This is a genomic window from Mycobacterium sp. SMC-8 (genome assembly GCF_025263565.1).
Taxonomy (GTDB): domain Bacteria; phylum Actinomycetota; class Actinomycetes; order Mycobacteriales; family Mycobacteriaceae; genus Mycobacterium.
Genome location: NZ_CP079865.1, coordinates 913,099 through 970,769, shown reverse-complemented (window position 1 = coordinate 970,769; position 57,671 = coordinate 913,099). Strand labels below are relative to the sequence as shown.

The following is a 57,671-nucleotide window of genomic DNA, read 5'->3' as shown; positions in this document are numbered from 1 at the left end:
CCGGGCGGGATGTTCACGTCGACGAAGCCGAACATGGTGGCGAGGCCGTTGCTCGAGCACCTGCGATACTCGCCGCGGCCGCACGAGTCGCACTCCCGACACGATCGGAACACCTCGACGGCGACTCGCTGACCCACCGAGACGCCCCAACGCTCGCGCGCGGCGTCACCGATTCCCTCGATGACGCCGATGATCTCGTGTCCGGGGATGAAGGCGAACCCCGTCGGCAGGTGTCCGCTGAACTGCTCGTGGTCGGTTCCGCAGAGCCCGCACGCCTCGATCCGCAGGAGACCGGACTCGTCGTCGATGCGCGGCACCGGAAGATGCCGCCGTTCAAGGGTGCGCGGCTTGGTCAGCACGAGCGCGTCGGCGTTCACGACAGTTCGAATTCGACGTGTCCGTCCGCCTGCCGCACGGCGACTTGGTGTCCGACGCACATGTCTCGTGACATTGCCACCGCCACCTCGGCATCGTCACTGCGCGCCGCGACGCGGCGGCCGTCGGTCATGCGCGCGAAAATCGGCACCCAGGAGGGGCCTTGGTCACGGTCGTGCACGACCGTGTATCCATCTATGGTCGCCTCTCCGGATGCGTCGGCGGGAGAAGCGACCGGGAGGGAGGTGCCGTCGATCGCAGACTGCGCATCGGCCATGTCCGGAGTCTGCCATCCCGTTGGCGGTGGAGTCGCCGACCACAGACCCAGCGAGTGCTTTGTGATGTACCAGCCCAGTCCGGACACGAGCCCGACGGCGTCCGGGTCGCTCCTGCAGCGTCGCACCATCTCGACGATCGAATGGCTGACATAGTTGTTACCCGGCCCTCCGTGGTAGGGCAGTCCGCCGGTCACCGTGAACCCGCGGTCATCCGCCGGGTCGAGATCCAAGGCGTCGATCGCCGCCTCGACCGCGGAAGGAAAGCAAGAGTAGAAATCAAACCATCTAATGTCGTCGATGTGAAGTCCACTGGCCGCCAATACCGCCTTGCCGGCGGCCCTTATTCCGGCGGAACGACCCAGATCAGGCCGCTGAACCGGGAAATACACGTCGTTGCATGTGGCCGACGACCACGGGAAGACCCAACGATCACTGGGCACTCCGAGTTCCTCGGCGACTTCGGCGGCCATGATCACGAAAGCGGCAGCCATATCCACGGCGATGATGCTGTTGAGCAGCTTCGGATACGGCTCGCACACCATCCGGTTAGCCGGGGAGACCGTGCTGAGCTCGTCTGCGCTACGGGCACGCGGAAACCAGGCCTGCTCGAGATGTCGGGACGCCTCAACCGTGAACGGAGCCATCAAGTCACCCAGCCAGCGGCGCTGTTCGTCGAATGTGCGGCCTGATCGGGCCGCGATCGCGGATTCGAAGATCGGGTACACCTCGTGCGGCCAATGTAACCCGGCGCCCACCTCGGCTTCGCTCAGTCCCGGGCGGGTGTCACCGAGTGACTCGTCCTGTGCTGCGATGGGTTTGGGCTCCAAAAGTGCGCTACCGGATGCGACTTTGCGTGCTGACGCGCCGCTTTCCGCTCCGACGATCAGAGCCCCGTCGCTGACGCCGCGCCAAATGCGGCGGCCGAGGACCTCGACCAGATACTGGGGGGTGTTGCCGCCGACCGGACAACTGATGCGATGATCCGGCGTCAGCCCAGTCGCTTCGGCAATCCTCGACGCGGGGTTGTCGCGTGGGATCATCAAGATTCCGGGCGTCGCCACGGTATCGATGCGATGCCCGATCGCGGCCGAAGCATCATGCAGCGCTCGACGCGCGGCCTCGGCGGCCAAATCGATGGGATCGACGGTGCCTTCACCGCGATGTGTCAGTTCACCGACGCCGACGACAACCGGAGTGCGTGGTGGGATGGCCAACGGTCAGATCACGCTCATCGTCGAGGTCTTCTATGCGACACGACTGCGATATTGTCACATCCGTTTCCATGCGACAACCGCGGGTGTTCGACAGAGCGGGTCCCTTGACAGGGCATACTCGTACCCGTGACGAAGAGATCGTTGCGGCGGGGCGACGCGACTCCTGGGCGAAACCGCGATATGGCGCGCGATCGCCTACTCGACGCCGCCGAAACGTGCCTGCAAGGCAAGGGGCTGTCGGGCACCACGATGGAGGATATCGCCAGGCATGCGGGCGTATCGCGCGCCACGGTCTATCGCTACTTCGCTAGTCGCGAATCCGTCGTATCCGGTGTCATCGTCCGCGCAGCGGAACGCTACCTGCACCGCACCAGCGGACGGATCTTGGCGCACACCGACTTGGGCTCTGCCATATTGGACTTCGTTGCAGTCACGGTGCGCGCGGCACGCCGCGAACCGATAATCGGCATGCTCTTCGCCAGCGACGATGAACTCGCCGGCGTGGGACTGGCCGAGGGAACGTCGGTGGCGCTGTTCGAACTCGTCGCCGAGTTTCTGCGACCCGTGTTCGCCGCACACTGGCATCAACTCGAAGCCGGCGTTTCGGTCGATGACGCCGCCGAATGGATTTTGCGCATCATCCTCAGCTTGCTCGCGGTTCGCGGCCCCCGGCACCGCAGCCCCGAAGGAATCGATGCTTTCTTGCGCCGATTCCTGCTTCCCGCGCTACTGGCCGACACTCACAGTTGCATTGCTGCGACAACTGCGGAGTAGTGTCTCAGCGATGGCATCGGTATCGCTGAACGAAACGAGGCGCTGACCATGGACTTCCCCCAGTTCAACAAGCAAATAGCCGAGGAGCTCCAGCACGCGGGGGGAACCTCGGGAGGGCTCGCCAAGTACTTGGACTTCCGCCACATCGAGTTCTCCGCCGGGAGACTGGTAGTGGAAATGGACGCCCGAGCCGATTTGTTGACTCCTTTCGGCACTCTGCATGGCGGATGCCTGTCAGCGATGGTCGACCACTGCTTGGGCGTGGTGTTCTATCCGGTGATCCCACCTGGGTCATGGGTGGCCACAACCGAATTCAAACTGAACCTCCTACGTCCGGTGTCCAGTGGAGTCTGCGTTGCGGTCGCCGACATCATCGCGCTGGGGAAGCGTAGCGGCGTCGCCAGGATCGACATCACCAATACGGGACGCCCGGTATGCGCCGCACAGGGAACAGTGACCGTCGTCGCCCAGAGCGCCTCGTGATCCGGTCGCGGAACGAGAACGCTGCCCAAGGCGACCATCGAGGACACAGCAAATGACCTCAACGTTCGAGCGCGTCCGCAACGAAGACGGAACCGCCCTTGCAGCCGATGTCTACCGACACGAATCCGCCCGCGCGGTCGTCATACTGCTGCACGGCGGTGGACAGAACCGCCATGCCTGGGCGACTACCGCGCGCCGCTTACACGCGCGCGGGTATACCGTCGTCGCTTACGACGCCCGCGGTCACGGCGACAGCGAGTGGGACCCCGATGGTCGATACGATCTCGACCGACTTGCATCCGACCTGCTGTCGATTCGCCGATATGCCAGCGATGGCCGCCCGCCAGCTGTCGTTGGCGCATCCTTGGGCGGCATGACGGTGTTGGGAACGCATTTGGTGGCGCCTGCCGATCTGTGGGGAGCCGTCGTACTGGTCGACATAACTCCGCGAATGGAGTTTCACGGAGCACGCCGCGTCGTGTCTTTCATGGGCGCCCATCCCGACGGATTCGATACGCTCGACGCGGCCGCGGACGTCATTGCCCAGTACAACCGGCATCGCGCTCGGCCCAAGAACTTGGACGGTCTCCGAAAGGTCTTGCAGCAGCGCGACGACGGTCGGTGGATCTGGCGATGGGATCCGGCGTTCATAGCTTCCAACTTCGAGTTCCTGCAGGGCGACCCAGCAACTGGTGCCAAAGAATTCGGCGCCATAAGCGACCTTCTCATCGAAGGGGCCCGCCGCGTGCGAGCACCAACGCTTCTCATTCGCGGCGTTCACTCCGACGTGACGTCGCAGCAGTCGGTCGAGGAGTTCCTCGAAGTCGTACCGCACGCCGAGGCTGTCGACGTTTCGGGCACGGGCCACATGGTTGCGGGCGACGACAACGACGCCTTCACTTCGGCAGTCGCAGATTTTCTCGACCGCACGCTGAACGACTCGTCGGACTGAGCGTCTTTCAGGGCCCTGCGATGGCCGCGGCCCGGCCACTCTGGTTCGTTGTCGAGGTGTCAGAACTACCTCCATGAACGGAACCCCGGCGGCGCAGTATCGGCGCATCCGAAGGCAGCGATGCCAAACCGTATGGTTCGACCATCGCCTGGGCCGAATTATCATTCGAACCGAAGCATTTTGCTGGTGGGCGCTGTCCAGGTCGGATCGAGCGGTCGGAGTTCTCCGAACCAGTGCCCGCACACCTTGACGAACACACCCGCCGCCGGGGCGACCCGGATCAGATCGGCGCTGCTGTTGGGATCTTGGAGTCAGTCGACGGCCGGGGGCGAGTCCAGAGGACAGCCTACTGCTATCCAGGCTTCAGCTTCGGTATGCGGGAGGCGGGCGGGCATATCCGGCGCCCGATTCGACCACCTCGTCAGAGCGGCGGGCGTTCCTTCGCATGAGCAGTTCCGGAAACTTCGTGGCCGAAACGATCGAGAAAGTCGTCTATTGCGGCCAGGGCGGTGCTGATCGTTCCTCGCAATGGGGCTGCTCCGGCCGCGAAGGCCGCAAACAAGGTTATTGCGAGCAGACAACTCATGCCTCCGCCTTCCTCTTCACGCGCATCCGTTCGCCGTGGCCCACAGCAATGCCTCGTTCGGCTGCTGAAATGGTAAAACGTGGCTCACCGCTCCTTAACAGCGTAGATACCCGGATCCGCGATCGGTATGTCTCGAAGGGTCGAACCTGCGGGCGTCTGTTGTCTCGCAAAGACAAGTAATCGAGTACGGTCGCAGCTGTGCTTGATTCATCCGAAGTTCAAGACACCCCCGGTCACGCGGTTCATCACCTATTCCGAGACCTCGGCGACCTCGTCAGAGAATTGCCCGAGTCCATACATGGCCTTCTGATTGAGCAAGTTGCCGAACTCGCTGCCGATCAACAGCTCAAAGAGCTACTGAGTGACACCGTCGCCGCGAACGTAGACACTTGGTTCTCCGTCGTCCGTCACTCGATCCCGTTCGACCGCATGGAGTCACCGACGGCCGCCCTTGAACACGCCCGGAGGATGGCGCAACGCGAGGTACCCGTCAACGCGCTGCTGCGGGCATACAGGCTCGGGCACCAGTATGGATTGAACCTCATCATCGCTGGCCTTCGGAGCGCGGACCTACCGCCCGAGGAGAAATTGGCGCTCATTGAACACATCACCCGTGTGTCTTTCCGCTACATCGACTGGATGTCTGAGCAGGTCTTGGAGACATATCAGACTGAACGCGCGGAGTGGGACGAGCGCCGACGAAGTTTGCGTGCACAAGCCATTCGAGACATCCTCAACGGACGCGACGTAGACCTGACCGAAGCGTCGTCGGCTATGAGGTACTTCTTGGGCGCAACGCATGTGGCTCTCATGGTATGGCTCGACCGAGATGCGGGCGCCGACACCGACGAGTTCATCGCCATGGAGCGCTTCATGCAACACGCGGTCTCCGCCACTGGAGCGAAGCAATCGGTCTACTTCTCCATCGACCGCCTCGTCGGATGCGCATGGATGACGGTTCACCGCCCGTCGGACTATTTATCGCAGCTGCGCGACTTCGTCCGGGCTCAACCTGACGGCCCAAGACTTTCCGTCGGTGAACCACTTCCGGGGATTGAAGGCTTCCGCCGCACCTACCGACAGGCTGAGCAGGCCCGTGTGGTCGCGGTGGCAGCCGACGGCTCCTCACGGCACCGGATCGTCGCTGCACGAGATCCCGGTGTGGCCCTGGCCTCGATGCTGATGACCGATGACGCGACTCTGAAGGAATGGATTTACGATGTGCTGGGCCCGTTGGCTCAGAACACTGCATCGGACCAGCGTCTACGAGACACGTTGAGGGTGTTCTTGCGTGCCGGTTCCAGCTTCAAAGCCGCCGCCAACGAATTGCAGATACACGCCAATACCGTCAAGTATCGCGTAAATCGAGCACTCGAGCGCCGCGGTCGCCCGATCGCCGCGGAACGATTAGACGTCGAGGTCGCCCTACTGATGTGCTATTGGCTCGGCGAAGTAGCACTGAACCCAACACAAGCCTTGGGGCGGTCCTAGTCGTTCGTGTCCCGCGAACGCCCTTGCTGCGTAACTGTGCCGTCTACTGACGAACACGCCGAATCTGAGGATGGTCAGCGCGACGATCCGGCGCCGCCCGGCCTGATAATCCGAGTTCGATTCATGTTTCGACGCTGCCGCGGGGCTCTGCTGCGGGCAGGCTGATCGAGTGGAGTCGTCGATCGCCGCCGTACGGAGCTGAAGCAACCCATTCACCGAAGCTCATCGACGTCAGACACGCTCAAGCACCCATCGCGCAAGGCGACAGGCGAGTCGTGGCGCAGGTTGCGACTTGTCGGCCCAGACAACCAGGAGGCATAAGCCTTGATCCACCGATGAGCTGTCGTGGCTGAGGCTGGAATGGTTTGGTGGTCGCTTGCTGGCTGTGAGCAGGGGGTATCGGCTGGTCTGTCCAGCTTTTTCCTGTGTGCTCCGGTCGTGGCCTTTCGGCGGATTGGTCAGGTGGGGGCGGTTGCTGGCGGGCTGTGGCCGATGGTGTTGCGCCACAATCGGAGCCAGTGCGTCGCCCACGGCCAGTGGGCTGGTAGGTGCAGGATGGGTCGGCGTTGGGGGCGGGCCAGTCGGGCCGGGATGGTGATGAGGCGTCGGCGCAGGGTGGCGCCGCGAGCCACCGCGTGTGCACCGCCGGCCAGGATGCCGGCGGCGCGCTGCAGGTTGTGGGCGATGGCCGCGCACAGTATCCAGGCAGAGTTCGCCCCGAAACGTCCCGAGGGCATGTGGGCCAGGGGTCCGTCGATGAGGTCGGCGAACACGGTTTCGATGATCGCGTGGCGGCGGTGAGTGATGTCAGCGACGTCGACGGGTTCGTCGGTGTCGGTGAAGAACGGGTGATATCGCCAGACCGGGAACAGGGCGTCGGGGTATCGGGCGTCTTTGACCCGGCGCACGATCAACCGTGCCGTGATCGGAGTCTTCGTGGAACTGAAAGCGGTGCAGGTGGTTTCGGCGACTTCGGCATCGGAGATCCAGGCACCGGTGTCGGGATCGCGGCGGGATAGCACACCGGGATCCACGCGGTGTCATTGATGTCGGCGATGGCCGCGACGACTGCGGCGGTCTTGGTCAGCACCAGCGAGAACCGGGCACCGGCGCGGCGGCAGGCGGTGACCACGCTGCTGTTGCCGTAGGCCGAGTCGCCGCGCACCAGGATGCGCCCGGTGACACCGGCGCCGCGGGCGGTGGCGACGGCTTGGGCGATCATGCGGGCCGCGCCTTTGCCCGAGTTGGTCTTGCCCGCCCGCAGTCGTGCTCCGGTGATCACCGGAGCGCAGTGTTCGGTGCTGATGGTGGTCACCAACGGGGAAAGACCCTTGCGCAGGATCTGCTTGCCGGCGATTTTGGTGTGGCCGTAGCTCGCACCTTGTTTGGCCTGGCCGTAGACCGGGCGCAGCAGTGAGTCGATGTCGATGAACACCCGCCCGTCGGCGCCGGGCAACAGATCGACACGCTCGCACAGAGCGCCCACGTGCTCACTGAGCACCGACTCCAGTTGCCGGGCATGGCCGAAGGTGAACTCCCGCAACAAGGTTCCGATGGTCGACGGGGCGTACACCTCGCCGAACAGGGTCTTCATCCCGCCGCTACGAACTACGTCGAGGTCGTCGATGCTGTCCGCGCCGGTGCACATCCCGGCGATCAGCGTGGTCAGCTTCGGCGACGGATTGGCCGCACCGGACTTGACCCGCTCGCAGCTGAACCGAACTTTGTCGGCCAATGACGATGACAGTCCGGTCTGCTCGGCAAGGGCCATCACCGGTACCAGGCCTGCGCACGACACCAGACGCTCATCATCGAAGACCGCCGACGATGCGGCGAACCTATGGGACACTTGCACCGGAAGTGCCTTTCCGAGTTGTGCCGATAAGTGCGTAGAGAACACTCATCATCGCAGCTCAGAGGGCACTTTCCTCATTCCGACACCCCACGACCAGCCAATTCATCGGTGGATCGAGGATAAGAACATCCGACAAGTGGCGCGCGTGGTCTTGCCACGCGCTAGACGTTAGCGACGATTAACATCTTCAGCTATTTGCAGCGGCGACCGTGGCTACTCGTCGTGACAACACTTCCCAAACCCGCGCTCCGCCTCCGGTGTCGTGCCTCAGCGCTGGACGACGCCGCCCTCGACGCCGGTGAATCGCTTGCGCAGCTCGGTCTTGAGGAGCTTGCCGGTGGCGTTGCGGGGCAGCTCGGGAAGGAGGTGCACTTCGCGGGGGCACTTGAAATGCGCCAGCCGTTCGCGGCACCAGGCGATCAGTTCGTCGGCGCTGGGTTCCTGCTCGGCGGCTGGGTCGGCCACCACCACCGCGACGACGCGCTCACCCCACTTGTCGTCCGGACCGCCGACCACCGCGGCGTCGAGCACACCGGGGTGACGGAACAGCACCTGCTCGACCTCGATGGGGTAGACATTTTCCCCGCCCGAGATGATCATGTCCTTCTTGCGGTCGACGAGCGTGATGTAGCCGTCGGCGTCGATCCGGCCGAGGTCGCCGGTGTGGAACCAGCCGCCCCGGAAGGCCTCGGCGGTGGTCGCCGGCTTCATCCAGTACCCGACGAACACGTTGGGTCCGCGCACCAGGAGTTCGCCGACGGTGTCGGCCGGGACGTCCCGGTCGTCGGCGTCCACGATGCGGGCATCGACGTGCATGGCGACCCGGCCGATTGATCCGGCCCGCGTCGTGATGTTGGCGGCGTCCAAGACCGAGACCATGGGTGCAGTCTCGGTCATCCCAAATCCCTCGGTGAAGGGGACGCCACGTTGCTGCATGAAGTCGATGACAGTCAGCGGCATCGGTGCGCCGCCGCCCATGGCCAGACGCAACGCGGAGAGATCGTAGGAGTCGAAGTCGGGCACCTGGGTCAGCGCCGACCACATCGCCGGCACCATGAACTGGACGGTGGCGCGGCTTTCGGCCATCGCCTTGAGCGTGCTCACCGGGTTGAACGACGGGAGGATCACGCTGGTCCCGCCGACGTAGAGCAATGGCAGCGTATGTACCCCGAGCCCGCCGATGTGGAACATGGGGGCGACTGCAACAGTCACGTCGCTGCCGGTCAGGCCTTGTTCGGCGCCCAGCACGTTGATGGCGTTCCACAGTAGGTTGTCGTGGGTGAGGATGGCGCCCTTCGGGCGGCCGGTGGTGCCCGAGGTGTACATGATGAACGCGGCGTCGCGGCCCTCGACGTCGCTGTCGAGAGGCTCGGGGGCGCCGCCGGAGAGCAGGTCTGGGTAGGCGATCTCGCCGTCGGCCGGGGCGCCCCCGGCCCGGACCGTGTGGCGGACCCGGACCCCCGGCTCGGCCAGCGCGCTGACCGCCGCCGCCGCGAGCGGCTCGTGGAACACGAACACGTCGGCGCCGGAGTCGGCGAGGATGTAGCCGATCTCCGGGCCTGCGAGTCGGACGTTGATCGGGATGGTGATGGCGCCGATCTTCGCGCAGCCGAGGAGGACCTCCATGAACTCGACCGAGTTCACCAGCAGTATGGCCACCCGGTCCCCCTTGCGGACGCCGAGACGCAACAGGTTCGAAGCGACCTGGTTGGTGCGCCGATCGAAGTCGGAGTACGTGAAGCTGGTGTCACCGCAGACGAACGCCGTGCGCTGCCCGTTGAGGAAGGCCCGTTTGGTGACCCACTGACCGATACCGCGATCCATGTTGATTTGCCTCCTCGGCAGTTTTGGTTGACAAATGCTCGGTAAGGCAGGACCCGGCCCCGGCGGGCGACCGATCACCACCGTCCGTCTTGTAGACCGAAGCGGACACGAACGGATGAAGGATGCTCAGTATGAGCGGGGCAGGTTCAGGCTGTGCTGAGCCACATAGTTGAGGATCATCTCTCGGCTGATCGGCGCGGTGCGCATCAGCCGCACCGGGCCCCAGAGAGTGGCCAGCCCGTACTCGGTGGCCAACCCGTTGCCGCCGTGGGTCTGGATCGCCTGGTCGAGGGCCAGGATGCCGGCCTCCGCCGCAGCGTATTTGGCCATGTTCGACGCCTCCGCGGAACCGGGGTCGCCGGCGTCGTGCAGTGAGGCCGCCCGCTGGGTCATCAGCCGGGCCAGCTCCAGCTGGATCTTGGCGTGCGCAAGCGGGTGGGACAGGCCCTGGTGGGCTCCGATCGGCACGTCCCAGACCTTGCGCTCGCGCGCGTAGGCCGACGCCTTGTCCAGCGCGTAGCGGCCGATGCCGTTGCCCAGGGCGGCGCCCATGATGCGTTCGGGGTTGAGGCCCATGAACACCTGACGCAGACCGTCGTTTTCCGCGCCGATCAGGTTCTCGGCCGGCACCCGCACGTCGTCGAAGAACAGCGTGAACTGCTTCTCCGGTGTCACCGCCTGCACCGGGATGAGGGTCTTGGTCAACCCGGGCGCGTCGGTCGGGACCACCAGCAGGCTCAGCCGTCCGCGGCCGCGGTCGTCGGTCGCGGTGCGGGTGACGACCAGGATGGCCTCCGCCTCGTCGACGCCGGAAATGTAGTACTTGGTGCCGTTGAGCACCCAATCCCCACCGACGCGCTTGGCGTGGGTGGAGATGTTGTGAGAGTTCGAGCCCGCATCCGGCTCGGTGATCGCGAACGCCATGATGATCTCGCCGCTGGCGATGCCCGGCAGCCAGCGCGCCTTTAGCTCGTCGCTGCCGAAAGCCTCGATGATCGTGCCGCAGATGGTGGGGGAGACCACCGTCATCAGCAGCGGGCAGCCGGCCGCGGCCAGTTCCTCACCGACGATCTGCATGTCGTAGATGCCGCCGCCACCGCCGCCGTACTGCTCGGCGATGTTGACCCCGAGGAACCCCTGCTTGCCCACGGCCTGCCAGAGTTCCGAACTCTTCTCCCCGCCGAGCGACTTGGCCACGTAGTAGTCGTGCCCGAAGTCCTTGGCGATCTCGGACACGGCCTTGCGCAGCGCTCGCCGTTCCTCGGTCTCGTGCAGTTCCATACCGCTCTCCTACTTCGAAGTCACCCGCCACCGGGGCCGGTGACGGGTCTGATGGTGCTCAATCCTCGTCTGCACTGTCGGCCGCTCCGACCACCGCGAGGGCATCGCCGGTGGACACCTGCTGACCCACCTCGACCGAGAGTTCGGCGACGATCCCGTCGATCGGGCTGGCGATGGTGTGTTCCATCTTCATCGCCTCCACCACGACCAAGGCCTGCCCGGCCGTCACGACGTCGCCCGCGGCGACGGGCAGCCGGATCACCGAACCCGGCATAGGCGCCGTCAGCGAGCCCGCCGGCTTGAGCGTGCTGGGGTCCAGGAACCGCGGTACCTGGGTGAACGCAGTGGACCCGGCAGGGCTGTCAACGTAGGCGATGTCGCCGTCGAGGACGACGTCGTAGCCGCGCCGTACCCCGCCGGTCTCCAGGACCACCCGGTCCGGCCGCTGCACGAGCACCCTGACGTCCTCGACCGGTTTGCCGTCGACTTCGACCTCGACGCCGTCGCGGAGCAGCGCATAGCCCACCCGACGCTCGCGGCCGTCGGCGGTCAGCCATCCGGTGGACTGCAGTTGGGACGGGTTGTTGCGCCACCCGGCAGGCAGCGTCGGCTGGACGGGGGCCGCCGCGCGGCGTCCCGCGACCTGGGCGAGTGTGGCCGCGATGGCGTGCAAGCCCTCCCCGTCGCGGTCGATGAGGGCTGCGCCGAGGTCGGCCACGTCGTGGCGGTCGAGGAACCCGGTGTCGGTGCCGCGTCCGGCGAACTCGTCGTGGCGCAGAACGCGAACCAGCAGATCCCGGTTGGTGGTGAGTCCGTGGATCCGGGCGCCGGCGAGCGCGGCGGACAGCGCGCCGAGCGCCTCGGCGCGGGTGGGCGCCCAGGCGATCACCTTGGCCAGCATGGCGTCATAGTGGTGGCTGACCACCGAGCCGTCGCGCACGCCGGAGTCCACCCGGACCCCGACGTGGTCGGGGATCTGCATCGTGCGCAGCGTTCCGGTCTGCGGCAGGTAGCCCTTCGTGGGGTCCTCGGCGTAGAGCCGGGCCTCGACCGCGTGGCCGGTGATCCGCGGCTTGCTCACCTCGGCAGGCAGTGGCCGACCCATCGCCACCAGCAACTGCAGGCGCACGAGGTCGAGCCCGGTGACGAGTTCGGTGACCGGGTGCTCGACCTGCAGCCGGGTGTTCATCTCCAGGAAGGCGAACGTCCCGTCGTCATCGCCGCCGTTCGCGTCGAGGACGAACTCGACCGTTCCGGCCCCGACGTAACCCACGGCCTGTGCCGCCGCGACCGCCGCCGCGCCCATCCGGGCGCGCAGGTCGTCGTCGACGACGGGCGAGGGCGCCTCCTCGATGACCTTTTGGTGGCGGCGCTGCACCGAGCACTCCCGCTCGAACAGCGAGACAACCGTGCCGTGCATGTCGGCCAACAGCTGGATCTCAACGTGGCGGGGACGCTGCACGTACCGCTCGAGGAACACCGTGCCGTCCGAGAACGCCGACATCGCCTCGCGCGAGGCCGAGGCCACGGCTCCGTCGAGGTCGTCGGCCGACTCGACAACCCGCATGCCGCGCCCGCCGCCACCCGCGCTCGCCTTGACCAGCAGCGGGTAGCCGATCTCGGCGCCGAGCTTGCGCAGCTTGTCGGGGTCCAGGCCGGTCGCGTCGCCGCCCGGGAGAACCGGCACGCCCGCATCGGCCATCATCGCCTTGGCCGTCAGCTTGGAACCCATCGCGTCGATGGCATCCGGCGGCGGGCCGACGAACACGAGCCCGGCGTCGGCGCAGGCCCGCGCGAAGCCGGCGTTCTCCGACATGAAGCCGTAGCCGGGATGCACGGCGTCGGCGCCGGTGAGGAGGGCGGCGGCGATCACCCGGTCACCGTCGAGGTAGGTCTCCGCCGGCGAGGAACCCGGTAGCCGGACGGCCTCGTCGGCATCGTCCACGTGCCAGGCGTCGGCGTCGGCGTCGGAGTACACGGCGACGGTCGCGATGCCGAGTTCGCGACAGGTGCGAAACACGCGTCGGGCGATCTCTCCCCGGTTGGCCACCAGCAGCTTCTTGATCACGGGCATCGCCATCACATCCGGAACACGCCGTAGCCACGCTGGCCACGGATCTCGCTGTTGTGGACCACGGAAAGGCAGAACCCGAGAACGGTACGGGTGTCGCGCGGGTCGATGATCCCGTCGTCGTAGAGCCTGCCGCTGTTGGCCAGCGCCAACGACTCACGCTCGATCTGGCCCTCGACGGCAGCGCGCATCTGGGCGTCGGCCTCCTCGTCGAACGGGAGCCCCCGGTCGGCGGCCGACTCGCGGGCCACGATCGACAGCACGCCCGCGAGCTGGGCCGGGCCCATGACGGCCGAACGCGAGTTGGGCCAGGTGAACAGGAAGCGGGGAAAGTAGGACCGCCCGCACATCCCGTAATTGCCCGCACCGTAGGACGCGCCCATCACGATCGTCAGGTGTGGGACAGCGCTGTTGGAGACGGCGTTGATCATCTTCGCGCCGTCCTTGATGATGCCACCCTGCTCGTACTCCGCGCCGACCATGTAGCCGGTGGTGTTCTGCAGAAACACCAGTGGCGTGTCGATCTGGTTCGCCAGCTGAATAAACTGGGCGGCCTTCTCCGCCTCCTCGCTGAACAGGATTCCGCGCGCGTTGGCAAGGATCCCTACCGGGTATCCGTGGATCGAGGCCCAACCGGTGACCAGCGAGGTGCCGTATAGCGGCTTGAACTCGTCGAAGGCGGACCCGTCCACGATTCGGGCGATGACATCACGTGGGTCGAAGGGAACCTTCGGGTCCACCGAAGCGATCCCGAGGAGTTGGTCGGGGTCTCGCAGCGGGGGGGTCGGTGGCTGTGTCGGGCCGGGCCCGAGCTTGCGCCAGTTCAGTCTGGCCATGATGCGCCGCCCGATCCGGATGGCGTCCTGCTCGTCCTCGGCCATGTAGTCGGCCAGCCCGGAGGTGCGGGCGTGCATGTCGGCGCCGCCGAGCGACTCGTCGTCGGACACTTCGCCGGTCGCCATCTTCACCAGCGGCGGACCACCGAGGAAGACCTTGGACCGGTTGCGGACCATCACCACGTAATCACACATGCCGGGGATGTACGCGCCGCCTGCCGTCGAGTTACCGAATACCAGCGCCAGTGTCGGCAGGCCCTGCGCGCTGTGCTGGGTGAGGTCGTTGAATAGCTGGCCCCCGGGCACGAAGATCTCGGCCTGCGTGGGCAGGTCCGCCCCGCCCGACTCGACGACGTTGATGATGGGCAGCCGGTTCTCGCGGGCGACTGCCATGCCCCGGAACACTTTTCGGAAGGTGTAGGGGTTCGAGGCTCCGCCGCGCACGGTCGGGTCGTGCGCGATGATCATCGACTCGACGCCTTCGACGATGCCGATGCCGACCACAACGCTGCCGCCCACCGGAAACTTCGTGCCCCACGCCGCGAACGGACAGAGTTCCAGGAAGGCCGTGTCGGGGTCGATGAGCAGCTCGACGCGCTCCCGAGCCAGCATCTTGCCGCGGCTACGGTGCCGGGCGACGTACTTCTCGCCGCCGCCACCGTTGGCCAGCGCCAGCTGTTCGGCGAGCGCATGGAGCTGCGCGATGAGTCCCTCGCGATTCTCGAGGTATACCGGCGCGCGGGTGTCGACCCGGTCGGGCAGGACGTCAATCAACTTTCCTCCAGGTGACATCAACGTCGATCTCCTGACACGCTACGTTATCGGTCATTAACATTCGACGACAATGGGGTCGACGTGGCAATCGTGCCGTCCCCGAGTGATCACAGCAGGAGCAACTCACATGAAACAGCCGGATCAGCGGGAAGCGGAGGCGGCCGCAGCCGACCCGTGGATGACGCCCGAGCGCATCTCGTTGCGCAACCTCGCGATGTCGTTCACCCAGAAGGAGATCGTTCCTCACCTGCAAGACTGGGAGGACGCCGGAGAGCTCCCTAGAGAACTCCACCGCCGCGCAGCCGCAGCGGGGTTGCTGGGCATCGGGTTCGCCGAAGAGATCGGTGGCTCCGGCGGTGACCTGCGCGACCTGGTGCTGCTCACCGAGGCCGTGATGGAGGCCGGCGGCTCGTCGGGCTTACTGGCCAGCCTACTTACGCATCACATCGCAGTGCCCCATATGGCCGCGCAGGGCGATCCCGAGCAGATCCGCAGCTTCGTGGCGCCGACCCTGGCCGGGGAGAAGATCGGCAGCCTTGGCATCACCGAACCCGACACCGGTTCTGACGTCGCCGGCATCCGCACTACCGCACGGCGCGACGGCGACCACTACGTGGTCAACGGTGCGAAGCTGTTCATCACCTCGGGTGTCCGCGCCGATTTCGTGACCACCGCCGTGCGTACCGGCGGCCCGGGCCCGTCGGGGATTTCTCTGCTCGTGGTGGAGCGTGGCGCCACGGGTTTCTTGGTCTCGCGGGCACTGAAGAAGATGGGCTGGCTGTGCTCCGATACCGCCGAACTCGGATTCACCGACGTGCGCGTGCCGGTGGTCAATCTGGTTGGCCCCGAAGGCAGCGGATTCCTGCAGATCATGCAACAGTTCCAGGTCGAACGTGCTTTCATCGCCGTCCAGTGCTACGCCACGGCCCAGCGCTGCCTCGACCTGACGCTGGATTGGGTGAAGAAGCGCGAAACCTTCGGTCGACCGCTATCCACCCGACAGGTGGTGCGGCACAAGATCGTCGATATCGCGACGGCCGTCGACGTCGCCCGTACGTACACCCGTGCCGCTGTGGACCGCATCGTCGCCGGAGACACCGACGTGCGGATGGTCTCGATGGCCAAGAACCAAGCCGTAGAGGCCTGCGCGCTCGCCGTTGACACGGCCGTCCAACTATACGGTGGCATGGGCTACCTACGCGAGACCGAGGTCGAAAGGCACTATCGCGATTCGCGCATCCTGGGTATCGGGGGCGGCACCACCGAAATCATGAAGGAGATCATCGCCAAGCAGATTGGCCTCTGAGTGAAGCCGCCATTCGACAGCAGGAGCGTCGGCTTGGCAGGTCGACGAGACGGACCTTCCACCGTTTCTAAGGTAAGTCAACGGTGTGTCACGACCCCTGCGGCCAATGCAGCCTCCGCCACCGGGAAATTGCCTCCGGAGTACCAGCTAGCCAAACTTATCAACCACGTAGCGGCGAGCCAGCGTCTCAGCAAGTCTACTCGTATGTTCGACGATGTCGACCTGACTTACATCGACCAGTAGTCCTGCGTGCCAAGCGCTGATCAGTTCGACGAAGCCGCCGACCGCTACAAACGTGTCCATACGCAGAGCCATTTCGTCTGCGTCAGGCTTCAGATGCGGCTTGCTGGCGGCCATGACGAGCTGGGTTGCTTCCTGCAAGGCCACCGCTCGGCGATCTTGCAATGTTGAACTGCCGACGTGCTGTGTCAGCAGGATCTGTGCTCGCCCGGCATCCTGCGCGATGCGGAGAACAACGATCGAGATTGCGGCGCGAATGGTTTCGATCGGTGGTTGACCGACGCGTTCGGCAAATGTTGCCGAAACCTCGCCGAGCATCTCGTCCCGCACGTTGTCCCACGCTGCTACGAGCAACTCATCGCGCGTCTTGAACTCCTCGTAGAAATATCGGTCGTTCAGCGCGGCTCTGGAGCAGACCCCACGCATTGTCACGGCAGCCCATCCGCTTTCCGTCCAGATCTCCGTCGCCGCGTTCACTAGGCGCCGCCGCCGGTCAGCCCGTCGTTCGGCGCCAGTACGCCCGCCCCACCTTGCTGCCTTTGTCCGCACGAATACATCTTGACAAAGGCAGGAGCGCCGCATCAAACTGGTGGCAGGCGACCACAATTGTGTTCGCCGCCACCAGATGGCTGCAGGCCGGCTTGTCTCACAGGTCAGGCGTCGCCGTAATCTGCAAAGGATTCAGTAGTGATGGATATCTTGAGGTGGGACAGACCGCCTCGCCTGAGCCGCCGCGCCAACGCGGTCGTAACGGGAGCGGGCAGCGGAATTGGCCGTGCCTTCGCGGTGGAGCTCGCCCGTAGAGGTGGACGAGTGGTGTGTGCCGACATCGACCCGGTGCGTGCCAAGGAGACGGTCGGGCTCGTCGTCCAAGCCGGCGGCGAGGGGCTCGACATCGCATGCGATGTCACGGACGAAGAGCAGGTCCGCGAACTCGCCGACAGCGCCGAGAAGTGGTTCGGCGCGGCAGCCAGCCTGGTGATCAACAACGCGGGCATCGGAATCGGTGGCAATGTCATCGGCGCGACGCCCAAGCGGGACTGGGAAGCGACACTTTCAGTCAACTTGTGGGGAGTGATTTACGGCTGCGAGATCTTCGTACCGCGACTTCGTGCGAAGGGCAGCGGGGGAATTATCAACGTCGCATCGGCTGCAAGTTTTGGAGCAGCGCCCCGGATGGGTGCCTATAACGTCAGCAAGGCCGGCGTGCTCTCGCTATCCGAGACTTTGGCGGCCGAGCTGAGTGGTACTGGTGTGGCGGTGACTGTACTGTGCCCGACATTTGTCAAGACCAACATCGTCGATAACCCTGGTATTGAGGAGTCGGCCGCCAAGCTGGCAACGAATTTGATGAAGTGGACCGGCGTGTCGGCGGAATCGGTGGCGCGCAAAACGTTGGACGCGAACGATCGCGGTCAGTTGCACGTCCTACCCCAAGTCGACGCGAAGATTCTCTGGTTATTTAAGCGGGCAGTGCCTGCCACGTATACCCGTGCGCTCGGTTTGGTTGAGCGAATCGCGCGCTAAGTCATTCCAGACAAAGACAAAGGAGACTCCAATGGCATTCAAATACAGCGATATGCTCGAGACGATCAAGAATCGGCAGTGGGCGCTGGCCGACATCGATTGGGATGCGCCGGGCGCCGATAAAATCACTGATGAGCAGCGGCCCGAACTGAAGCAGTTCATGGCTGACGTGGTGTGGATAGAACACGTCGGTGCACGCGCGTTCGCCGCCATGGCGCCGAAAGCGCCGTTCGAGGCTCTAGGTGACATCTACCGGTATTTCCATGCCGAGGAGCAGCGGCACGCCAACGCGGAGCTGGCGCTCATGCAGCGGTGGGGGATGCTCGAGGAAGGGGAAATCCCGGTGCCGAACAAGAATATTCGACTGGTCATCGAGTGGATCGACCGATACGCCGAGGCCCTCCCGCTGACGGTGATCGGAGCGGCGATCCCAGCCTTGGAGACTGCGCTCGACGGAGCATTGCTCAAGTTCCTTCTCGACGAGGTGCAGGATCCGCTCTGCGCCGAGGTCTTCAACAAGGTCAACAACGACGAATCGCGGCACTTGGCAGTGGGATTCCAGGTTCTGAACGACCTCGGCGCCAGCCCCATGCGCATTCATGCGACTCAGACGATGGGGGCGCTCATCGACCCGAGAATCCTTCTCGGCGGCGTCCTCTACGTGCCGTTGCTCACCAGGATGTTGACCAATCTCAACGCCATGGGATTGTCGGAGGAGAAGCTCTACAACGCGGTGATGCGGTACGAGAACGTCGGAGATCGTAGTGAGTTCACGCGCCGCGTTCCGGGCTACCACATCTTGAAGGCTCACATGTCCGCCAGCATCAAGCGTTCTCAGCCATTGCATTTCATTTCGCAGCGGCTGGGTACCGCGATCGACCACTTCCCCACCGAGGTGCTCGGTAAGTCACCGACGTGGACAGAAGAGCTGACCTACGAACCGGTGGCCAGATGAGCGACACCACGACCGTCTTGATCGTCGGTGCGGGTTTCGCCGGCCTGGGAACCGCAATCCGGTTGCTACAACAGGGTATCGACGATTTCGTTGTCCTTGAACGTGCCGACGAGGTGGGTGGTACCTGGCGGGACAACACCTATCCCGGCGCGGCGTGCGACATCCCGTCGCTGCTCTATTCCTACGGGTTCGAGCAAAATCCGGACTGGTCCCGCGCGTATTCGGGCAGCGCCGAGATCCTCGGCTACATCAAGACGATGGTCGACAAGTACTCGCTGTCGCGTTTCATCCGGTTCGGAGTGAACGTCACCGGTCTGGAGTTCGACGAGGAAAGCGCACTGTGGACGGCGCAGACAGCTGACGGCTCGCAGTTCACGGCGCGCACCGCAGTGATGGCCAGTGGGCCGCTGGCGAATGCGAGCCTGCCGGACATCCGCGGACTGGACACCTTCGATGGTCACAAGATCCACAGTGCGCGTTGGGATCACGACTACGACATGAGCGACAAACGTGTCGCCGTGATCGGCACCGGAGCCAGCGCTGTTCAGATCATTCCCGAACTGGTGAAGACTGCGCGGTCGGTCAAGGTCTTCCAACGCACCCCCGGCTGGGTCCTCCCTCGGCCCGACTTCTCCCATCCGCAGTGGGTGCGGACGGCGTTTCGTCGCTTGCCTCGCGTGCAGAACGTCGGACGGCAGGCGTGGTTTTGGGGCCACGAGCTCATGGCCGTCGGCATGGTCTGGGATACCCCGGTCACCACTGGCATCCAGCTACTGGCGAAGGCGAATTTGCGGAGGCAGGTATCGGATACTTGGCTCAGGCGCCAGCTGACGCCGAACTTCCGTGCCGGCTGCAAACGGATGCTGATGAGCAGCGATTACTACCCCGCTCTTCAGCGCGACAACTGCAAGCTCGTCTCATGGCCGATCGCGACCCTGTCGCCGAATGGCATACGGACCGCAGATGGCATCGAACACGAACTGGACTGCATCGTCTTCGCCACCGGCTTCGATGTATGCAAGGCTGGCACACCTTTTCCCATCCGAGGCGCGCATGGTCGTGAGCTCTCCGACGAGTGGTCCCAGGGCGCCTATGCGTACCGGAGCGTCACCGTCGCAGGCTATCCCAATCTTTTCTTCACCTTCGGACCAAATTCAGGGCCCGGCCATAACTCGGCCCTCGTGTACATGGAGGCCGAGATCAACTACATCGTCAAAGCCATCGGCGCGATCATCGCGAATGATCTCAGTACGCTCGAGGTCCGCGAAGATCGGCAAAATAATTACCACGGCGAGGTACAGCAGCGGTTGGGAAGTACGACTTGGAATTCGGGTTGCAAGAGCTGGTACCTCACGAATGACGGATACAACGGCACCATGTACCCCGGTTTCGCCACCCAGTTCAAGCGCGCACTGTCCAAGGTCGACATGGGTGATTATGTAACGACCCCGACAACCGCACGAACTGAGCACCACCCAACCGAACACGCCCAAAACGGCTCGAATGTGGCCAAGGTTGCCCAGGGCCGCAAGGCCAAGGTAGCCCAGGGCCGAAAAAGCGCAGGCGCCCTGCCAACGCGGTCTGACGTCAAAGCCGACATCCTGGACGTGGGCGTCGGGAAGGTACCGCCTAAGCGCGCAGCCTCGAGAGTGAGGAAAGACGCTTGAGTGTCCATGTTGCGGGCGACGAGAATGCCCCCACCTCCGGAGCCCCTACGTACGAGGTCCCCACCCACGAGATATTGGTCATCGGAGCTGGATTCTCCGGGATCGGAGTGGGCATCAAGCTGCTGAAGGAAGGTTTCTCGGACTTCCTCATCGTTGATGAGGCCCAAGGGGTGGGTGGAACCTGGTACTGGAATACCTACCCGGGGATTGCAGTAGACATTCCGTCATATAGTTACCAATTCTCCTTTGAGAAACGCCCGTCGTGGTCCCGTACCTATGCGCCGGGGATCGAACTGAAGAACTACGCGAAGCATTGCGTGAAAAAATATGGCCTCGCGTCGCGCATCCGCTTCGGAGTCACGGTTGTGAGGGCTGAGTTCGACGAAGAATCGACATTGTGGCGTTTGTTTACCTCGACGGACGAGGAACTGACAGCGAGGTTCGTCATCAATGCCTCCGGGGTTCTCACGCGACCAAAATCGCCGGACATACCGGGGGTCGGGGACTTCGGCGGGGTCACGATGCACACGTCGCGCTGGGACCACCAGCAGACCCTCACCGGAAAGAGGGTCGCCGTCATCGGGACGGGCGCCTCGGCGGTGCAACTGATCCCCTCGATAGCCAAGGACGTGGACACACTCACCGTCTTTCAGCGCACCCCGATATGGTGTCTGCCGAAATTCGACTTCGCGGTGCCCCGCCCGCTGAGTGCTCTTCTCCGGCTCGCACCCGGAGCGCAGATCGCCGCGCGGGGAGCCAGCCAGGCCTTTGTCGAACTCACCTTTCCCGTCGCAGCGCACTTCCATACCGCCATACCGCTGGCGTCGGCGATCGAGCGTGCAGCGATCAGCTATATGCGTCGGCAGGTCACCGACCCGGTCGTTCGGGAGAAGCTGACGCCGCGTTACGCGCTGGGCTGCAAGCGACCAAGCTTTCACAACGAATATTTGAAGACGTTCAACCGCGAGAACGTCCTTCTTGAAACCAACCCCATCACCCGGGTGGATGAGACCGCGGTAATTACGGCCGATGGCGTCAGACACGAGATCGACGTGCTCGTCCTGGCAACGGGATTCAAGGTCATGGAATCGGACAGCATGCCCACCTACTCGCTCAGAGGTGTCGCCGGCCGAGACCAGGCACAGTGGTGGGACGAGAACCGACTCCAGGCATATGAGGGAGTCAGCGTGCCAGGATTCCCGAACCATTTCTCAGTGTTTGGCCCGTACGGATACAACGGGTCGTCCTACTTCGCACTCATCGAGGCACAGGCGGGTCACATTCTCCGTTGCCTCCGGCATGCCAGGACGGCCGACTCGAACTACGTCGAGGTACGCGAGGAGGCGAATCAACGCTTCTTCGCGGAGATGCTGGCACGGCGGCATACGCAGGTCTTCTGGCAGGACAGCTGCGCGGGCGCGAACAGCTATTACTTCGACAAGCATGGGGACGTGCCTCTGCGTCCCACGACGACGGTCGAGTCGATCTGGCGCAGTCGACGATTCGACTTGGCCGACTACCGTTTCGAACGGCGACCGGCGAAAAAGGCGGACACTGCCCCACAGAAGGTGGACACCGCCGGATGAGTTCACCTGCCAGGCCGAATCCGAGCATGGCGAGCCACCTGGTCGCGGCAACGGCGCGAGGCGTTCTTCGACCTCTCACGCAAGTGATTCCGGCCAACGACCATGGCTTCGCGGTCATGGACCGCGTGCTACGGGGAACACTCGTGGTGTCGCGGCCAAGGCGCGCAATCAGTGTCGAGAAGGTAGACACGCCCTTCGCCGGTGAACGTGTGCGAGGCGACTGGGTCAAGGCGGCCAACGTGGCCTCGGATGCTCCGCCGATTCTTTATATACACGGCGGCGCATTTTCTATGTGCTCTCCCGAGACCCACCGTGGCCTCATCAGCGAACTGTCCGCGGCCGCCCGCAGGCCGGTATTTGCCGTGCGCTATCGATTGGTCCCGAAATATCCCTTCCCGGCGGCCGCAGATGATGCACTGATCGCCTATCGATGGTTGACAGAGGGAAGCGCGATCACCGCGTCTTCTGGCACGGTGGCGCTCGCCGGCGATTCCGCAGGCGGCCAGCTTGCTGCGGCGACGGCGCTTGGCGCTCGGGAACATCGACTGCCGACGCCGGATGCCATGCTGCTGATGTCGCCGGTGCTGGATTTGACATGCCAACTCGCGATGGACCGTGATCTGCGCAGACGGGACCCCTTTGCGTCCGCCATCTCTGCGTCGAGAACAATTGGTCTGTACGTGGCGGGCGCCGATCCAGCCGACCCGAGGATAAGCGTGCTCGATGCTGATCTCACGGACATGCCACCAACTTTGATTCAGGTCGGCGGACGAGAGATGTTGCTCGACGACTCCAGAGTCTTTGCCAAACGTCTGCAAACTGCAGGGGTCTCCTCGCAGTTGCAAGTTTTCCGCGGCCAGATCCATGTCTTCCAGGCGATGTTTCGCCTACTGCCAGAAGCACGTGAGGCCCTCAGGCTCGGTGGCGAGTTCTTGGCTACTTCGGCCACCGTCCGTTGACAGCGTCCCTGCGCACGCCTTGACCACGAGGCGCCCCAGCACGAAGGTTGTATGAGCTAACGATGAAACCCGTGAAACGTGAACCAACCCAGGACAATCCCCCTGGTAACCCCTCGATCGTCATCATCGGCGCTGGCTTCGCCGGAATTACCCTTGCACTTCGCCTCAAACGCGCAGGGTTCGACAGGGTCCTCATTGTCGAAAAGGGCGATGGTGTCGGGGGAGTCTGGCGGGAGAACACCTACCCAGGGGCGGCCTGTGACGTCCCGTCGCAGTTGTACTCGATCTCCTCGGCGCCGAATCCCAGGTGGGGTCGGCGTTACGCAGAACAAGGCGATATCCTCGCCTACCTTCGCCGCGTCGCCGACGAAAGTGGTTTGCTGTCCCTCCTTCGGACCAAAACCGAAATCGCTAAGGCGGCCTTCGATGAGCGCACGAACACATGGCGTCTGACCACGACTACCAGTCAGGAATTGGAGTGCGATGTCGTCATTTCGGCCGTGGGCCAGCTGTCCCGACCCTCAGTTCCTGATATTCCTGGAATCTCGGGCTTCGCGGGCCCGTCGTTTCATTCCGCGAATTGGGACCACGATCTGAATCTCAGCGGCAAGCGGCTTGCGGTCGTCGGCACCGGCGCTAGTTCGGTGCAGTTCGTCCCGGTGGTCGCCGCAGGCGCTGAGCACTTGGACGTTTTCCAACGGTCAGCCCCATGGGTGCTGCCCAAATTCGACCGTCAGTACGGTGGGCGGCATCACCAACTGCTGCGCAAGTTGCCCATTCTGCGGCTCAGCGAACGTCTGATGATTTGGACGATATTCGAGTTCTTGGCGTTGGCACTCGTCGACGCGAAGCCAGTAGCGCGAGTCTTGGGAGTCATCGCCCTCCGGCACCTAGGTCGCCAGGTGTCGGATGCCCGGCTGCGTTCCCACCTGACGCCGGACTATGCGCCCGGGTGCAAGAGGATTCTGTTCTCCAGCGACTATTACCCCGCGCTCGCACGTCCCAACGTTTCATTGGTCACCGACGATATCCGGGCAGTAGAACCTGGCGGAATCCGCACGGTGAACGGCGACTTCCACGCCGCCGACGTGATCATCTACGGCACTGGCTTCAGTGCCACCGAGTTTCTTTCCCCGATGGAGGTCTACGGCCGCTCGGACCGGAAATTGTCGGACGTGTGGGCGGATGGCGCGCACGCCTACTACGGCCTATCGGTGCCAGAGTTTCCGAATTTCCTCATGATGTACGGGCCCAACACCAACGTGGGATCCGGGTCCATCGTCTACATGCTCGAATCGCAGGCCCGACACATCGTCAGGTTGATGAAGGTTCTCCGTGCCCATCCAGGAAGTGTTATCGAGGTCCGTGCCGATGTGGAGAAGCGCTTCAACGACCGGTTGAGTCGCCGCCTGGACAGATCCGTGTGGACTATGTGCACGAGCTGGTATCGCTCGGCGCGGGGGTCGATCTCTACCAACTGGCCCAGCCCGACCTTCTTGTATCGCCTTCGTGCGCGCAGGCCGAAGCGGCGCGCTTACGTCCTGTCGCGTCCCGCGCCCGCGAACTCGTCGCGCAGGGGGACACCCGAGCCGGCCAACACCCATCTGGCCGACATGCCCTATGCCCCAAGCGGGGCCGATAGCGTCGACTAGTGGCGGCTCTGTTCAGTGACGGGTATCCGAGGACGGCGGGGAGTCGCTGACATTCGAGCGGCAACTGTGACCGCCGTTGACAGGGTGGTCACCGGTGTAAACGATGGGTGAAATCCTTCCGATAATGCGAGAAACAACATCAAGGGGGCACTCGATGACCAAATCGCCGTCCGGTTCGGCAAGCAAGTCCCGTGACCGGCTGTTGTCGGTACTACTGAATCCCCTCCCGCAGCGCGTCGAGCGCGCTATCCAGGAGTGAGTCGACGATGGCCGGTTCGCGAACTTGCCGCGCCGCCGACCGGTAGCGGATTGAAGCCAGTTATCGGCGATCAGGGATTGCCTCTCGTTGGCCTTCGCCCGGAACTTACCGGCGGCACGCTCGGGGCAGAATGGTGATTTACTCGCCGCGCTATGTGAGGCGCGCGCCAGGACGGCGAACGCTTCACTGATGCGGACAGCATAAATCAAATGATCTTTCTGATGATGGCCGCTCATGACACGTCAACGATCACCACTGCCGCTGTGGCGTACTTCTTGGCGAAGAATCCTGAATGGCAGGATCGACTTCGTGCTGAGTCTGACCGTCTAGGCGACGATCTGTCGGACATTGAGGACCTGGAGGGGCTTACGGCGATGGACTTGGTCATCAAGGAGTCGCTCAGACTAGTTGCACCGGTACCGTTGGTTATGCGTAAGACGGTGACCGACACCCTAATTGATGGCTACTACGTCCCCTCCGGAGTGCTCGTCGTCATCACGCCTGCGGTCAACCACTTTGCGCCCACAGTGTCGACCGAGCCGGACCGGTTTGACCCAACGCGACTCGAGCCGCCACGGCGCGAGGATCAGGCCCACCGCTTCGCCTGGCTTCCGTTCGGAGGAGGCGCGCACAAGCGCATCGGGATGCACTTCGGCACCTTGGAGGTGAAGGCAATACTGCACGAGATGCTGCGGGAATTCACCTGGAGTCTGGATGACGGCTACCGCGTTCGGTGGGACAATACGTCCCTGCCTGTTCCCTGTCGACGGCCTACCTATTACGTTGTGTCGCCGATGATATCTAGGTCATTCCACGAGACTTTTGAGTGCTTAGCCGAGCACATCGCCCTTACAGGGCGCCGGCGGAATCGACGCAGTCCTCCAAGTGGCCTCGGAGATCCTCAACAAACCCCGGCGAACCGTAGTCGGCAAACCTACGCAAACTGCCGGAAAGGATGGTCATGCTAGAACCATCAACAGCCGTCGTCACAGGAGCAGGTCGAGGGATTGGTCTGGAGATCGCGAGACAACTCGCCGCTGCCGGTCACAAGGTTTTGCTCACGGATGTGGATGGCGACGCAGCGGAGCGCGCTGCCACCGAGGTCGGCGGTGGCGCTTGGAGCGCCACGCACGACGTACGAGATCCGTCGGGTCATCGGGAAGTCGCTGCTCAGGCTTTAGCCGCTGGCCCTCTGGCGGTGTGGGTAAACAACGCTGGGATCCTACTCGCGGGTAACAGCTGGAGTCACAGCGATGCCGAGATTGCGTCGATCCTCGATGTCAATGTACGAGGTGTCGTTGCCGGCTCACACGCGGCAGTTGTCGCTATGGGCGCGGGTGGGGGCGCGATCCTCAACATCGCGTCCCTCTCGGCTCTGGCGCCCATCCCTGGATTAGCGATGTACGCAGCAACCAAAGCGGCCGTATTGTCGTTCACCACATCGCTGCAGGGCGACCTTGACCATGCGGGATTGCCAATCCACGCACGGGCGCTATGCCCTGACGTGGTAAGTACGAAAATGGTCACCGACCGGGTTGCCGACCCTGGGGCGGCGCTTCTGTTCGCCGGACCGCGTCCAATGGATGCTGCGGCCGTGGCCCGCGCGGGACTCGAGTTGCTGGAGAGTCGCCAGATATTCCGGGTAGTTCCTCGGTGGCGTGGCGTAGTTGCGCGCACTAGCGATGCTGCGCCGTCGCTTGGATTGAAAGCTTTCGCGTTGATGCGCGGCGTCGGTGAGCGGCGCCAACGCAATCATCGTTGATGGCGGTGTCGAAGACGGAGGGTTTAGCGTGGGGAGGCTCGAATTGTACCTGGTCAGGTTTTCGGTTCGCAGAGTGGTAAGTGGGGATCAAGCTGGAATCCCAGTTCCTGCAGCCTGTCATTGATTATCAACCAGGTTTGCCGTGTCAACCGAATGACGAGTTCGTCACGAGTGGAGTCGCGATGGTCCAGCCACCATAGGACCGAAGCGTCCATCAAGCCCATGATGGCGGCGACATTGCGGTCTGCCGCCTCTGAGTCCTCGCCGTAGCGAGGAAAGTAACGGGCACCCGCGACGGCGAGTTCAGAGGCGAATGCGCTGCTGCCGGGCGCGGTCTTCTCGGTGCTGCGCCGATAGTGTCGGTTCACCAGGAACCGATAGAGGTTGGGGTGTTCGTCAGCCCACATGACGTGCTGAGTGACCGGCGCGCGTATCACGTCTAGCGGCGATCCCTGGACATCCAGAGTTAGGCGAATCTTCGCAGTGAGTTCGCGGTGGACGTGACGAGCCACGGCAAGATCGAGTTCTTCTTTACTTGCGAAGTGGCGGTAGAAGTGTGTGCGTCCCAAACCGGCCTTGTCTGCGATTTGGCCCGTGAGTGCGTGGGGCCCGTTCTCTTCGATTGCGCTGAGCGCCGCTTCGATGATCTGTTCACGACGTAGTTCACGGCCCGGCAACCTACTGGCCGCGCGGCGTACCGCTGTGGTGTCCACCCAGTGCTGTCGCTCCACGATGTCACCGTAACGCCCCGCGCTCTGGAAAGTTCTGGGTACGTGTTGTACCCGGCGTGCGATTCGTGGTACACCATGTACCCACAGGCGAAGCGAGACCATTGCGGGATCGGTGCGCAAGCAAACACAGTGAGGACTTTGTAATGGCAGCCAACCGCTCTAGCTGGATGGACGACGACCTCGACGCACTGCGGGATTTGGCACGTACGTTCTGTGAGAAGGAGGTCGCGCCGCACAGTGCCCGCTTCATCGAGCAGCACCACGTGGATCGGGACCTGTGGACCCGGGCGGGTGATCTTGGGTTGCTGTGCATGTCAATCCCCGAGCAGTACGGCGGAGGTGGGGGAACGTTCGCTCACGAAGCAGTCTTGATTGAGGAACAGGCCCGCATCGGCGATTCGGCATGGGGCGCGCCGCTTCATAGTGGAATCGTCGCCCACTACCTGCTCGAGTACGGCACCGATGAGCAGAAGGAACGCTTTCTTCCCAGACTGGCAACTGGTGAGATGGTTGGCGCGATTGCGATGACGGAGCCGGGCACTGGCTCCGATCTCCAATCTGTCACGACCAAGGCATCGCGCGTTGGAGACGAATACGTTGTCAACGGTTCCAAAACGTTCATCACCAACGGCGCTCAGGCCGACCTCATCATCGTCGTTGCGAAGACCGACCCCAGTGCCGGAGCGAACGGAATCTCGTTGGTTTTGGTCGAAGGCGATCGACCGGGCTTTCGGCGGGGTCGGGTGTTGGACAAGGTCGGTCAGCGCGGACAGGACACCTCCGAGCTCTATTTCGAAGATGTGCACATTCCGGTTGAGAACCTCCTGGGTACGACTGAAGGCCAGGGGTTCATTCAGTTGATGCAGCAACTTCCCCAAGAGCGATTGATCCTTGCGCTTGGTGCAGTGACAGTACTAGAAACAGCGCTCGAGTTCACTGTGGAATACACCAAAGATCGGCATGCCTTCGGCAAGCCCGTCTTCGCCTTCCAAAACACCAAGTTCAAGCTCGCCGAGGTCGCCACCGACGCCCACATCAGCCGCGTTTTCATCGACGACTGCGTCGCCCGCCATCTGCGCGGTGAACTCGACATCCCCACCGTCGCGATGGCGAAATGGTGGACTACTGAGCGTGCGATGGTCGCCCTTGATGACTGCTTGCAGCTCCACGGCGGCTACGGCTATATGACCGAGTATCCCATCGGCAGGATGTGGGCCGATGCTCGCGTTCAGAAGATCTACGGTGGGACAAACGAGATTATGAAGGAGATCATTGCTCGGTCGCTTTAGATCGAATTCGACCGCTAGATTGGTTACGAGGGGCCGCGATAGCGAGGTGGCGTTCGCTTATCAAGTCGGTGGTGACTGTTCATTAGGCGGTCACTGTTCACTAGGCGGATACCCGGCGAGCTCGCTTCAAACGGGGGCCTTACTCGGCCGGCCTGGGCGCGCCGCGCCCGAGACAGGTTGACCTTGCTGCTGACGCCCTTCAGACGATATGCGCCGGCGGACGACCACCGGAGGCCTGCGTCGTCGACGATCACCCGCGTGGAGTCCCACCAACACTGCGCCTGGCCGCGCCGCCGCGCTCACTCGGCTGGCCAGGTTCACGGGGTTGCCGAACCAGTCGCCCGCGCGCGAGACCGCTGACCCGGACGCCACGCCAATCCTCAAGGAAGGCAGGTCATTTGCTGACGCGCTGTCGATCAGGTCCAGCATCGTCGTCACCAGCTGGCTGTGACAGCCTGATTTGGCCCCGGGTGGGCGGCTGAAAGTGGCCCCACCTGTGTGGTCGCGGGTGTGCTGTTGTGACGGTCTGAGTTAGCCCCACCTTGACGACACTCCGCGTCGGTTAGGACGACGTGAATTGGCCCCACCTGACAGTGATCACAGGCGGTTCCGGATGGCCCGGATCGCTGGTGAAGGGTTGGTGGCTGGAAAGGTGAGGACACGGGTGGAGCAGTTCGCAGCGATCCGCCGGGATCGTCGGGTTGAGGGTTTGTCGATCCGGGCGCTGGCAGATAAGTACCGGGTGCATCGACGCACGGTGCGCCAAGCGTTGGATTCGGCGGTGCCGCCGCCGCGCAAGACCGGGCCGCGAGCGGCGCCGCGGTTGGAGCCGTTCAAGGCGGCCATCGATGAGATGCTGCGTTCGGATCTGGATGCCCCGACAAAGCAACGCCATACCGCGCGACGGGTGTTGGCGCGGCTGGTCGATGAGCATGACGCTGCCGGGTTGTCGTATTCGACGGTGCGCGACCACATCCGCAAACGTCGCCCGCAGATCGCTGCGGAGGCGGGCCGGGCGCTGGAGGCGGGATTTGTGCCGCAGACCTACCGCCCGGGCGCTGAAGCCGAGGTCGACTTCCACGATCTGTGGGTGGTGCTGGCCGGGGTGAAAACCAAGACCGCACTGTTTACGATGCGGTTGTCGTTCTCGGGTCGAGCAGCGCATCGGGCGTTCGCCACCCAGGGCCAGGAAGCGTTCCTGGAGGGCCACGTTCATGGGTTCAACCGCCTGGGCGGGGTGCCGGTTGACAAGATCCGTTACGACAATCTCAATAGTGCGGTCAAGCAGGTGTTGTTCGGACGGTCCCGTCAGGAGAATGAACGCTGGATCGCGTTCCGCTCGCACTACGGCTTTGAAGCGTGGTATTGCCAGCCCGGTCACGACGGCAGCCACGAAAAGGGCGGCGTCGAAGGCGAAGGTGGCCGGTTCCGCCGCAATCACTGCGTGCCGATGCCGGTGGTGGACTCCCTCGACGAGCTCAACGCGTTGTTGGCCGCTGCTGACGACGCCGACGATCGTCGTCGGATCGCCGACCGCGCCAACAGTGTTGGCCAGGACTGGGAAACCGAGCGGCAGTTCCTGCAGCCTGTTGCTGATCAGCCGTTTGAGACGGCGTTGACGCTGACTCCGCGGGTGGATCGGTACGCCCAGATCATGGTGCGCTGCAATCAGTATTCGGTGCCGGCCCGGTTCATCGGGCATCGGGTGCGGGTGAAACTGTCGGCGTCGCATGTCACCGTGTATGACCGCACCACGGTGGTGGCACGTCATCCCCGGGCAGTCGGCAAAGGCACCAAGGTGCTGGACTTGGACCACTATCTGGAGATCCTGGCCCGCAAACCCGGCGCGTTGCCGGGGGCCACCGCACTGGCTCAAGCGCGGGCGGCCAAACTGTTCACCGCCGAACACGACGCGTGGTGGACTGCAGCCCGGCGGGTTCATGGGGATGCTGGCGGAACGCGTGTGCTGGTTGAAGTCCTGTTGCTGCACCGTCACCTCGACCGCGCTGATGTGCTGGCCGGTATCAGCGCTGCGCTGTCGGTGGGCTCGGTCAATGCCGATGTGGTGGCGCTGGAAGCCCGCCGGGCCGCCGAACAGCGCGCCGGCCTCGGTTCAGCACCCGGCTGTGACGGCACCCAGGTGCTCCGGCTGGCTGGGCACCGCCTGATCGCCGACGAGCGGCCGTTGCCGTCGGTGGCCCACTATGACACTCTGCTGGGTCAGCAGAGCTCATGACCAACACGACACGTCACACCGTCACCGATCAGGCCGCGGTCGCGGCCATCGAACAAGGTGCCCGGATGTTGCGGCTGCCCACCATCCGTGACCGCTTCGCCGAGATCGCCGCCGCGGCCGAACGTGAACAGCAGTCCTATCTGGGGTTCTTATCGGAGCTGATGATCGCCGAATGCGAGGACCGGGATCGCCGCCGGGCGCAGCGCCGCATTCATGACGCCGGGTTCCCTCGGCCAAAGCGGCTCGACGAGTTCAGCTTTGAGGCCAACCCCGCGATCAACCCCGCAGTCATCGGCACCCTGGCCACCTGCGCCTGGGTCAAAGCCGGGAACCCTTGTGCTTGATCGGCGACTCCGGGACCGGCAAAACTCACCTGCTGATCGGATTGGGAACCACCGCCGCCGAAGCCGGCTACCGCGTCCGCTACACCCTGGCCAGCAAGCTGGTCAATGAACTCGTCGAGGCCGCCGACGAGGCCCACCTGAGTAAGTTGATCACCCGCTACGGTCGGGTGGATCTGCTGCTCATCGATGAGCTGGGCTATCTGCAATTGGACCGCCGCGGTGCGGAGTTGCTGTTCCAGGTGCTCACCGAGCGCGAGGAACGCGCCTCGGTGGCGATCGCGTCCAACGAGCCGTTCTCCGCGTGGACCAAGACCTTCACCGACCCGCGACTGTGTGCGGCCATCGTCGACCGGTTGACCTTCGCCGGGCAGATCATCGAAACCGGCACCACCTCCTACCGACTCGCCCATGCCCGCACCCGCCGCACCAGCACCGCGCAGTAACTCACACGCCGCTGATGCTGCCTGCAGCCGATACAGTGACCAGGTCATGTTGGTCGCCGATCTGCAGCACTTCCTCGACGTGGGCCCCGAGACCCCGGGCCGGCCCGTGCGCTCGCCGAGCACCTGGGCAGCATCGTTTCCGCAGCATCGGCCGGCGACGCTCACACCCGGTGGGAAACCGCGCTGCCGTGTCGGCGCCGACCCGCCAACCGCCGCTGCCCGGGCCGCATCACGGTCGTCCGCGGCGATGCTGAGCAACCCATCGGCTGGCAATGCAGCCACTGTGGCGACGACGGCACCATCAGCAACTGGGCAGCATCAATCTACGATCTGCGTCGCCAGCAACTGACCGCAGCCCAACCGCTGCGCGACATTCCCATCGACGCTGACACCGCAGCGATCCTGCGCACCCTGCCCTTCCTCGACAGCGACTGTCAGAGAGCGGTTTTCGCGGTGTTCGCCCACGGTGGCGAGCTTCACCTCACGATGACCGGCGACGAACTCGATGATCTGATCGATGCGGTGGCTGCCGAGTCCAATCATGAACCCAACCGCCGCCGTCAACGCCAACTCGACACCGCTTACGACACCTTGACCGCCGCCACCAACTCGCCCCGGTGGTGACCCGATGGCCCTACCCGAACTCGATGTCGCACGCGTGCAACAGTGGTGCGCGGCCAGAGTGCCCGAACATGCGCGTCACCAAGTCCGCGTCGAATGCGACGTCGCTGCCCGGCACCTGACCATCGTCGAACGACGAGCGCCGTGGCGCGCAGACTACGGTCCGGACTGGACCAGTTTCCCGATCGCACGACTGCGCTACACCGCCACCACCAACACCTGGACCCTGTACTGGCGAGACCGACACCTCAAATTTCACCGCTACGACATGATCGACCCCACACCGCACATCCACGATGTGCTCACCGAAATCGACCACAACCCCTCAGGCATCTTCTGGGGCTAAACGCCAACCCCCAACGCACCGCGAAGTGGGGCCGAAACTGGCCGTCACAGTGGGGCCACTACAAGTTGACATTGCCAACCAGCGGCGTCGGTCGTGATGAGACCAGCATGACCGCGCCCCGAGGGTTTCACGAATCTCAACCGGTGGGTTGGCAGCCTCGCGCGCAGCAGTCGCGAGTCGATTCGCGAGCCTCTCCAAATCGTCGGGCTGAAGCTTTCAACATGTTCAGCGCGCGAAGCCACGCATCATCTCCGTGGCCTGCCCGATGCCTTCCGTGAGGGCCCGCAATATGGCGACTGTTTCGTCTGGATTCCGGTTTCCGTGCTCAGCTCGCGCAGAGAGACGTACCGTCCCTCATCACCCAGTACGCGGCTTGTAGGAAGAAGGAGAGGGGTTGGGGCCACCAGTCGGCTTTGATCAATCGTGAAGCCCTGGGCATGCAGCCAGGCAATTAGATGAGTCCTTTCCTGGCGGCTGTCGCCCTCAAGACCGTCGTGCAGACATACTGAGCGAGGTCGTCTTCGTGTGTTGCTGACACCCTGGACCTGCTTAGTGCTGCGGCGTACCGGGACGCGGACAGGATGGTTCAGTGTTCACGCCGCGCACCTGGTGACTCGACGCGGGGACGCCGAGCACGGCGTGACCCATCGCAACGAGCAGCGCAGAGGTCTGTTCGGGAGCCAGGCCAGTGCCGCGGTAGTGCAAGATCGATTGAATGGCTCCGATCGCTCCATGAACCATCGCCCGAAGTTCAATCTCATCGACCGCGGGCCGCAATTCTCCGACGAGGTGTACCCACTCTTCTAGATAGAGTCGCTGCTTTCGGCGCAACCGGCTCTGGTGCTGATCCGACAGATTGTGCACTTCGCGGTAATACACCATTGCCAGCTCGCGTTGATCCATTACCAAGGCGACTTGGTCTGACACCAGCAGGGTCAGCGCCTCCGCCTCGTCGCGGGACTGCTCGACGATCGCCGTCGCACGCTTAAGGAGTTTGTCCACCACTCGCTCGAAGAGGGCCGCCAGTAGATCGCTCTTACTGTTGAAATGGCGATAGATGGCCGGCCCGACAACCCCTGATGCAACGCCGATGTCGGCCATGGAGACAGCGTGGTAGCCCCGCTCGGCAATCAACTCGGTGGCAGAGGCGAGAATCCGTTCCCGACGTTCGCCGCCGACCCGGGTACGTCCGGCAACGACCACCTTGTTCACTACTACCTTCCTTCGCTCGCAACCAGGGCTCGCGCAGCACTGCAGCGCCGGGAGCTACACTACGAACGTTAACACCTGCTCACAATCCCAGGTTGAGTTGAAATGTAGACGCCCAGTGGCAGGTGGCTGGCGCCTGCGCGTGTGATCCCCATTCGTGGATGTGCCCGCTCATTGGCCAAGATCGGCAACCGCGTGGGCAGATCGCTGCGCCCTCTTTGGATGTCCAGTTCGGCAAGGAACTGGACAAAGCCATCTCTCCGTCTGCCGGACGCTGTTGGCGTCATCCGATCGTCATCACATCGTTCGGCAACACGGCTTTGGCAAAGGGGCTACGTCAAGCAGCAGGCAGAGGACGGCGACTTGATTGGCGATACGTCGACAGAGTGGCCCGGCTACTCCAAATTCGGGATTTGTCAGGTCGCGCCGACAAGGGATTGCGGTATGTCCACGATGCGGGAGCGCAGGTACTCGCACAAGCCCTTCGCCTGGGCATCCGGCCGGGTCGAGGATGCCACGCCTTCCCCCAGCAGCCCGTGCACCACAACGTTGAGCGCACGCAGGTTGGGCAGCTCGAATCGCTCTATGCGCAGCTGCGCAGCCTCCGGGCCGAGCAGCCCGCGCAGTCGCTCGACGGTTAAGTGCTCGCGCACCCAGGCATAGCCGGCGTCGTCGCGGGCCCAGAGACCAATATTGGCGTTGCCGCCCTTGTCGCCGGACCGCGCGCCCAGAACCGCGCCCAGCGGCGCGCGGCATGTCGGCTCGGTCGGCGGCGCGGCTGCCGCGCTGCCCCGGACCTTCGCGGCCGGCACGCTACCGGTCGGCGGATCGGCGATCCTCCGGCGCTCACCGTTGGGCAGCACCACGACCTGCGTCACGCTCGACCGGGTGTTGACCGTCCCTCTGTGTGACGACCACGGCGGGGGTGATCGTCATTGAAGTTGTCGAAATCCCGGGTCGGGGACGGCGGTCGTCTGCATCATCAGCGTGCCCACGAACGGACCCCGCGCTGGTCTGCTCGCGCAGAGTCCATTTCGGCTCCGGCGCGATGCCGAATCCCGAGATCGTCACAATCGGTGACGGCGGACGCGTCGATTCTGCGGTCGCCCAACACGAACTGACCCCTATCCCGGTTCCCGGGTGATAGGTAAGGCTGGTGGATCATGGACTGGCTCTGCGGTGATCGTCGCGCGCACCGGCGAACTGGCCGAGAAACTGCTCGCCGCCGGCGAACTCCGCTGCCCGCGGTGCCGCGACGGCCAGCTGACTTCTTGGGGCTACGGCAGGCGGCGCTCTGTGCGCGATCACGACGGGACCACGATCACGGTGCGCCCCCGCCGCACGCGATGCCGGTCCTGCTCGTCAACGCATATCGTGATGCCCGCCGCTCTGCAGCCACGCCATGCCGACACCACCGCAGTGATTGGAACAGCATTGCTGCACAAAGCAAATGGACTCGGACACCGGCGTATCGCGGCGACCATGGGGCGGCCGGTGTCCACCGTGCGCCGCTGGCTTCGCCGACTACCGCCAGAGCACCTGGACCGTCTCGCACGCGACGGGACCGAGCAGCTGCTCGCCCTGGACCCCGACACGTTCACCGCGCTGCGCTACCGAGGGAACATGTTGCACCACGCGCTGTCGCTGTTGTCGGCAGCGGCCTACTGGGACCGCCGCCGCTACGCCCTCGGTGAGCCGCCGTGGACCCTGATCGGGATGTACACCCGCGGCCGCCTTCTGGCGCCACCCGGCTGACCCTCCGACGTCCCCGCGCTGCCGCCGGGGGCGTCATCACCATGCCTGCCGACAGTCGTCACCATGACGACCACCGCGTCGCCGCGACGATTACCCCGTCACAATGCAGACCGACCCCCGAAATCACGTCTGCATCCACAGTGACGCCATCGTCTGCATCCTGAGCGACGGCCAACACCGGGGCACGGTCGCTGGGCGATACACGCCGAACACTGACTCCGACGTGGGTGGCGTGGTGGTGTGGAAGCCGGCATACCCGGCCAGAGCGATCTCCATGATTGCGCTCGAGAACGCCCGGCCGACCTTGCGCGGGTCGGTGTCCTTGACCGTGATCCGCAAGTGCGCGCACGCCTGGTCGTTGGTGGGGGCGTCCGGTGTGTCGAAACGCAGAAACCGGACGTCGACCTCGGCGAAGGATCCCCGGCCGCCGAGGATGTCGAACAGCTGCTGCTGCGCGAACGCGGCTTTCGCCTCCAGGTCCAAGCCGGTGAGCACCATCGTCATGGTGTTCCGGTAGCCCCCGACCTCGTTCAGCGCCACCTTGAGCGTCTCCGGTGGCGGGCTGCCGGTGACACCCGTGATCGCCACCCGGTGCTCGGCCTGCTGGGCCAGCGAGATCGTGTCGAAGTGAGTCACCACGTCGGGCCCCAGATAGGCCGGCTCGGCGATCTCGTAGAGCAGCTGGGAGGTGACCGTACCGACCGACACCAGCCCCCCGGTGTCGGCGTGCTTGGTGATCACCGACGAGCCGTCGGCCGCCACCTCCGCGATCGGGAAGCCCGGGTAGCGACGGTCGGTGATCTCGTCGAGGAAGGCGTAGTTGCCGCCCGTGGCCTGTGGTCCGCATTCGATGACGTGGCCGGCCACGACGGCACCGGCGAGCCGGTCCCAGTCGGTGCGCTCCCACCCGTGCCACCAGGCGGCCGGGCCGACGACCAGCGAGGCGTCTGTCACCCGTCCGGTGACGACGACGTCGGCGCCCGCACCCAGCGCTTCGGCGATACCCCAACCCCCGAGGTAGGCGTTGGCCGAGACCGGCTTGACCTCACCGACCGCAGGGGTGATCGCGGAGAGGTTCCCGCGCAAGTCGTCACCTTCGATGTGGGCGATCCGGACGGTGATACCGAGCCGGTCCGCAAGCTCGCGCAATCTGACGGCCAGCCCGGCCGGGTTGAGCCCACCGGCGTTGGCCACGATCTTGATACCGCGGTCGGAACAGGTGCCCAACACCTGCTCCATCTGGGTCAGGAACGTGCGCGCGTAACCGCCCGCCGGATCCTTCGCCTGGGCCTTCGCCAGGATGAGCATCGTCAGTTCAGCGAGGTAGTCCCCGCACAGCACGTCGATGCTCTGCTCGCCCGTCCCGCCCTCGACCATCTCCCGCGCCGCGGCGATCCGGTCGCCGTAGAAGCCCGAGCAATTTCCGATGCGTACCGGGTCCCTCACGACACACCTCCGTCGAACTGTCCTGCGGTGCGCCCGCCACCGGGAGGTCCGGCGAAGGCCTGCGCGATGGAGAGCCACTGGTCGGCGAGCGGACCGGTGACGTGCAGTGCGGTGTCGTCGCGATGCCTGCGCTGGGTGACGAGCAGGCAGAAGTCGTGCGCAGTGCCGGTGACCCGGTTGGGCACGCCGTCGGGGCCCCAGGTCCACAGCGTGCCCCCCGGTGCGGTGAGCTCGACACGGACGGGTTCCTCGGGCACCTCCAGGCCGTTGGCCATGTAGCTGAACGCCCGCGCTCCCACGCCGATGTGGGCGACGTGGCGCAACCGGGCCGAGGGCACACGGGTCACTCCCAGCGCGTCGGCGATGTCCTGACCGTGCGCCCAGGTCTCCATGATCCGCGCGGTCAGCGAGGAAGCCGCGCTCATGGGGAGGCCGAACCACGGCACCCGCATCGAGGGGTCGATCGCTGCGAAGGCAGCGACGAGGGCGCGGCGCGCGCCGTCGAACCAGGACAGCAGCTCCGCTGTCGGCATCGGCCGGTAGCGCTCGGCGATGGTGTCCGGGGAGATCCGGCCGTCGGCGAGCATGGGCAGCACCTCGGCCGTGAACCCTTCGGGGTCGGTGGCTGAGCGCACCGCGGCGTCGTCGAAGAACGCAAGATGGCTGATCTGATCGCGGACCGCCCAGCCTGCCGCGGGGGTGGGCGCGTCCCACCCGGCTTGCCCCTCGGGCAGCTCGGCGATCAGTGACCACAGCTCGGCCGTTTCCGCCCCGATGTCGGTGATCAAGGACTCCATCGGCACGGCCACGTCTAACGTCCCTTCCAAACCGGTGTGCGCTTCTCGCGGAACGCGGCGGGACCCTCTAGCGCGTCGGCGCTGAGGTACACCGGCTCCCATATCTGGTCGGCGTGGGCGTAGGCCTCCGTCAGGTGGTGCGCTGCGGAGAGGTATACGGTCTTTTTTGCCGCGAGTACGGACAGCGGTGCGTTGGAAGCGATCCGCAGGGCGATCTCCTGAACTCGTACCCGCAGCTCCGCTGCGGGCACGACCTCGTTCACCATGCCTACCTCGCGGGCGCGCTCGGCAGTGATCGGGTCGCCGGTCATCAAAATCTGCAGCGCAATCCGCGGCGGCAGCAGCCACGACAGCGGGACAGCCCATGGCGAGCCGCGGCCTACCTTGACCTCGCTGACCGCGAACCTGGCGTGCTCGGCTGCGATGACGAGGTCGCACTGCTGGGCCAGTAGGAATCCGCCGGCGAAGGCGACGCCGTTCACCGCGGCGATGGTCGGCTTGGCGACCTGGATGTTGCGCCCGAATTGCGGCGCGAAGTCTGGCGGCGGAACCGTGAGCGCCGTCTCCGCCATCTCTTTAAGGTCCCCTCCGGCGCAGAACGCCTTATCGCCTGCCCCGGTCAGCACCAGAACCTTGGCGGAGTCGTCGGCGTTGAAGCGGTGAACGCTGTGGAACAGTCCCTGCCGGACCGCCCCGTTGAGCGCGTTCCGTGCCTCGGGGCGATTGATCGTCAACCAGGCCACCCCGTCGACGACCTCGTAGGTGATCGCTTCCTCGCTCATCAATCCCCGTCCTGATCGGCACCCGCCCTCCCGATGTGAGGGCTCGTTCACTCGCAGTACGTTACCCGGCAGAATGTCGCGAGGACCAGTTGGTGAGCGAACGCGTTGCGTCCGGCGGCGCAACCCGACCGGCGTGGCCAGCTCCGTAAATGTTGGGTTCGCCACCTCGTCGGCCGCATTCGGTTCGAGCGATTGACGAGATCGGATCCCAAGGCCGCAACACGGGGTTGCATTCGTACGTCAAGTCCTCGGCAAGAATGTGGCCCTCTTCGGCCTTTTGGGATTGGCACGCCGGAGGTGCTCCTTGCCACCGTTTCACCCTTGGCTCCCAGAAACAATCGGTGCCAAATGCTGTGAACGCATGCGTCGCCGCGGGGAACCGCTCGTCAGCGTCCGAGGACTTGAAAACCTTCCCATGCTTTCCGGCGGTCGGCGTGGGGGTCGTTGTCCACTCGCGAAGCGCGATCGAAGACGAGGACCGGACGGGCGTCGCTGGTGTAGCGCGGCCAGCCGTCTCCTGGAACTCCGGTGCGTGCGAAAGCATCCCAGCGCCCTTGCATGTCGTCGCTCACGCGTAGGGCCGAGCGGCGATCGGCTCCGGCGCTGAGTAGCCGACCGAGCGGCGTGCGGTAGGCGTCGAACACCGCAAGAAGCTCCGTCGCATGGGTGGCACCCAGCCCGGCCCATTGCAGAGTTCGCGGGGCGAAGTCATAGCGGTACAGATATGTGGGGGCGTGCCGACTGTGGGAATCCGCGAGCTGCCACAGTGTCGATCCGAATGTGAAGTCGGCCCCCAGTCGGATACAGGCATCGGGGGCCGGATATTCGGGATAGGCAGCAGTAATTCGCTCGCGACAGGTGGGTTCCGCTCCCGCTAGTAACGCTTCGATCTTGGCTTCGTTCGTCGGGAGGAGTTTGAGGAAGCGAGTGAACAACCGGCCCTCGTCGGCGTTCGTACCGACGATCAGCGGCACACGGTACGCCTTGCCGTCGCGCATCGCTTGAATGGGCTCGGACGGTAGATAGTCGGTTCCGAATGTGCATCCCACCGGGTAACCGCCAGCAAGGTCCGATGCACTCGTGGTGAGCAAGCGATCGAATGCATTCACCAGTTGAGCCGGACGCGCCGCCAACAGGAGGCGGGCGGGCTCCCGCTCGTCGGCGCAGAGAATGGATGCGAACTTGGCGGCGAACTCCGCGGCCAGCTCCTGGGAGCGGGATAGCGCGCCGGCCGGACTTTGTGAGATAGCCTGTGCGAAAAGCCCTTTCGCCGCTGGCACGGCCAGCAAAGTGGTAACGGCGTGCGCGCCCGCGCTCTCTCCGAAGATCGTCACGTTATCGGGATCGCCGCCGAATGCCGCGATGTTCTCGCGTACCCACCTGAGCGCCGACACGAGGTCACGCAAGTAGAGGTTGTCGTCAATATGGATGTCTGCGGTGGACAGCGACGACAGGTCGACAGCCCCTAGCGCGCCGAGGCGGTAGTTTGCCGATACGTACACGCAACCGCTGCGGGCAAGCGACGCGCCATCATAGATCGGTGTCGCGGAACTGCCCAGGAAGTACGCCCCGCCGTGAATGAAGAACATCACGGGCAGAGGTCGGTCCGAGCCGCCGTCGGGTGCAACGACATTGAGGGTGAGGCAGTCCTCGCTCATGGGCTGGAACTTGCCCGGACCGACGATGGTGTATCGGCGGGGCTGTGGAGCGCAGTAGCGGAATCGGTGGCAGGGTCGGACGCCGTCCCACGCTTCGACCGGCTGGGGAGCCTTGAACCGCAGCGCGCCGACTGGTGGCTTGGCGTAGGGAATGGAACGCCAGCGATTGACGCCGTCCCGCGTGAATCCTTCGATGGCGCCCGAGGTGAGTTCGGTGCGGACTGTCTTCGCTGGCATGTATCGACAATAGCGAATGACTATTCACACCAGCGCCCGGCTCTGCCGTTCAGTCGCCGTGTCGGGCACGGTTTGGCCTGCTACTGATGACTCACTCGACTTCGGTCAGCGGCCTCCACGGCCGTTCGGTGACGTCGTGGCTGATTCTTAAGCACCGGTTACTTCTTTTCAGAAGAAGAAGCTACCCATGACCGGCTATCTCCGGGCGTGCGGGGACATCCTCAGCGTTGTGAGCGTCGGTACTCGCTCGGAGAGCGGCCGGTCCATCGCTTGAAGGCGTGTGAGAAGTTAGCAAGATCGCCGTATCCGAGCTCGGTCGCGATCTGGCTTGCCGACATTGATCGGGTGATTAACAGCATCATCGCGCTCTCCCGCAGACACGACTGGCGCAACTCGCGAAACGTGGTGCCCTCTTCGGCGAGCCGGCGTTTGAGTGTGCTGGTGGATACCGAGAGTTCGTCTGCGACCCGCTGGCAACTTCGCTGTCCGGGATCCTCGTCCAACAACCGTCTCACCTTCTTGGAGAAGGACGTGGCTCCGCTCTGCTCGTCGAGGGTCCGCCTCAGCTCGGCGACGGCGAGTCGATACGCAAGGGGATCGGAGAACCGGCACACTTCATTGAGCGCGTTGACGGGAACATGAAGGTAGGACATCGGTGCGTCAAAGAACAGGCGCCCGGCTAGTACCATCTCTGCCGCGAGTTTGTTCAGGGAGACCGGCGCTGACCAACTCAAGTGGAGCGTGACGGTCAGCGCGTCACTGACGAGCATGTCCAGCAGTCGTAACAACGCCGAGCCGGTATATGTGACTGCTAAGCAGTCCAGGGCCCGATCGCCTGTGTGCCCCCAGAGCCCGACGGTGAGACCTTGGTCGTTTGGACGGAATTGTGCATTGATCGCCGTGGTGATCAACGGTAGATAGGTGAGCAGCTCGACGATCTCGGCTACCGAGCCTGCGCTGACCAGCGGGACGCTCAACGGGCCGAAAGATGTCAACTGTGCCTGTCCTGCAAACGAGAAGCCGAGCAGGGTTGCCCGGTCGACGTCTAGATCGGGGTACAGATCGCGAAACCACCGCAGTGGCGCCTGGACATCGTGCTGCATCAGCGTCGCCTCGTCGGTTCCCTCGCGCGCCATGATGGTGCGAAGCCGCGCGACGGCGTCCGGGTCGAGTGCCTGGCTCTCCAGCATTTGCACGAACGCGACCGGAGGCACACCGGCGTTGCTGAACTTCACCGATCGTGCCCCCTGAGCCCAATCCACAAGTTCCTGATCCGCGCAAACATAGCGGAAGCGCTCGGATTGGACAATCCTGTTAACAAGTATTCACATTCAGGGCAACTTAAGAGGAGTCGGTAATGGCCGTTGTCACTTTTGTCTCCCACGACGGCGACAAGCACCAGGTGCCTCTCGATGAAGGCCAGTCACTCATGCAGGTCGCGACCAACAATGCAGTGCCTGGCATCGACGGCGACTGCGGAGGCGAAGCGGCGTGCGGTACCTGCCACGTCGTCGTCGATCCGCAGTGGTCCGATCAGGTCGGCTCCTCCGGCGTCGGCGAAGAGGAGATGCTCGCGATGAACCCCGAGCGTCAGCCGACCTCTCGGCTGTCCTGCCAGATGACGGCCTCCGAGGCATGGGACGGCTTGATCGTCCATCTGCCGGAGTTCCAGATGTGACGACGAAGGGAAGTGGTCAAACATGGTAAAAATCTCTGAAAAGGTCGCCGAGAAAGTTCAGGCGACCATCCCGATCGACCTGCAGATTCAAGGTGCACACGCCTACGACAAAACTCGGCGTTGGGTGACCGGTACGAACGGGAAGAAACTCTTTGTAGAGCGTCCTATTCCGCCGGCCGAGGAGGTCGAACTCGCCGACATCGATCTCAGCAATCCTTTTCTCTATCGCCAGGGGCGCTGGCAGTCATACTACGAGCGCCTGCGTAACGAAGCTCCGGTCCATTATCAGCGGCACAGTGCCTTCGGCCCGTTTTGGTCCGTCACCCGGCATGCCGACATCGTGGCCGTCGACAAGAATCATGAGGTCTTCTCCGCTGAGCCATTGATCGTCATCGGGGTGCCGCCCCGCTTCCTGGATATCAAGATGTTCATCGCGATGGATCCACCACGCCACGACCTGCAGCGGGCGGCTGTCCAAGGGGTGGTCGCACCCAAGAACCTACGGGAAATGGAGGGTCTGATTCGCTCGCGCGTAAGGGAGGTGCTGGATAACCTCCCCGTGGATCAGCCGTTCGACTGGGTTCACGACGTCTCGATCGAGCTGACCGCTCGAATGCTTGCGACCCTGCTGGACTTTCCGTACGAGCAGCGTCGCAAGCTTGTCGAGTGGTCGGATCTGGCAACCTCGATGGAGCAAACCAACGGCGGTCCCTCGGACCTTGACGAGACGTTCGTCGGCATGCGCGCCATGGCCCGAGATCTCAGCCGGCACTGGCACGACAAGGCGGCCCGGACCGGTGCCGGAGAAGAGCCTGGGTTCGATCTGATCACCATGCTGCAGAGCAATGAAAGCACCAAAGACCTGATCGACCGGCCGATGGAGTTCTTGGGCAACCTTCTGCTGCTGATCGTCGGAGGCAACGACACGACCCGGAACTCGATGAGCGGCGGCGTTCTCGCGTTGAACCGCTACCCGGACCAGTTCGAGAAGCTGAAAGCAAATCCCGACCTGATCCCCAACATGAACTCCGAGATTATCCGATGGCAGACGCCACTCGCCTACATGCGCCGGATCGCCAAGGCCGACACCATGCTGAATGGTCAGTTCATTCGCAAGGGTGACAAGGTCGTGATGTGGTACGCATCGGGAAACCGCGATGAGCGCGTATTCGATCGGCCCGACGACTTCATCATCGACCGGGACAACGCCCGCAACCACATCTCTTTCGGGTTCGGCGTCCACCGCTGTATGGGCAACCGGTTGGCCGAGATGCAGTTGCGGATCCTGTGGGAGGAGCTGCTTCCTCGTTTCGAGAAGATCGAGGTCATTGGTGAGCCCGAATACGTGCAATCCAACTTCGTCAGGGGAATCAGCAAGCTGATGGTCCGCCTCACCCCGAAAGCCGGCGCATGACTTTGCATCGAGCGGTCATCGTGGGCGCCAGCCACGCGGGCGCCCAACTGGCGGCCAGCCTTCGTCAAGAAGGATGGGACGGCGAGATCGTCCTCGTCGGCAATGAATCGGCAGCGCCCTACCAACGCCCTCCGCTGTCGAAGGCATATCTGGCCGGGAACTGCACAGTCGACAAGCTCGCGATCCGCAGCGCCGAGTTTTACACAAAGCTGCGAATCGAAGTTCTGGATGCGACGGTGGAGGCAATCGATCGCGCAGCGGGTCACCTCTCGCTGAGCACCGGCGAGGTGCTGCCCTACGACAGGCTCGCGCTGTGCACGGGCGCGCGCCCCCGTCGGCTCTCCACCCCAGGCGCCGACCTGGCCGGAGTCTTCTACCTACGCACCGCGGCGGACGTCGAGATGATCCGAGACGCCACCAGACCGGGGCGTCGAGCCGTGATCATCGGCGGCGGTTACATCGGATTGGAGACGGCTGCCTCCTTGCGTGCGTTGGGTCTAGAGGTCACCGTGCTCGAGGCGACGGAGCGCGTCCTCGAACGGGTGACCGCCCCGGAGGTATCGGCGTTCTTCGACCGGATCCACCGGGAGGCGGGCGTCAACATCCAGACGGGCGCGCGGGTCGAGGCTCTGTCTGGCGACGGCAAAGTCGGCGAAGTAGTCCTGGCCGGTGGCGAATCGATTTCCGCCGACCTCGTCATTGTCGGCATCGGCGTTGAGCCGAACACCGAGCTCGCCGCTGCCGCGGGCTTGGTCGTCGACAACGGCGTCGTGATCGACGACCAAGCCCAGACCAGCGACTCCGCCATCATGGCCGCCGGGGACTGCGTCAGCCACGACATGGCTCGTTACGGCCGCCGTATACGTCTGGAGTCCGTGCCCAGTGCGGCCGAGCAGGCCAAAGTCGCGGCGGCGACTTTGTGCGGGAAGTCCAAGAAGATATCAGCGCTGCCTTGGTTTTGGTCAGATCAATACGACCTCAAGCTCCAGATCGCGGGTCTCAACACCGGGTACGACGAGGTGGTCCTCAGCGGCGACCCGACCCGCGACCGCGACTTCACCTGCTTCTACCTGCGTGCCGGCGAGCTCATCGCCGCCGACTGCATCAATCGCCCCCGCGACTTCATGTTCAGCAAGCGGGTCATTACGCAGCAGGTCCCCGTCGAACGGGCCGAACTCATGCTCGCCGGCTCGGTCTGAGGTCATGGCTGCATGGGCGATGGGACGGCGACTGCGATTGCGACGCGTGTGTCGGAGACGAACGTCAGCGAGAACCGCCATCCAACTCCGCTGGCCGCGGGGACTGGCTAGCGGATGCCGCCGGGCACCTCGGCGGTGTTACCGCAGCGCATCAGAAGCTAGTGGAGGTCGCCAACAGGCGTGACGATTTTTGCGGGGGGAGCATCGTCTTGAGTCGATGCTCGCGACTGTTCTGTTCTGACAACGAGATTGGTGGAGATTGACGGTGGCGGTATTCAAGGACGAGGACGAGGTCTATGCCTTCTTGGGTGGGATCTTTCAACGGGGCTTGGAGAAGGAGGGACTGGCGGACAAGCTCGCAAATTCGGGTGTGGTGTTACGGGTGCACTACACCGATCCGGACGCGGTGGTAACGGTGGACATGCCGAAGAAGGTGGTGGAGACCGGAGCGGCCAGTACCGCGGTGCCCAACGTGGAGTTGTTCATGTCGGCGGACACTGGAAACAAGTTCTGGCTGGGCAAGGTGAACCTGACGATGGCGATGGCCAAGGGGACGGTGCGCGCAAAGGGCCCGGTGCCGAAGTTGATCAAGTTGATTCCGCAGGCCAAGAATCTGTTCCCCGAGTACCGGTTGATGCTGCAGAGTCAGGATCGGCAGGACCTCATCGATGCGTGACCGTCGCCTCATCAAGGGTTGTCGGGCGGGCTCTCGATGAGGAGCACGATGCAGGACGTTGCGTTGACGGTGCCCGCGATCGTGGCCCATGCTGCGGCAGTCCATGGCGATCGCGAGGTGTTGACCGCACGCGGACCCCAACAGATCTCTGGGGTGTCGTATCATGAGTTGGGGCAGCGTGCGGCGCGGTTGGCGAATGCGTTGCGCGAGATAGGCATTTGTGGAGACGAGCGTGTCGCGACGCTGCAGTGGAGCAACCAGGAGCACCTGGACTGTTACGCGGCGGTGCCGTCGATGGGTGCGGTGCTACATACGTTGAATCTGCGGCTGCCACCTGAACAGCTGACGTGGATCGCCAATCATGCCGAAGATCAGGTGATCATCGTCGACGGTACGGTGCTGAACCTGTTGGCGGCGGCGTTGCCGTCGATGACCTCGGTGCGCACGGTGCTGGTGACCGGCACGGGTGATCTTACCGCAGTGCAGGGCTGCGGAAAGGACGTCCTTCGCTACGACGATGTGGTGGCAGCCCAGCCGAGCACGTTCGACTGGCCCGACGTCGACGAGCAGTCGGCCGCAGCGATGTGCTACACGAGCGGTACTACCGGGCACCCGAAAGGCGTTGTCTACAGCCACCGTTCGACGTGGTTGCACTCTCAATCGGCGTGCACCTCGAACGCCTTGGGCATCGGTCATGACGACACGGTGTTGGCGATCGTTCCGATGTTCCACGCTAATGCCTGGGGGTTGCCGTATGCGGCGATGATGGCGGGGGCGCAGCTTCTGCTGCCTGACCGTTTCCTGCAGGCGGGGCCATTGGTGGAGATGATCGAGGCGGCCCGGCCCACGATGGCGGGCGCTGTGCCGACGATCTGGACCGATGTCTTGCACTACCTGCGCGACAATCCCGGCCACGACGTGAGTTCGCTGGAGATGGTGGCGTGCGGTGGTTCGGCGGTTCCGAGGTCGTTGATGACTGCCTATGACGAACTGGGCATCCGAATCGTGCAGGCCTGGGGGATGACTGAGACCTCCCCGCTGGCTGCGGTCGCTCTGCCGCGGAACACCGACACCCCGGAGAGGTCCCTTTACCTGCGGGGAACCCAAGGCAGGGTAGTGGCCGGTGTGCAGGCGCGCATCGTTGATGACAGCGGTGCAGAACAACCTTGGGACGGACTGTCGGTGGGGGAGATTCAGATCCGCGGCCCGTGGATCACTCAGTCCTATTACGAGCATGACAGTCCGGCGGTGTCGCCGGACGGTTGGTTATGCACCGGGGATGTCGGGACCATCAGCGCCGATGCGTTCATCACTCTCACCGACCGCGCCAAAGACGTGATCAAGTCTGGAGGGGAGTGGATCTCCTCGGTGGAATTGGAGAACGAGTTGGCCGCTCACCCTGCAGTACGCACCGCCACGGTGATTGGAGTGCCCGACGACAAGTGGCAGGAACGGCCGCTGGCAGTGGTGGTCCTGGCCGCTGACTGCACCGCCACCGCTGCGGAGTTGACTGAGTTCCTGCGTGCACGGGTGGCCAAGTGGTGGCTACCGGAACGGTGGGCGTTCGTCGCCGACGTTCCGTTGACGTCTACTGGCAAGTTCGACAAGAAGAAGCTGCGCCGCCAGCATGCCGACGGTGAGCTCGCCGTCGAGACGCTGGCGTGAACCATCCACTGCTACGGAAGCACCGACGTTGAGGAGAGGACACACATGAAAACACGCGCTGCCGTGCTCTGGGGCTTGGGAGAGAAGTGGGAGGTTGATGAGATCGAGCTGGATCCGCCCGGTGCGGATGAAGTGCTGGTCCGGTTGACCGCCAGCGGGTTGTGCCATTCAGACGAACACCTGGTGACCGGTGATCTGCCGTTTCCGCTGCCCGTCGTCGGTGGTCATGAAGGCGCCGGCACCGTGGTCGAGGTGGGTGCAGGTGTCGAGGACCTGGCCGAGGGCGATTCGGTCATCCTGACGTTCCTGCCGTCTTGCGGGCACTGCTCTTACTGCGCGCGCGGGATGGGAAACCTGTGCGACATGGGTGCGGCGATCATGATGGGACCCCAGATCGACGGCACCTACCGCTTCCATGCCCGCGGCGAGGATGTCGGCCAGATGTGCTTGCTGGGCACGTTCTCGGAATACACCGTGGTGCCGAAGGCCTCCTTGGTCAAGGTTGACCACGGGACACCGTTGGACAAGGCGGCCTTGATCGGTTGCGGTGTCACGACCGGTTACGGCTCGGCGGTACGCACCGGTGACGTGCGCGCCGGGGATACCGTGGTCGTGATCGGCGCCGGCGGCATCGGCATGAATGCGATCCAAGGCGCCCGCATCGCTGGCGCGTTGACCATCGTGGCTGTCGACCCAGTGGAGTTCAAGCGCGAACAAGCTGGCGGTTTCGGCGCGACGCATGCCGTTGCCACCATCGATGAGGCCTGGTCACTGATCAGCGACATCACCCGTGGCAAACTCGCCGACGTCTGCGTCTTGACCACCGACGTCGCCGAAGGGGCCTACACCGCTGAGGCGCTATCACTGGTCGGTAAACGCGGCCGTGTGGTCATTACCGCGATCGGACACCCCGAAGACACGTCGATGTCGGGCTCGCTGCTGGAATTAACGCTGTATGAAAAGCAGATCCGCGGTGCCCTCTACGGCTCGTCCAACGCCGCCCACGACATCCCGCGGCTCGTCGAACTCTACAACTCCGGACAACTCAAACTCGACGAGCTGATCACCCGTGAGTACACCCTCGATGAGATCAATGAGGGCTACGACGACATGCGGTCAGGCCGCAACATCCGAGGACTCATCCGATTCTGACAGAGCACCGAAAGCAGGGAAGCGCAAAACGGCACCAAGCGAGCTCAGTACAACGATGGCGATGCTGCGGGTCAGGGGCTCTCACCGTTGACGCTTTGATGCGGATAGCGATCGAAAGCAATGTTTCCCATAGTCATAGGCGGTCGAGCTGCGCGGGTGAGATTGGCTGCGGTCGACCAGTTCTGGCACCTACCGCCAGCCGCGACGCCTTGATGGAACGTAGCTTTCGATGAGTCTTAACAGTGCTATTGGACAAGAGAGGAAGCGGCGATGGCGAGGATTGAAATTCCCTATCCCCACAGGAGAGGAGGGCACTGTGGTTCCGGTGCGCTGCGTGACCTTACTGAATGGGCACAACTAGGATGGGGGACAGAAACACTCAGTGAAGGATTGGTCTTCACCCTCGGCGGAGCCTTGGACTTCTCGTACGTCCGCTCTACGCAATTGTTTCCCCAGATCTACCTGGTAGGACGAGGAAGCGACCTGGAAAAAGACTACCTCTCCCGAGTTGGTGCAAACTGCGTAGTGCGATCGACCGATGACGCAGACGTGGGATGGTCATTTGTTACCGACGAAGTCGACAAGGGCCGACCCGTCATGGTCTGGGCTGACATCGGCGAACTTCCTTACCTGCGCGTCCGATTGCACATGAGCCGTCACGACATCGTCATCACCGGATATGATGACGAACAAGGGGTTGCCTATGTGGTCGATAATGACCGCGAGACCACCCAAACGGTGGCTTATGACGACCTGCGCCGGGCGCGGTCCTCGGTAGGGTTCCCTACACCGACCCGGCACACCACATATCACGTCGACTGGCCGGAGCGAGTGCCCGACCTTGGGCCGATTGCCGCCACTGCATTAGCCGCGAGCGCAGCTTTCATGCGCGGCGGTGCCGTAGGTGCGCCGCTACTGCGCATCGAGGCAGCTGAAGTCGAGGCCTCCGGTTTGAAGGGTGTGCAGGAGTTCGCCGATGACGTACGGCATTGGCCAACGGTGTTTGATGACGACGCCCTGACCGCGGCATTGTTCGGGCTCGGGGCGTTCATCGAGAAAGCCGGAACCGGTGGCGGGCTCTTTCGTATGCTGCAAGCACAAGGTTGCCAGAATATCGCCGATCTCCTCGGGGACGCCGCCGCAGCCGAAGCGGCGGCCGCGGCCCGACACGCTTCCCAAGCGTGGTCTGAGCTTGCGGCCGCAGCCACCGATGCCGGCACATCGCTACGGAGTCGTAGTCTCGCTGCGGCCAAAATCGCCGCGACGATCCCGGACTCCGAAACACGCCTCGTCGAAGCCCTCGAAACGGCCAGTCGATCCGTTGGCACTGTCGATACCGGCCTCGAGGCTTATCTGAAAGGCTATCTGTGAGCGACACTTCAAACGAATCGAGTTTCCTGGAGACAACTGGGTTCCTCGATTGGCAGCACGACGATGTACAGCGCTTCACCGAGGACGCGGTCGGTGACGTTCGTGACCCTGTGCAGAAGGCGAGGTTGATCTTCACCGCTGTGCGGGACAGGATTTGGTACGATCCCTATAGCACCGACGACGATCCCGAGCATTATCGGGCGAGCTATGTAGCGACAGCGTCGAGGGCGTATTGCATACCGAAGGCGGTGCTGCTGACCGCGGCAGCTCGTGCGGCGGGCATTCCGGCCCGGCTCGGATTCGCGGACGTGCGCAACCATCTGCAGACCACCACATTGCGTGCCCGGATGGGAGGTACCGACGTGTTCGTCTACCACGGATATAGCGAATTACAACTCAACAACCGCTGGGTGAAGGCCACTCCGGCGTTCAATGCCGAGCTCTGCGCGCGATTCGGTGTACCTCCGATCGACTTCGACGGCCACACCGATGCGCTCCTCCATGCCTACGACGGTGGGGGAAGCCAACACATGGAGTACCTCAACGACCGCGGTTGGTACCACGATCTCCCCTTCACCGACATCGTTACAGAGTTGCATCACCGGTACGGCCCGCTCATGGCTGGCGCTGGAGCCCAGCGTGACGCCTTCTCCCAGGAGTTGTGAGGCGCTGCGGACTGTGTGCCAGTTCATTGTGACGCGATCTGGCCGGCTATGAATACACTGCAGTCCAAGGGATTACGGGCAGGACCAGATAGCCGACAGTGTCCTAATCGGAAGGTGTGTCGCAGCGATGATCTCGGCGGGCTAACGAGTCCTACATACATATCTACCGGCGATCAGCCCAGTCGACGCCGGCGCAATTCTTCAGTCGTGTGGTGAACCACGCGCTACGAGGGTCTATTTAGGAGGGTTTCGTCATCGAAGAGCAAGCGGAAGAAGATTCGGCCATCGCATGGTGGCATAGCTTTCAGGATCGTGCTGTCGCCGCCGACGGCGACTACCTTGATGCGCACCACCCGTGGTGCCTTGGTTGCGGCACAGACAATCCGCACGGTCATCGCCTGCGAGCGCGTCGGCATGGCGACGGGGTGGGTGCCAGGCATATCTTCGACGGCAGACATCGCGGCGCACCCGGTATCGCACATGGCGGCGCAGTCATGACCGTACTCGACGACATGGTGGGCATGTTGCTGTACGTCGTCGGTGAGATGGCCGTCACCCGCAGGTTCGATACCGAGTTCTACGCGCCGGTGTTGCTGGGGGTCCCCTACGAGGTCAGCGCGGAGCTGGTGTCCAAGACCGGCCGGAAACTCGAAGTCCGGACAGAATTGCGCGAGGAGACTACCGGTCAGCTAGTCGCGTCCGCCTCAGGGTTATTCGTCGTCGTCACGATGGCGCACTTCACTAGTTCCATACAGAAGGCGACTTCGACACCCTGCATTGTGCGGTCACCCAGGGAGGGAAGATGCTGAGCACCAGCCTTGGAGGTGGCGCACGGCTGGCCGCGCGCGTTCCACGTCTCTTACCCCGCTCGACGCAAACATCATCAACGCACTCATGTACCTGGTCGCCGAGGATCACCTCCACCAGACGGCGGCCACGGGTCAGCGCCGTCGTATTCGACGGCCCGCGCCCGCGCACAGGAGACCGGTCATGAGCACCTACGGCCTGTCGGTTCTCGGCGCGGATTTGAAGTCACTGGCCCAGACCGCACACGCCGCCGATGCGGCCGGGTTCGACGCCGTATGGGCCTCGGAGTTCTACTCCCGGTCGGGTTCGATCTCCATGGCCGCGATGGCCAACTGCACACAGAACTGCCGGATCGGTTCCTCCATTCTCTACGGCGTCGGCCGAAGCCCCCTGGTGCTGGCCACCGAGGCGCGTGATCTCGACGAACTCTCCAACGGACGGCTGGTGCTGGGCATCGGCAACGGCACCAAGCGGATGATGAGCGACTGGCACGGCGTGCCCGACACCTCCGCGCCCGCGCTGCGGATGGAAGAACTCGTGATGCTGCTGCGCCGGATATGGAACCTGCATGAAGGCCCGATCCATCACGAGGGTCGTTTTTACAGAATGAATCTCACGCCGACCGGCGACGTGGGACCCTCCAGCCGGCCGATCCCGATCGTCACCGCCGGTGTCCGGCCTCGGATGTGCGAGGCGGCCGGGCGGGTGGCCGACGGGCTGGCCGGACATCCCCTGTTCACCACCACCTACGTCGAGGAGATCGTCCGGCCCGCTATCGCCAGGGGTGCCGCGCACACCGGCCGCGACCCCAATGACGTGGAAATCATTTCCATGGTGATGTGCGCCATCCACGACGACGCCGAGGTCGCCAGGCGCGAACTGGCGCAGCAGATTGCGTTCTACTCCTCGGTCAAATCCTACGAGACGGTACTTGATGTGAACGGCTTCGCCAGCGAAGGCCGAACCATCCGGGAAGCATTCGCCCAGCGCGATTTCCCGGCGATGTTCGCCGCGGTGTCCGAGGAGATGATCGACACCATGGGCGTCGCGGGGACGGCACACGAGGTCCGTGAACAGCTGAGACGCTACGACGGCGTCCTCGACCACATCATGCTGTATTCACCATCGGTTGGCATCGCTCCCGAGCGCGTGCAGCAAAACCTCGACAGCATCATTCGGGAATGCTCGCCCGCCTCGATGTCGCCAGGGCAGTCCGGTCCACGTTCAATCTGATCCACGCATTGCCGCCGAAGTTGACCCGTCCCCGTCCGCGGTCGCATTTAGTGCGTCTGTCGCGCCGACCCCGCCGACGGTTGTGCGGCGTTGTTGAGGATGTTGGCGTCGTCGCTGTCGGGGAGGTCGTGGCGGACCACGCGTACCCGCCCCCGGGGTAGGCATGCCATGTAGCCGTGGCGCTTGCCGTACAACTCCCATGCCGTTTCCTCGGAATCGGGGTCGACGTCGATGCTGTGTCCACGCGAGAACCTCAGGTGTAGCCCTCCATCGTCGCCGGACCAGGCCTGAGTGCACACCGCGCCGGCGAGGTTCAACAACGGGCGTTCGTCAGTCGCGATCTTGAGTGGATCGATGCGTACCGCTTCTGCGGGATACGGGTCGACCGCAGGCAGTGTCAGCAGCAAGGGGCACGAGATGACAATCTCGTTGTAGTCGTCCAGGTCCAGGACCAGGCCGTCGCGCACGGAGACGCGTTGCACGACACAATTTTCGATCCATTGGGTATACATGGCACTCTCCTTCGCCGCGTCATCGAGCCTCGCCCTAAGGGTACTTCAGGTAGCGCTGCGATACTACTAGTATCGTTATGCGGTTTCCGCGGGTCGTGCGCGGCTGGTCACCACGCGCCGAGTGGCCAGGTCGATGCGTTCGCGAGTATCGGCGGCCGACGCTCGGTGGCCACAAAAGGCCACGAGGTTGGCCAGCCACACGTCGGAGATGATCGCGGCGATGTGTAAATCGGCTGGAGTCGGTTCGCCGCCCCTGAGCGTGCGGGCCAGCAGGGTCTGAATTTCGGCGGCGGCGCAGTCTAGTTCTGCGGCTGCCCGGGTGTCTGCAACGGCGAACGCTCGTGTCATGGCTGATGTCAGCCAGGGATCGCGCTGCCAGCGGTCATGTAGGTGTGTGGTGAGACGTTCGAGCCGTTCCAATGGCGTGCCGTCACCGCTAGCCCAGTCGTCAGCCGAGTCGAGTCGGCGAAACTCGCGCGATAGCGCCGCCACCAACAAGTTGGTCTTCGCCGGGAAGTGGCGGTAGAGCGTGCCGACGGCGATACCGGCCCGCTCGGCGACCGACCGCATCTGAACCGCCTCATAGCCACCTGACGTGGCCACGAGCAGGGCCGCGTCCAGAATCGCTTCCCGGCGCTGGGTGGATGAATGCGAGGCGGGCGCTACAGCGGTCCGCGTCCGGCCGCCGGCTGATTTTGCCTCCAGCGGTCGGGTTTTGCCATGGCTGCGAGAAAGGGGGAGCGTCATGGTCGCCCGTCGTCGAGGCCGCCGTGACGTGAGAACTGTTCGAGAAGGCCGCCAAAAGCACTGACGTCGCCGTGCGCAGCGAAGTGATCCTGGCTGACCGCGACAAATACCGCAGTGGCGGTGAAGCGGTTGGCCCCATCGGAATCAGTGCCCGTCGCCATGACGTGCAGAGCCCGTCCTTCGCGGCACCGGATGTGGGCGGTGATCCTGTGGGGTTGATGCAGAGGTACCGGCCGCAGATACTCCACTGTCAGGCTGCGAGTCACCGCTGGTGTGCCGGCGATCCACAATGTGAATCCCAAGACGTCATCGCACGCCGCCGCAACTGCTCCGCCATGGGCCAGCCCAGGAGCCCCGATGTGGCGCTCGTCGAAAATCACGTCGGAGTACACCGCGTCGCCGCGGCGGTGCACCACCAACTGCAGTCCGTGGGGATTGTCGGGGCCGCAACCCATGCACGTTGTCGTGTGCGAAGGTAACCGCTTCGGCAGCGACGCGCTTTCCGGCACAATCACGCTCCAATACTATCGGTTTCGCTTCGATACCGTTAGTACCACACTGCTAGACTGCCAGGACAGCATCGCGTGAAATCGACCGCCGAGGTGAATGAGTGAGCGACAGTCAGCCAGCGCCGGTCCCTGACGATGACGTGGACCCGCGGCGAATCCGGTCTCGAAATCGACTGCTGGATGCAGCCGCGACCCTTCTGAGCACTGGCGGCGTGGAAGCCGTCACGATCGATGCCGTCACCAAAGCGTCCAAAGTGGCCAGAACCACGCTTTACCGCCATTTCCAAAGTTCGTCGCACCTGCTCGCAGCCACGTTCGAACGCTTGCTTCCCCAGGTGGCGACTCCGGTACCGACCAGCGGCCCTCTGCGTGACCAGTTGATCGAATTGCTAAGCCGCCAAGCCGCTCTTTTCAACGACGCGCCACTGCATGTCACGACGCTGGCATGGCTGTCCCTTGGTCCCACCGGCCCGACGAACGAAGCCGATGATCGACACACATCCGGCGCGTTGCGGGCCCGAGTCGTCGACCAGTACCGGCAACCGTTCGACGCCATACTCTCTAGCCCGACGGCGCAAGCCGAGTTGGAGAACTTCGACCGAGAACTGGCGCTGTGCCAACTGGTCGGCCCACTGGCGTTTGCCCGGATGACCGGGATTCGCGGCATCACTCACGACGACTGCGAGAACCTCGTCGATGGCTTTCTCGCCGCCCACTGCAAGAGCGACGATGGCGAGACCAAGCGCGTGAAGGCCGCCAGTCTGCATGCAGGGCGACCGCTCGCATAGCCCTCTAGCGGCAACGAGTTTCACTGCGCCCAGTCTGGCTGGTCTTCGAACTTTCCTCTGCACTCCAGTCACGTCGGCGATGGCACCGGCGAAATGTTCGCCGTCACTCGCTAGGGGCCGTGCACGCAGATCGCAGGCATGCCCACGACGACTATGTCGGGCCAGGCGACGTGAACCGCCTCAGCGTTCGCAGTGCGGTTGCTCGCGTTGAGACCCCGTAGCACTTTCGTCAATGGCATTGCGGATCGATGCGTGTTTATCGTCCGACGAAAAGTGATCGTGCTGGCCCCAGAGTGCAAGAGGTGTGTCGGAATTGGAGGAACTGGCTGGCAGGGATGGCTTGGTGGCAAGCGGGGCGGGTTACTCGGCAGTGACGACAGCGGCCGGGGCGCGCCATCGGAAGTGACGCTGAGCGACGCGCGGAACTGAGACGAATGTGGCTGTGGTCGTGGACGAAACCTCGTGTTGCTTCGTAGGTTGTCGACATGACTGCTGTGTCGAAACTGGAGGCGCGTCGTCGCGCCGTCGAGGCGCAACGCCGAGCGAACGAAGTGCGAGCGCAGCAGGACCGTGCCAACGCCGATGACGCGACCGCCGTTCGGGCGTTGATCGGACGCCTGCAGGATGTGGACGAATGGCAGGCCCGTCGCGTCGCGCAGTCTCGCCAGCAAGCGGAGGCGGAGGCGCAGCGCAGGCGCAGCCGCTATTACGCGGAAGCCTGTGCATCGATCAAGGACATGCGGGAACGTGGCGCGACGTTGGCGGCTATCGCCGAGCTGGTCGGTGTTGATGTCAGAGAGATACGCGCGCTGCTGCGCAGCAAGGCGGCGAAAGCCGTTAAGAAGCAACCGGCTGCGCGCGCTGATGCATGGCGCGACGCTCGTGTGGACACGGAGTGGCCGCGGTGCGTGCGATGCGATGTGTTGATGATGGATCCTGAAGACAGGCCACGTCGCGGACGCTGCCGGCTCTACTGCTCGGACACGTGTCGGCGCGACTCATCTGCTGCACGCATGGCTGCCGAGCGCCACGGAACGCCGATCCGCGTCGTCGAGGTGCCGAGGGCCGGTTCCGCGACCGACCTCGCCCTGACGCCTGAAGATTCACCGGCTCCTGTCCCTGTCAGCGCGCTCGACGCCGCAGACATTGCCTCCCGGGACGAGCGGGCGCTGTGCACGCTGCTAGCGAGGCTCACGGAACGGGCACGGCACAAGGACCTCGACCGAGCGACTCTGACGGCGGCGCGTGATCTCGCCAAAGCTGTTTATCCGTATCGCGCCTGAACGGCTCAGCAACCGTATCGATCATCTGGTCGTCAACGCCCGTTGTGCCCGCGTGATGCGCGCTGCGTAACCTGGGTCACGTGGCAGATAACCCGCCAGGCAATCGATGTGCGTCCTGCGCAACATCGGCATCGGCGTTGCCGAGCGCCCTAGGGCGGATCCGTCGCCAGTGAGCGCAGTCGCTCGTAACCTGCCTTCTGACTCCGCGATCCGGCCGGGAGCGGACCGCGGCGTGCTTCGATAGGTACGTGGGGCCACCCTGTCCGAAATCAGCTGTGCGATTGGTGAGGCGGACACCCCGAGTGGGTCTATGCAAACCGTCCGCGCTCGAGAGTCGGCGCTTCGATGGGTACCGACGCGCGATAGAGTCGCACGGGGCATTTGTCGACCGTGAGGAAATGGATTGGTTCCCAAGTAATCCCGGCGGCGTTCAATGACTTCCGATGGGACTTCCATTCGTCGCGAAGCGGTTTCTTCTCCGACGGTCCGAAGCGGACGTCTGTCAGCACGAGTAGTCGCACACGCTTCGGATACAGTGTGGTCCCCTCGACGATCTCCAAACGAAGCTGTTCGACGTCATCGCACCAGTCCTGCGACTTCTTCGCCTTCGAAATGAGTTTGCGCAGAGCTTCGAATACCGGACCGGCAAGCGCATCGTGCACAGCAGGCCGGCCAAGTTTGCTGGCAAGGCGCTGTCCGAGAATGAGCTCGTCCTCAATCGAGGCGAACCCCACGACCGGTTCCTGCGCAGCGAGCAAACCCTTGCTGACCGGAACGATCGCGCGCAGGTCCACGGCCCAAACCGCTCCAGGAACCGGAGGCTCACTTAGCCAGACGTAGTCGGAGAGCTGATGGTCTTTGATCTGCTGGACCTTCTCCGTCGAAAAGACTGAGATGTCGCGTACCGGGCATGCCTGCACCAGCGGATGCCGCATCCCGGGACCGCCCGCAATGTCGCAGGTCTGTGACACCACCGCGGCATACCCGCTGTCACTCAATGGTGCTGACCGAGCACGCACCTCACCCAACGCTCCATCGGCAGCGGGTTCTCCGGTTACAGGGTCGTCTACCCACGCTGGGACGATCCATGCGCCGCGATCCATCGGGAGAAGATGCCCTTGCCGCCACCGCTCCAGAGCGAGAAGCGTGTGCGGGGGCCATCGCTCCGGCAGGAGTCGATCAATAGTCACCGGGCGAATCCGTCCTCGACGTTCTCGGTCACCACCGGACCACCGGTTCGAATGATCGGTGTCTCGACGTGTTCGGCGATCCCCTCGTATACCGAAGTGCCGATCTCTCGCCGAGGGAACGGCGTCCGATCCACAGCCAGGTCAACGAGGTCGTCGAACCGGCCGTCGAGTAGTGCGGAGG

At 63.9% G+C, this 57,671-nt stretch carries 50 protein-coding genes and 5 pseudogenes (2 of these 55 only partly in view); 31 read left to right on the top strand and 24 right to left on the bottom strand.

Features of this window, described 5'->3' with window-relative positions:
* Both KXD97_RS04795 and KXD97_RS04790 read right to left on the bottom strand, forming a co-directional pair.
* A protein-coding gene (locus KXD97_RS04795) for a zinc-binding dehydrogenase (RefSeq protein ID WP_067992164.1) crosses the window boundary here: on the bottom strand, window positions 1–377 show its 5' portion. It extends 721 nt beyond the left edge of the window; only the first 377 of its 1,098 coding nucleotides appear in the window; the start codon lies at window positions 375–377; its stop codon lies off the left edge, out of view.
* Complete coding sequence (locus KXD97_RS04790) at window positions 374–1,867, bottom strand: acetyl-CoA acetyltransferase (protein ID WP_067992167.1); 1,494 nt, start codon at window positions 1,865–1,867, stop codon at window positions 374–376. Before KXD97_RS04790 ends, KXD97_RS04795 begins: the two co-directional genes overlap by 4 nt.
* Before the next feature lie 180 nt (window positions 1,868–2,047).
* On the opposite strand from KXD97_RS04790, the gene KXD97_RS04785 reads away from it, so the two are divergent.
* The 5 genes from KXD97_RS04785 to KXD97_RS04765 all read left to right on the top strand — a co-directional run bounded on the left by KXD97_RS04785 (window position 2,048) and on the right by KXD97_RS04765 (window position 6,153).
* Complete coding sequence (locus KXD97_RS04785; RefSeq protein ID WP_011895464.1) at window positions 2,048–2,641, top strand: TetR/AcrR family transcriptional regulator; 594 nt, start codon at window positions 2,048–2,050, stop codon at window positions 2,639–2,641.
* 48 nt (window positions 2,642–2,689) lie between these two features.
* Window positions 2,690–3,124 (top strand): PaaI family thioesterase, encoded by a 435-nt coding sequence (locus KXD97_RS04780; protein ID WP_011895463.1) that lies wholly within the window; start codon window positions 2,690–2,692, stop codon window positions 3,122–3,124.
* A gap of 52 nt (window positions 3,125–3,176) precedes the next feature.
* Window positions 3,177–4,076: an alpha/beta fold hydrolase gene (locus KXD97_RS04775; protein ID WP_011895462.1), complete on the top strand. Its 900-nt coding sequence runs from the start codon at window positions 3,177–3,179 to the stop codon at window positions 4,074–4,076.
* A 466-nt stretch (window positions 4,077–4,542) separates the two neighbouring features.
* Window positions 4,543–4,842, top strand: coding sequence for a hypothetical protein (locus tag KXD97_RS04770; protein ID WP_131805205.1), 300 nt, complete (start codon window positions 4,543–4,545; stop codon window positions 4,840–4,842).
* An 18-nt stretch (window positions 4,843–4,860) separates the two neighbouring features.
* Entirely contained in the window at window positions 4,861–6,153 is a 1,293-nt protein-coding gene (locus KXD97_RS04765) for a CdaR family transcriptional regulator (protein ID WP_078290120.1), read from the top strand.
* A 458-nt stretch (window positions 6,154–6,611) separates the two neighbouring features.
* Here KXD97_RS04765 and KXD97_RS04760 read toward each other — a convergent pair.
* The 5 genes and pseudogenes from KXD97_RS04760 to KXD97_RS04740 form a co-directional block, all read right to left on the bottom strand.
* A pseudogene (locus KXD97_RS04760) lies at window positions 6,612–8,008 on the bottom strand (IS1380 family transposase).
* 267 nt (window positions 8,009–8,275) lie between these two features.
* Window positions 8,276–9,832 (bottom strand): long-chain fatty acid--CoA ligase, encoded by a 1,557-nt coding sequence (locus KXD97_RS04755; protein ID WP_067992169.1) that lies wholly within the window; start codon window positions 9,830–9,832, stop codon window positions 8,276–8,278.
* 126 nt (window positions 9,833–9,958) lie between these two features.
* Window positions 9,959–11,113 carry an acyl-CoA dehydrogenase family protein gene (locus tag KXD97_RS04750; RefSeq protein WP_067992172.1) on the bottom strand — a complete coding sequence of 385 codons (1,155 nt, stop codon included), beginning with the start codon at window positions 11,111–11,113 and terminating at the stop codon, window positions 9,959–9,961.
* A 58-nt stretch (window positions 11,114–11,171) separates the two neighbouring features.
* Window positions 11,172–13,187 carry a biotin carboxylase N-terminal domain-containing protein gene (locus KXD97_RS04745; protein WP_172527842.1) on the bottom strand — a complete coding sequence of 672 codons (2,016 nt, stop codon included), beginning with the start codon at window positions 13,185–13,187 and terminating at the stop codon, window positions 11,172–11,174.
* 5 nt (window positions 13,188–13,192) lie between these two features.
* Window positions 13,193–14,794: an acyl-CoA carboxylase subunit beta gene (locus KXD97_RS04740; protein ID WP_067992181.1), complete on the bottom strand. Its 1,602-nt coding sequence runs from the start codon at window positions 14,792–14,794 to the stop codon at window positions 13,193–13,195.
* Window positions 14,795–14,900: 106 nt separating this feature from the next.
* Here KXD97_RS04740 and KXD97_RS04735 point away from each other — a divergent pair, with 106 nt between their 5' ends.
* Window positions 14,901–16,100, top strand: coding sequence for an acyl-CoA dehydrogenase family protein (locus KXD97_RS04735; RefSeq protein WP_370492758.1), 1,200 nt, complete (start codon window positions 14,901–14,903; stop codon window positions 16,098–16,100).
* 147 nt (window positions 16,101–16,247) lie between these two features.
* Here the strand turns inward: KXD97_RS04735 and KXD97_RS04730 are convergent, their stop codons facing one another.
* The gene (locus tag KXD97_RS04730; RefSeq protein ID WP_011895453.1) at window positions 16,248–16,922 is read right to left on the bottom strand and encodes a TetR/AcrR family transcriptional regulator; all 675 of its coding nucleotides are present in this window, start codon (window positions 16,920–16,922) and stop codon (window positions 16,248–16,250) included.
* Between the two features lie 108 nt (window positions 16,923–17,030).
* Here KXD97_RS04730 and KXD97_RS04725 point away from each other — a divergent pair, with 108 nt between their 5' ends.
* The 8 genes and pseudogenes from KXD97_RS04725 (at window position 17,031) to KXD97_RS04690 (ending at window position 26,707) form a co-directional block, all read left to right on the top strand.
* Entirely contained in the window at window positions 17,031–17,867 is an 837-nt protein-coding gene (locus tag KXD97_RS04725) for an SDR family NAD(P)-dependent oxidoreductase (RefSeq protein WP_011895452.1), read from the top strand.
* Between the two features lie 31 nt (window positions 17,868–17,898).
* The gene (locus KXD97_RS04720; protein ID WP_011895451.1) at window positions 17,899–18,822 is read left to right on the top strand and encodes a hypothetical protein; all 924 of its coding nucleotides are present in this window, start codon (window positions 17,899–17,901) and stop codon (window positions 18,820–18,822) included.
* The gene (locus KXD97_RS04715; protein WP_011895450.1) at window positions 18,819–20,489 is read left to right on the top strand and encodes an NAD(P)/FAD-dependent oxidoreductase; all 1,671 of its coding nucleotides are present in this window, start codon (window positions 18,819–18,821) and stop codon (window positions 20,487–20,489) included. The genes KXD97_RS04720 and KXD97_RS04715 overlap by 4 nt, the downstream gene beginning before the upstream one ends.
* A gap of 71 nt (window positions 20,490–20,560) precedes the next feature.
* Window positions 20,561–22,075, top strand: coding sequence for an NAD(P)/FAD-dependent oxidoreductase (locus KXD97_RS04710; protein ID WP_041800854.1), 1,515 nt, complete (start codon window positions 20,561–20,563; stop codon window positions 22,073–22,075).
* Window positions 22,072–23,034 carry an alpha/beta hydrolase gene (locus tag KXD97_RS04705; RefSeq protein ID WP_067992185.1) on the top strand — a complete coding sequence of 321 codons (963 nt, stop codon included), beginning with the start codon at window positions 22,072–22,074 and terminating at the stop codon, window positions 23,032–23,034. The genes KXD97_RS04710 and KXD97_RS04705 overlap by 4 nt, the downstream gene beginning before the upstream one ends.
* A gap of 62 nt (window positions 23,035–23,096) precedes the next feature.
* The gene (locus tag KXD97_RS04700) at window positions 23,097–24,686 is read left to right on the top strand and encodes an NAD(P)/FAD-dependent oxidoreductase (protein ID WP_068001988.1); all 1,590 of its coding nucleotides are present in this window, start codon (window positions 23,097–23,099) and stop codon (window positions 24,684–24,686) included.
* 352 nt (window positions 24,687–25,038) lie between these two features.
* Window positions 25,039–25,743: pseudogene (locus KXD97_RS04695) on the top strand (cytochrome P450); the annotation flags it as partial.
* A gap of 163 nt (window positions 25,744–25,906) precedes the next feature.
* On the top strand, window positions 25,907–26,707 hold the full coding sequence (locus tag KXD97_RS04690; protein WP_109558230.1) for an SDR family oxidoreductase: 801 nt from the start codon (window positions 25,907–25,909) through the stop codon (window positions 26,705–26,707).
* 53 nt (window positions 26,708–26,760) lie between these two features.
* Here KXD97_RS04690 and KXD97_RS04685 read toward each other — a convergent pair whose 3' ends face one another.
* The gene (locus KXD97_RS04685; RefSeq protein ID WP_225397498.1) at window positions 26,761–27,438 is read right to left on the bottom strand and encodes a TetR/AcrR family transcriptional regulator; all 678 of its coding nucleotides are present in this window, start codon (window positions 27,436–27,438) and stop codon (window positions 26,761–26,763) included.
* 143 nt (window positions 27,439–27,581) lie between these two features.
* Between KXD97_RS04685 and KXD97_RS04680 the strand changes: the two genes are divergently transcribed.
* From KXD97_RS04680 to istB, 3 genes and pseudogenes are all read left to right on the top strand, one after another.
* On the top strand, window positions 27,582–28,727 hold the full coding sequence (locus tag KXD97_RS04680) for an acyl-CoA dehydrogenase family protein (RefSeq protein WP_011895443.1): 1,146 nt from the start codon (window positions 27,582–27,584) through the stop codon (window positions 28,725–28,727).
* Between the two features lie 652 nt (window positions 28,728–29,379).
* Complete coding sequence (gene istA, locus KXD97_RS04675) at window positions 29,380–30,963, top strand: IS21 family transposase (protein ID WP_073683354.1); 1,584 nt, start codon at window positions 29,380–29,382, stop codon at window positions 30,961–30,963.
* A pseudogene (istB, locus tag KXD97_RS04670) lies at window positions 30,960–31,750 on the top strand (IS21-like element helper ATPase IstB). Before istA ends, istB begins: the two are co-directional and overlap by 4 nt.
* 318 nt (window positions 31,751–32,068) lie before the next feature.
* On the opposite strand, the gene KXD97_RS04665 reads toward istB, so the two are convergent.
* The gene (locus KXD97_RS04665) at window positions 32,069–32,320 is read right to left on the bottom strand and encodes a hypothetical protein (RefSeq protein ID WP_260752518.1); all 252 of its coding nucleotides are present in this window, start codon (window positions 32,318–32,320) and stop codon (window positions 32,069–32,071) included.
* 58 nt (window positions 32,321–32,378) lie between these two features.
* Here KXD97_RS04665 and KXD97_RS04660 point away from each other — a divergent pair, with 58 nt between their 5' ends.
* Window positions 32,379–32,717, top strand: a complete 339-nt coding sequence (locus tag KXD97_RS04660) for a DUF3024 domain-containing protein (protein WP_073683274.1) — start codon at window positions 32,379–32,381, stop codon at window positions 32,715–32,717.
* A 245-nt stretch (window positions 32,718–32,962) separates the two neighbouring features.
* On the opposite strand, the gene KXD97_RS33265 is transcribed toward KXD97_RS04660, so the two are convergent.
* The 3 genes and pseudogenes from KXD97_RS33265 to KXD97_RS04650 form a co-directional block, all read right to left on the bottom strand.
* On the bottom strand, window positions 32,963–33,217 hold the full coding sequence (locus KXD97_RS33265) for an adenylate cyclase regulatory domain-containing protein (protein ID WP_225399912.1): 255 nt from the start codon (window positions 33,215–33,217) through the stop codon (window positions 32,963–32,965).
* A 49-nt stretch (window positions 33,218–33,266) separates the two neighbouring features.
* Window positions 33,267–33,929, bottom strand: a complete 663-nt coding sequence (locus tag KXD97_RS04655; protein ID WP_011895441.1) for a TetR/AcrR family transcriptional regulator — start codon at window positions 33,927–33,929, stop codon at window positions 33,267–33,269.
* A gap of 413 nt (window positions 33,930–34,342) precedes the next feature.
* Window positions 34,343–34,813 (bottom strand): annotated as a pseudogene (locus KXD97_RS04650) (exopolyphosphatase); the annotation flags it as partial.
* A 292-nt stretch (window positions 34,814–35,105) separates the two neighbouring features.
* Between KXD97_RS04650 and KXD97_RS04645 the strand changes: the two are divergent.
* Window positions 35,106–35,681, top strand: a complete 576-nt coding sequence (locus KXD97_RS04645) for a DUF6431 domain-containing protein (RefSeq protein ID WP_260751629.1) — start codon at window positions 35,106–35,108, stop codon at window positions 35,679–35,681.
* Between the two features lie 177 nt (window positions 35,682–35,858).
* On the opposite strand, the pseudogene KXD97_RS04640 reads toward KXD97_RS04645, so the two are convergent.
* The 5 genes and pseudogenes from KXD97_RS04640 to KXD97_RS04620 form a co-directional block, all read right to left on the bottom strand.
* Window positions 35,859–37,127 (bottom strand): annotated as a pseudogene (locus tag KXD97_RS04640) (acyclic terpene utilization AtuA family protein); the annotation flags it as partial.
* Complete coding sequence (locus KXD97_RS04635) at window positions 37,124–37,936, bottom strand: TIGR03084 family metal-binding protein (protein WP_011895439.1); 813 nt, start codon at window positions 37,934–37,936, stop codon at window positions 37,124–37,126. The gene KXD97_RS04635 and the pseudogene KXD97_RS04640, both read right to left, overlap by 4 nt.
* 2 nt (window positions 37,937–37,938) lie before the next feature.
* Window positions 37,939–38,706, bottom strand: coding sequence for an enoyl-CoA hydratase/isomerase family protein (locus KXD97_RS04630; protein ID WP_011895438.1), 768 nt, complete (start codon window positions 38,704–38,706; stop codon window positions 37,939–37,941).
* A 386-nt stretch (window positions 38,707–39,092) separates the two neighbouring features.
* Complete coding sequence (locus KXD97_RS04625; RefSeq protein ID WP_067992190.1) at window positions 39,093–40,601, bottom strand: carboxylesterase/lipase family protein; 1,509 nt, start codon at window positions 40,599–40,601, stop codon at window positions 39,093–39,095.
* A gap of 221 nt (window positions 40,602–40,822) precedes the next feature.
* The gene (locus KXD97_RS04620; protein WP_041800299.1) at window positions 40,823–41,836 is read right to left on the bottom strand and encodes an AraC family transcriptional regulator; all 1,014 of its coding nucleotides are present in this window, start codon (window positions 41,834–41,836) and stop codon (window positions 40,823–40,825) included.
* A 122-nt stretch (window positions 41,837–41,958) separates the two neighbouring features.
* On the opposite strand from KXD97_RS04620, the gene KXD97_RS04615 reads away from it, so the two are divergent.
* From KXD97_RS04615 to KXD97_RS04580, 8 genes are all read left to right on the top strand, one after another.
* Complete coding sequence (locus tag KXD97_RS04615) at window positions 41,959–42,279, top strand: 2Fe-2S iron-sulfur cluster-binding protein (RefSeq protein ID WP_011895435.1); 321 nt, start codon at window positions 41,959–41,961, stop codon at window positions 42,277–42,279.
* Window positions 42,280–42,301: 22 nt separating this feature from the next.
* The gene (locus KXD97_RS04610; protein WP_011895434.1) at window positions 42,302–43,693 is read left to right on the top strand and encodes a cytochrome P450; all 1,392 of its coding nucleotides are present in this window, start codon (window positions 42,302–42,304) and stop codon (window positions 43,691–43,693) included.
* On the top strand, window positions 43,690–44,892 hold the full coding sequence (locus tag KXD97_RS04605) for an NAD(P)/FAD-dependent oxidoreductase (protein ID WP_067992193.1): 1,203 nt from the start codon (window positions 43,690–43,692) through the stop codon (window positions 44,890–44,892). Before KXD97_RS04610 ends, KXD97_RS04605 begins: the two co-directional genes overlap by 4 nt.
* A 265-nt stretch (window positions 44,893–45,157) precedes the next feature.
* Window positions 45,158–45,568, top strand: coding sequence for an SCP2 sterol-binding domain-containing protein (locus KXD97_RS04600; protein ID WP_067992196.1), 411 nt, complete (start codon window positions 45,158–45,160; stop codon window positions 45,566–45,568).
* Between the two features lie 36 nt (window positions 45,569–45,604).
* A complete protein-coding gene (locus KXD97_RS04595) occupies window positions 45,605–47,233 on the top strand; it encodes a fatty acid--CoA ligase (protein ID WP_068001990.1) in 1,629 nt (542 codons plus the stop codon).
* 45 nt (window positions 47,234–47,278) lie between these two features.
* Window positions 47,279–48,385: an NDMA-dependent alcohol dehydrogenase gene (locus tag KXD97_RS04590; protein WP_067992199.1), complete on the top strand. Its 1,107-nt coding sequence runs from the start codon at window positions 47,279–47,281 to the stop codon at window positions 48,383–48,385.
* A gap of 270 nt (window positions 48,386–48,655) precedes the next feature.
* Complete coding sequence (locus KXD97_RS04585; protein ID WP_067992202.1) at window positions 48,656–49,756, top strand: BtrH N-terminal domain-containing protein; 1,101 nt, start codon at window positions 48,656–48,658, stop codon at window positions 49,754–49,756.
* Complete coding sequence (locus KXD97_RS04580; RefSeq protein ID WP_043985051.1) at window positions 49,753–50,421, top strand: transglutaminase family protein; 669 nt, start codon at window positions 49,753–49,755, stop codon at window positions 50,419–50,421. The genes KXD97_RS04585 and KXD97_RS04580 overlap by 4 nt, the downstream gene beginning before the upstream one ends.
* Window positions 50,422–50,645: 224 nt before the next feature.
* Here the strand turns inward: KXD97_RS04580 and KXD97_RS04575 are convergent, their stop codons facing one another.
* Entirely contained in the window at window positions 50,646–50,879 is a 234-nt protein-coding gene (locus tag KXD97_RS04575) for a hypothetical protein (protein WP_162291742.1), read from the bottom strand.
* On the opposite strand from KXD97_RS04575, the gene KXD97_RS04570 reads away from it, so the two are divergent.
* Window positions 50,847–51,230: a PaaI family thioesterase gene (locus KXD97_RS04570; protein ID WP_078281697.1), complete on the top strand. Its 384-nt coding sequence runs from the start codon at window positions 50,847–50,849 to the stop codon at window positions 51,228–51,230. The two genes, KXD97_RS04575 and KXD97_RS04570, sit on opposite strands and share 33 nt — an antisense overlap.
* 181 nt (window positions 51,231–51,411) lie before the next feature.
* Window positions 51,412–52,461, top strand: coding sequence for an LLM class flavin-dependent oxidoreductase (locus KXD97_RS04565; RefSeq protein WP_062655119.1), 1,050 nt, complete (start codon window positions 51,412–51,414; stop codon window positions 52,459–52,461).
* A gap of 47 nt (window positions 52,462–52,508) precedes the next feature.
* On the opposite strand, the gene KXD97_RS04560 is transcribed toward KXD97_RS04565, so the two are convergent.
* The 3 genes from KXD97_RS04560 to KXD97_RS04550 all read right to left on the bottom strand — a co-directional run bounded on the left by KXD97_RS04560 (window position 52,509) and on the right by KXD97_RS04550 (window position 54,175).
* A complete protein-coding gene (locus tag KXD97_RS04560; RefSeq protein ID WP_062655118.1) occupies window positions 52,509–52,973 on the bottom strand; it encodes a DUF6188 family protein in 465 nt (154 codons plus the stop codon).
* 75 nt (window positions 52,974–53,048) lie between these two features.
* On the bottom strand, window positions 53,049–53,720 hold the full coding sequence (locus KXD97_RS04555; RefSeq protein ID WP_067992207.1) for a TetR family transcriptional regulator: 672 nt from the start codon (window positions 53,718–53,720) through the stop codon (window positions 53,049–53,051).
* Window positions 53,717–54,175 carry a PaaI family thioesterase gene (locus KXD97_RS04550; protein WP_218620378.1) on the bottom strand — a complete coding sequence of 153 codons (459 nt, stop codon included), beginning with the start codon at window positions 54,173–54,175 and terminating at the stop codon, window positions 53,717–53,719. Before KXD97_RS04550 ends, KXD97_RS04555 begins: the two co-directional genes overlap by 4 nt.
* Before the next feature lie 155 nt (window positions 54,176–54,330).
* Here KXD97_RS04550 and KXD97_RS04545 point away from each other — a divergent pair, with 155 nt between their 5' ends.
* The gene (locus KXD97_RS04545) at window positions 54,331–55,017 is read left to right on the top strand and encodes a TetR/AcrR family transcriptional regulator (RefSeq protein WP_067992211.1); all 687 of its coding nucleotides are present in this window, start codon (window positions 54,331–54,333) and stop codon (window positions 55,015–55,017) included.
* Window positions 55,018–55,502: 485 nt separating this feature from the next.
* Window positions 55,503–56,300 carry a hypothetical protein gene (locus KXD97_RS04540; protein ID WP_067992214.1) on the top strand — a complete coding sequence of 266 codons (798 nt, stop codon included), beginning with the start codon at window positions 55,503–55,505 and terminating at the stop codon, window positions 56,298–56,300.
* A 308-nt stretch (window positions 56,301–56,608) separates the two neighbouring features.
* Here KXD97_RS04540 and KXD97_RS04535 read toward each other — a convergent pair whose 3' ends face one another.
* On the bottom strand, window positions 56,609–57,403 hold the full coding sequence (locus KXD97_RS04535; RefSeq protein ID WP_070953155.1) for a hypothetical protein: 795 nt from the start codon (window positions 57,401–57,403) through the stop codon (window positions 56,609–56,611).
* Window positions 57,404–57,486: 83 nt separating this feature from the next.
* Window positions 57,487–57,671, bottom strand: partial view of a hypothetical protein gene (locus tag KXD97_RS04530; RefSeq protein WP_133052440.1) — the final stretch only. Its footprint extends 442 nt past the window's final position; only the last 185 of its 627 coding nucleotides appear in the window; its start codon lies off the right edge, out of view; it ends in the stop codon at window positions 57,487–57,489.

Excerpts from the sequence above, each read along its gene's own strand:
- KXD97_RS04605 (WP_067992193.1), top strand. The coding sequence starts at position 43,690 with ATGACTTTGCATCGAGCGGTCATCGTGGGCGCCAGCCACGCGGGCGCC.
- KXD97_RS04540 (WP_067992214.1), top strand. The coding sequence starts at position 55,503 with ATGACTGCTGTGTCGAAACTGGAGGCGCGTCGTCGCGCCGTCGAGGCG.
- KXD97_RS04615 (WP_011895435.1), top strand. The coding sequence starts at position 41,959 with ATGGCCGTTGTCACTTTTGTCTCCCACGACGGCGACAAGCACCAGGTG.
- KXD97_RS04715 (WP_011895450.1), top strand. The coding sequence starts at position 18,819 with ATGAGCGACACCACGACCGTCTTGATCGTCGGTGCGGGTTTCGCCGGC.
- KXD97_RS04625 (WP_067992190.1), bottom strand. The coding sequence starts at position 40,601 with ATGCCAGCGAAGACAGTCCGCACCGAACTCACCTCGGGCGCCATCGAA.
- KXD97_RS04575 (WP_162291742.1), bottom strand. The coding sequence starts at position 50,879 with ATGTCTGCCGTCGAAGATATGCCTGGCACCCACCCCGTCGCCATGCCG.
- KXD97_RS04660 (WP_073683274.1), top strand. The coding sequence starts at position 32,379 with ATGGCCCTACCCGAACTCGATGTCGCACGCGTGCAACAGTGGTGCGCG.
- KXD97_RS04630 (WP_011895438.1), bottom strand. The coding sequence starts at position 38,706 with ATGAGCGAGGAAGCGATCACCTACGAGGTCGTCGACGGGGTGGCCTGG.
- KXD97_RS04755 (WP_067992169.1), bottom strand. The coding sequence starts at position 9,832 with ATGGATCGCGGTATCGGTCAGTGGGTCACCAAACGGGCCTTCCTCAAC.
- KXD97_RS04680 (WP_011895443.1), top strand. The coding sequence starts at position 27,582 with ATGGCAGCCAACCGCTCTAGCTGGATGGACGACGACCTCGACGCACTG.
- KXD97_RS04585 (WP_067992202.1), top strand. The coding sequence starts at position 48,656 with ATGGCGAGGATTGAAATTCCCTATCCCCACAGGAGAGGAGGGCACTGT.
- KXD97_RS04720 (WP_011895451.1), top strand. The coding sequence starts at position 17,899 with ATGGCATTCAAATACAGCGATATGCTCGAGACGATCAAGAATCGGCAG.
- KXD97_RS04610 (WP_011895434.1), top strand. The coding sequence starts at position 42,302 with ATGGTAAAAATCTCTGAAAAGGTCGCCGAGAAAGTTCAGGCGACCATC.
- KXD97_RS04730 (WP_011895453.1), bottom strand. The coding sequence starts at position 16,922 with ATGCGGCGCTCCTGCCTTTGTCAAGATGTATTCGTGCGGACAAAGGCA.
- KXD97_RS04535 (WP_070953155.1), bottom strand. The coding sequence starts at position 57,403 with ATGGATCGCGGCGCATGGATCGTCCCAGCGTGGGTAGACGACCCTGTA.
- KXD97_RS04690 (WP_109558230.1), top strand. The coding sequence starts at position 25,907 with ATGCTAGAACCATCAACAGCCGTCGTCACAGGAGCAGGTCGAGGGATT.
- KXD97_RS04745 (WP_172527842.1), bottom strand. The coding sequence starts at position 13,187 with ATGCCCGTGATCAAGAAGCTGCTGGTGGCCAACCGGGGAGAGATCGCC.
- KXD97_RS04565 (WP_062655119.1), top strand. The coding sequence starts at position 51,412 with ATGAGCACCTACGGCCTGTCGGTTCTCGGCGCGGATTTGAAGTCACTG.
- KXD97_RS04775 (WP_011895462.1), top strand. The coding sequence starts at position 3,177 with ATGACCTCAACGTTCGAGCGCGTCCGCAACGAAGACGGAACCGCCCTT.
- KXD97_RS04780 (WP_011895463.1), top strand. The coding sequence starts at position 2,690 with ATGGACTTCCCCCAGTTCAACAAGCAAATAGCCGAGGAGCTCCAGCAC.
- KXD97_RS04785 (WP_011895464.1), top strand. The coding sequence starts at position 2,048 with ATGGCGCGCGATCGCCTACTCGACGCCGCCGAAACGTGCCTGCAAGGC.
- KXD97_RS04550 (WP_218620378.1), bottom strand. The coding sequence starts at position 54,175 with ATGGGTTGCGGCCCCGACAATCCCCACGGACTGCAGTTGGTGGTGCAC.
- KXD97_RS04590 (WP_067992199.1), top strand. The coding sequence starts at position 47,279 with ATGAAAACACGCGCTGCCGTGCTCTGGGGCTTGGGAGAGAAGTGGGAG.
- KXD97_RS04700 (WP_068001988.1), top strand. The coding sequence starts at position 23,097 with ATGAAACCCGTGAAACGTGAACCAACCCAGGACAATCCCCCTGGTAAC.
- KXD97_RS04750 (WP_067992172.1), bottom strand. The coding sequence starts at position 11,113 with ATGGAACTGCACGAGACCGAGGAACGGCGAGCGCTGCGCAAGGCCGTG.
- KXD97_RS04560 (WP_062655118.1), bottom strand. The coding sequence starts at position 52,973 with ATGTATACCCAATGGATCGAAAATTGTGTCGTGCAACGCGTCTCCGTG.
- KXD97_RS04705 (WP_067992185.1), top strand. The coding sequence starts at position 22,072 with ATGAGTTCACCTGCCAGGCCGAATCCGAGCATGGCGAGCCACCTGGTC.
- KXD97_RS04725 (WP_011895452.1), top strand. The coding sequence starts at position 17,031 with ATGGATATCTTGAGGTGGGACAGACCGCCTCGCCTGAGCCGCCGCGCC.
- KXD97_RS04555 (WP_067992207.1), bottom strand. The coding sequence starts at position 53,720 with ATGACGCTCCCCCTTTCTCGCAGCCATGGCAAAACCCGACCGCTGGAG.
- KXD97_RS04595 (WP_068001990.1), top strand. The coding sequence starts at position 45,605 with ATGAGGAGCACGATGCAGGACGTTGCGTTGACGGTGCCCGCGATCGTG.